Genomic DNA, 57,671 nt, shown 5'->3' on the forward strand with positions numbered 1-57,671 from the left:
AGTGTGGACAATAGTTTTTTGCAGTTGCTACATTTTTAGCGTTAAAAGAGGGTTTATTCGAGCGACGCTCTTAAGCTAATGTGAGTTCGACAAGCCTTTTTTGACGAAACTCAGGTAAAAGCCTCGCCCGCAAGTGGCGCGGTCTTTTAACTCAGCACTCTTGATTCACTCACTCCTCACTTCTTTATTTAAGTTAAAAGCCTAAATTTTACCGCAAACGCCCCGATCGCAAAGTACTGATAATTAACCACAATCCCAACAAACTGGCGGCAGCAAATAGGACGCTACTTAAAAAAGATAGTTCGGATGTCTGAGCTTTGGTTGTAATAATTGCTGCCCCCATAATCAGGGAACCTACTAAAATGCTAAAAGATAATCGATTGGCAGCATCATCCATAGTTCGCCGCACTCCATCTAAACCACGTAGCGATAAATTCCACTGCAAGGTTTCTGAAGTCAGTCGGTCTAATAACAGTTCAATTTGCCGAGGAGATTGTAAAGAGAGACTTTTAATATCTAAGGCTGTTCTCAGGAGCGATCGCACAGGATTATCACCTAATAGTTGCCTGCGAAACAAATCTGTAATTAATGGCTTGATCTCATCAAAAAAATTCAACTCTGGATTGAAGGTACGCGCCACGCCCTCTAAGTTCGCTAGGGTTTTGGCATACAAGCCCATATTGCTAGGCAACCTAATTTTATTGTTGCGGGCGACTTGCAAAATTTCATAAATTATCTGACTGAAGTTGATTTCCGTCAGACTGACATTGTGATACTTTCGCAACATGCGATCGTAATCATTTTCTAGGCGAGACATAATTACAGGCTGGCGAGAATCTGCTAGCTGCAAAGTTAATTGAGCGCATCTGCCTGCATCTAAATCAACGATCGCCAACAACATTTCTGTTAATATCTGCTGAGTGCGCGGATCGAGTCTTCCCACCATCCCGCAGTCTAAAAGCGCAACGCGACCATCCTTGAGATAAAATAAATTTCCGGGATGGGGGTCGGCGTGAAAAAATCCATCTATATATAGTTGTTGAAAAAATGCTCGAAACAACAAAGTGGTAATTGCTTGGCGTTCGGCTACTGGATCTTTACCATTTGTATTATTATTCAAATCTGCCGCCAGGAAAGGTACTCCATCCAGCCATTCCATTACGAGTAATTTTTCTGTGGTTAAGTTCCAGTAAATTTCTGCAACTACCAATTGTGTGGGATCGAACCACCGACTGCGCGATAAATTACGTCGCAACTCGTCTGTGTAGCCAGCTTCGCGTGTAAAGTCCAACTCAGCTTCCAGCGCTTTGGTAAACTCTTCCGCGACAGATTTGATTTCGTAGGTTTGCCCAAAGTCAGTGCGGGCTACCAAATCGGCAATACCTTGGATTAAAGCAATATCTTGAGCAATTGTGGCATCAATCCCCGGACGTTGCACTTTCAGCGCTACTTCTCGACCATCTACTAATGTAGCTCGATGCGTCTGGGCAATCGATCCCGCAGCTACGGGGACGGGATTAATTGTACTGAACGTTTCTTCTAGGGGACGTTTTAACTGTTTGCGGATGACTACTTCTATATCTGACCAGGGAACTGGCGGTACTTCGTCTTGCAGAGTAGAAAGTTCCTCAATGTAACTAGCACTAAGTAAATCTGGACGAGTGGAGAGTAGTTGACCGAGTTTGACATAAACTGGCCCCAAATCCACCAAAATATTTTTTAAAACCGCAGGTGTGGGTAACTGGGGTTCATCGGTTTTGCCACCAGTCAGCAACCGCCGCATATAGTCCCAGCCGTTGCGGAGGACTACTTCAATAATTTCTCGTTGACGGGGAACAGTTTGAGTGAGGAACATTTTTGTTAGGAACTGCAAAAACGCAGGGCGATTAGAGGGGTAAGCAACAAGGAATAATAAAAAAACGGCATTCCGAATCGGCTAAAGCTTTGCTTGCTGTGGCGCAGTCTCGGAATCTTTGTCTGGATGATTTGACTGCTTGTGCAAGGTTCTGTTGGTTCAGCATTCTTTTGACGTAATTAGAGCAAGAATCACCTCCATGCAATCGGCAATAAGGACAAGAAAAGCCTTTGGCGGGAGAAATATATTTTTGATAGCCATTAATAGAGTGAATGGCGATCGCCTTAGCTAGAGGCTCAAAACTGACGATTTCCATTGCTGTCGCCTAAAAATTACAGACAGTCAAGTTATAATAGAAAAATCTGTATTTGAGCCTCTGTCAAGGGTTTTAACTTTTACATTTACAGGAGTTCGCTAAAGCGGGGATCGTTTTGCAGGGTTTTCAAAACCTGCTTGATTTCTTGAGTGCGGTCTTTATTAACAATGAGGGTGACATTGCGATCGCGCACGATTACCACATCCTCTAAACCAATAGTAACAATTACATCTTCTGGATTGGTGGCATAAACAATAGCCCCCTGCGTATCCAGTCCCACATGGGTAGCGAGTTCCACATTGGGAGTCTCTTCTTTTTTAAGTAAACGCTCGATCGCATTCCAATCTCCTAAATCATCCCAACCAAATTCCACTGGTAAAACATGTGCTAAGGTTGTCTTTTCCATGAGTGCATAGTCTATACTCTTTTTAGGTAACTGGGGATAGATATCAGGCCCTTGTTGTTCTAAAGGTTCGATGATTTCCGGAGCATGGGTATGTAGTTCCTTAAGAACTACCCCAGCTCGAAACACGAACATGCCGCTATTCCAGCAAAATCGTCCAGTAGATAAAAAAGTTTCTGCTGTTTCGCGGTTAGGCTTTTCAGTAAAGCGGTTGACGTGATAAGCTGGCAACTCATTAAAGCTACCAATTTTTTCGCCTTGCTCAATGTAGCCGTAACCAGTTGATGGGAAAGTAGGCTTGATCCCCAGTGTGACAATCGCTGCGGTGCTTGCTGCTAGCTGGGTAGCAGCACTTAAGGTATGTATAAATGCCTTTTGATTAGCTATCCAGTGGTCAGAGGGAAAAAAGCCGATAATAGCATCTTCTCCGTAACGCTTGTTGATTTCTAAACTTGCCCAAGCAACGGCTGCGGCGGTGTCCCGACCTTGTGACTCAATCAATAAATTTTGAGATGGCAGTTCGGGTAGCTGTTGGCGTACTCCCTCAGCTATCTGACTAGAGGTAATAATCCATAAGGACTCCCAATTTCCTGCGATCGGTAGTAGCCGATCTGCGGTTGCTTGCAATAGACTTCTAGAACTACCATCAAGACTTAAAAACTGCTTTGGTCTGTCTTGGCGACTTAGGGGCCAAAAACGCTCACCTTTGCCTCCGGCAAGGATCACTGGGAACAAAGAACTAGTCATGTTGTCAAACACACATACTGGAGAACATACATAGTGTACAGTGAGCTTTTACTCTGGCAAGATTTGTAGCTTGCATTAACATAACTTTTAGGGAGTGGTTGAGTGGGGAGATAATAGTGATTAAACAAGTGCAATTTTCAGAAAATCAGGTCGCGCCTCAACAAATATCAGAATTAAATTTGGAGGTAGGGCCTCATGAAATACAACTCGCGGAAAATCCGGGAAAGCTTGAGCCAGTAACTTCAGAGTTAGAGACAACACAACAACCAGTAGCTCACCGTCGCGTCGTAGAGTCTGTGGGTGCTATTCCCAACGAGCTTTATGAAAGGTTGGGCTTAAACATGCCTCGATGGCTACTGTGGATCTTGACAGTTGTTGTCGGGATTGTCTTATCAGGGCTATTGGTGTCTACTTTGGCGCTGTGGACTCCTTTATGGAGCAACTTGGATCGAACAGATGAAGAATTAGGATTTGCTGGTAAAGATGAGCAAAAAATGCCATTGCCTGGGGAGTTGTGGGGCAAAATTTCCCAGTACCAGTTATCACGACCGATGAATATCCTGATTATGGGGATTGAACCAGTCAAAGGTAGTGTTGATGGTTCAGCAGAAAGTTTTGCTGGTAAAAGCGACAGCATGTTGCTAGTAAGACTCAACCCCAGCGATAAATCGATGCGGGTACTTTCAATACCCAGAGATACCATGATTGCCATCCCAGAAAAGGGATTGACTAAAGTATCTGATGCAAATGCTCAAGGCGGGCCAGTATTAGCAGCAAGGGTAGTCAGCCGCACCCTTAACAATGCACCCATCGACCGCTATATCCGCATATCTACTAGTGGCTTTCGGGAATTAGTCGATCAGTTGGGTGGGGTAGAGGTATTTGTTCCAAAATCTATGGAATATCAAGACTCTAGCAGTCGGCAACCAATGACTTTAGTCAGTGGCTGGCAAACCTTGAATGGCGAACAAGCAACACAGTTTGCACGATGGCGCGAACCAGGGCAAGGAGACATACCAAGAGTGCAGCGACAGCAAGCAGTCGTAGCAGCATTACTCCAACGCCTTAATAGTCCTACTGTTTTACCGAGGTTGCCGCAATTAACCCGCGTCATGCGTAAGTATTTTGATACAAACCTCAAAATAGAAGAAATGATGGCTTTGGTGAATTTTTCCGTCAATCTAGAGCGGGATAATTTCCAAATGACCATGTTGCCCGGTACATTCAGCCGTTTCAGTAAAGATCCTGATAGTTATTGGCTGAATATGACTGGACAACAGAGCCTACTGAATAATTATGTTGGGGTAAACGTACCAGGTCTTAAACAAGATTCGCGTCCGGTTTCTAACCTCAAAATTGCTATTCAAAATGCTTCTAATCAACCTCAATTAACTCAAAAAGTTATGGCCTATCTCAAACAGAAAGGCTTTAAAAATATTTACACAGTACCGGATTGGCCAGATACCCAACGCCAAACTCAAATTATTGTTGAGAAAGGAAATCGACAACCAGGAATTGACCTGCAAAAAATTATCGGTTTAGGTCAATTAGAAGTTTCCTCAACTGGTGATTTGGAATCTGACCTGACAATTCGTATTGGTAAAGATTGGAAATAGTCATTAGTCAGTGGTCAGTAGTCAGTAGTCAGTGGTTATAAACTTTCATACAACTGACGAATAACAACTGACCCTTCGGGTGACGCTCGTTCCTCGCTAACGCTGCGCTAACGCCAGTTGTTCATGGGGAGCCACTGCGTTGGACGGGTTTACCGGCTTGAAGCAAGTGGCGTGGAAACCCCCAAGACCACACTGGCTCACCACTAACAAAATAATAAAGTTATGAAAAAGATTTTACTAAGATTGTTTAGTTTAATTGCGATTTTGATTTTGGCTTGGTTATGGATAATTATCAATCCCAAACCAGCTTTTGCTCAAATGAATACAATTAACTACAGCAATATAAATCTAGAGAATCGTGACTTTAAAGGCGCTAACCTAGCAGGTGGGACTTTTGTAGCTGCGGAAATGCGGGGTGTAAATTTTCAAAAAGCAAATTTAACTAATGCAATTCTGACTAAGGGAGTTTTATTAAAAGCAAATTTAGAAAGTGCAAATTTAACTGGTGCTTTGGTCGATCGCGTCACTTTAGATGGTGCAAACCTGAAAAATGCCATTTTTACAGAAGCAACTTTGACGCGTAGCCGCTTTTACGATGCTGATATTTCTGGTGCTGATTTCACAGACGCTTTGATTGACCGCTATCAAGTTTCGCTACTGTGCGAAAAAGCCGAAGGAACAAATCCAGTTACGGGTGTTTCTACGCGAGATAGTTTAGGATGTCGTTAGATTTTGTTGCTTTCGATGAAGTTTTAATTATTTACTTTTGATTTAGGAGTCCTCTTCCCTACCCTTTACAAGTCTGATAACTGCTTGGCTGCACACAAAGAACAAACTTGCCAGCGCTGGAGTTCGCCGGGTGGAGTGGGACATTGACACTGGGGACAAAGAGGTAAGCCATGCGATCGCCTTTGAATTGTCTTCGCCCAGTACCTAAAAGCGATATTCGCATTTTTATTAGGGGGAGTAACCTCATAGTGAGAATTACTGAGATTTCCCAGGTAACTAGGATGTTCGTCTGCCAAAACAATTTGTTGTTGCTTTTGTTTGTCTGGTAGAGAACTCCACTCAGCAGTAGAGAAGCGAATATCTGCTAAAGGCGTTGGCAGCTTTTCATTTAACTTTAAAAGCAAAGTCTGTCGTCCAAAAGTCATGTTTTGCGCCCAAGCAGCACTAGAAGTTGCTACCCGCAAAACGTCACGTTGAATCGACAACGGTCGAGTATGGGTAGCAACTACTGCTCCAACAACTTCTACCCAACACTTGAGCAATCGCTGAAACGGCTGCTCTTGCCATTGAGCCTGCTGTTCCAGAACGCCTAAAATATCATTAACTGATTTCAACGACATTTTTGAAAGAGCCGAGTGCGGACTGGGAAAGATAGGGGACCTTGTCTCTGTTTTATTCTACTCCTACTGGGTAGATGAATTTGGCTTGAACACTACATCTACCCAATAATTGCTGCCATTATAACTTAGTGTCGGGAAGCCGCCTCCGATACTGTAAGTATATACACCAGTGCTTCCGTCTTCACCATCTCGCAGGGCGCTCAACGGGCCGCTGTTGACAGTAGTATTGGTAAAAAAGTTTTCGCTTACTGAGTATGTTCCCCTACTTGCATAGTAGGAAGCAACGTAAAATTGATTTGCTTTGATAGCGACTGGTGGATACAGTTGGACTGTCTGCCAGCCTGGAGTTGGACCTTGTCCTTCTACTGCTATTCCCGAACCTAGTAACTGACCTGTTGCACTCCACAAATTAACTTTATAGCCACTGTCAATTGCCACAGCTCGGTAGAACCGGATAGCGCTAATCTCACCATCTACATTAGAGCGGAACCTTAATCCTAGTTCTACAGCGTTGTTATCGAGTTCAAATGCTTTACCAGGCTGAGTTGAATCGTTCCAGAACGAGTAATTGAGGGGACAAGCAGATACTGGCTGCACTTGTGAATATACAGACGATAATCCAGTTAGTAGAACAACACCAAAAATTTGCTTAAAAATACGGTGTTTCTGCCACTTGCTATGTTGGATTTTAGATTCTGTTAATGAAATCATTACAGTGGTTACGCTAATTGAAAGATGTATTTTAATTGTTATTGTGTTACATCATATCGCCTTCAGTACTTTTATCTAAACACTCTTAATTTTTGCGACACAACTTTGAATGTACTAGCTAGCTTGCTGCTTGATTGAGCCGAACAACCAATTTTAAGTGATAGCTTGAGCGGCAATTAAGTACATTTAGTATTAAGTAAAAACTACTATGCGGGATTTGATTTAATAAAACCTTTAGTGACACTTAGATAAGCAACTGCTGCAACTCGCTTTGTTAGAGAATTACACAGAGCGATCGCATTTCAATAAAATATATACATATTAATAATCCTTAATAGTATTTACTATTAAGGATTGCCATAAAGGCAAAAGATATTTATTTACCAGCCCAATAGTTCTTTAAAAGTCATCAAGAAACTGACTGAGACGGCTAATAACGGGGTCAACTTCTTCCATCGGACTTGCAGCATAAGCAGTATTTACTACTTCGATTGCTGGTGCTGATGTCGTTGGAGGCTGAACGATAGACCGCTCATTGACTATAATTGCCAGATGTGATATCTGTTGCGTCAGTTGCAAAATATGGCGTTCCATCGCCTCCAAACGATGAGCTCCCTTAGCAAAAAAACGTTCCTCTAGGCCAGCCACTTGACGTTGCAGTTCATCGATTTTTTGTTCAACCGACGACTCTGTTGCCGCCATTTTTGGACTCGGTTTTACAGATTCCGGTACACATAAAGATTGCCATAAGGCTTCTTTACAGAGGTCGCTGAAAGTCTTGTCTGGTTGTTGCTCCAAGTGGCTTTCAACAACTGCTAATAAACTTTCGTCAGCAACTCCAGGGTTGAACGTGACCGATTTAACTACCTTTTTTGACCATTGGAACATCAGTTTTAAGCCCTAGAAGAGCGACTGGAAGACAATTGTGCCTCTCCATAAATATACTGCCCTAAGGCGTTAGCTTGACGAGAAGGTGCAGATAAATGAGCATTAATCTGAGCTTCCTTGAGCAGACGTTGTACGTCTTCCCAGAAGAATTCACCACCGCCTCCAGTCAGCACCACATCGGTGACACGCTCTGGCAACCAAGCTAGTACGCGACTACAAATTTCACGAGAAAACTGCTCTATCAGGTTGGGCAGAAAGTCATCAAGGTTAGTAGGCTTACTAACGCCTTTGGGACGGTAGAAGCGTTCGCCCTTGGGTTTGTTGACAGCAGAAATTAATGCCAAAGATTGGCTATCAGCTCCGTCGATTTCAGCAGCAACTAATTCATAAAACTTGTTCATACCGAAGTCCTCACTCTTAGAAGCACCTCGTGCAAAACGGAAGTTATCCACCATCAACAAATCGATGGTTTGATGTCCGATATCTACAATTGCCACCGATATTTTTGTAAAGTCCGCACTGCTCGGACTTTTTTTCGGTTGTGCTTCAGACCACAGAAGACTGCCATAGCCTTCTGGCATTACCCAAACCTTAGTAACATTCAGCGTTAAAGATTCGCCTCGGAAATTCAACACATGAGGCCCGGTTACTTGGCTAATCAGTTGTGCTTTTTCCTTTTCAAATTGTTCTAAAGAAAGGAAAGGTAGACCCAATACGACTGAAATTTCGTCTTTGAGTTTAAAGTACCCAGCACTGGCCAACACTTTGATCAGTGCATCTTCCACTTTAGACTGGCCGACTCCTAAATTCGCCCCAAAATCTGCTGCTAGCTGACCAACAGCATAGCCATTGCCTTGATACTCCAACCACAAATCCATCAAAGGATCGGTAGCTCTAGCTTCAAAAACGCCCCCGCGTACCTGTTCTATGGACATTTTTTTCACATTGGCGGGTACGAATACCACACTGCTTGGTTCGCGGCTGACACAAGTCTTTGTGGAAGTTCTGCCTAAATCAACACTGAGAATGGCTTTGCCCGAACTGCCATTAGGCTTGGTAACAGTAGCATTGATAGGCGTAGACGCTGACACTCTATTCAGAGGTATAGCAGCGGCATTCATCGGTGTAGCGGCGGAAGGTTGGTCTGTCATAAAAGCTCCTAGTCCTTACTTAACTGTAAAAAATTATCGTACTCATCTTACAAACATGCGAGATACCAGAAATTCTAGGTTCCGTCAAGTGTAGCTACAAATACGCTAAATGCAACTTAGGCGATCGCAAATTCAACATCATTTGGCATAGTGTAGGCGAATTTTAACCAGATGTAACCCCCACTTTCAAACTAAAAGTGGCTGTTTTTCAGCTTCTAGTAATTTTTCGCCGACGCTTGAGTACCCAGCCAACAAATGCCAGAACCAGAATCCCAAGCACGATTTTAGATACAGGGGCAAGGTACTTGTCCACAAGTTCATACTGGCTACCCAATACGTACCCTGAGTATGTTAGCAAACCTACCCAAGCAGCGCTACCTAGAGTTGTATAAAATATAAATGGTAGCAAAGGCATACAGCTTATGCCAGCAGGTATGGAAATTAAAGTACGAATTCCAGGGACAAGACGACCAATTAAAACTGCTTTCTTACCTTGTCTGTAAAACCAGCCATTTACCTTGGTGATATCGTGGCTAGATATACTTAACCACTTACCATACTTGTCAGCTAGAGTTTTCAAACGTTTTTCGCTCAAAAACTTACCTGGATAGTACCAAATTAATGCGCCTGCCACAGAACCAAAAAGTCCTGCAAAAAATACGCCAAAGATATTGAGTTTGTCCGGGGTTGCTCTGGCCGTGAATCCTGCTAATGGCATTATCAACTCTGAAGGAATAGGTGGAAAGAGGTTCTCTACAAACATCAGCAGAGCGATTCCCCAATAGCCTAAAGAGTTGATAGTATCAATTATCCATTCGAGCATTGAGTCAATTCCTGAACTTGCTACACCAGTCCTATCGATAATTTAGCGTTAGCTTCCTCAAAACTTAATTATTATGCCCACTGGCTGGAGTCAAAGTAACAGGGATTGGGGATTAGGAACTGGCGATTGGGGATTGGGATATTTAGTTATTTCTTTCCCTACTCCCCCTGCTCCCCCTACTCCCCCTGCTTCTTAAACAGTCGGGGTCAATGATTGCACTCTCGGTTCAGACTGCCACTCTAATGGGTTCCAAACCCGGTCTTCCAAAGCCATTTGCTCAATTAAACTTGCTAATCTCAGAGCTTTGAGAGCTTGCTCCCCACCTACTGAAGGTTGATTGCCACCATGTACGCAGTTGACAAAATGCTCTAATTCTGCACTTAAAGGTTGAATGTTGCTAGTGTAGACTTTCTCAATCAAACCATCTTGCCTGTAAAGCATTTGTCCGCGATCGCTCAAGGAGTTAGCATTTGTTTGACGATGAATCAAAATTTCATTCTTGAGAAAATCTGCCTCCGTAAAGGAGTTTTTACAATGAGCAACAATCCGACGGATTTTCCGGTGAGTAACTTTGCTGGCAGTTAAAGTAGCAACGATACCGTTGGCAAATCCCAAAGTAGCAGTTACATAATCCAAATAACCGGAATCTAATGCACGAGTACCGCTAGCCGTCAATTTCACTACTGGAGAGGCAGCTAACTCTAGCAGCAAGTCAATGTCGTGGATCATTAAATCCAGCACAACCGAAACATCATTCGCCCGATCGGAGTAAGGACTCATCCGATGAGCTTCTAGCGCCAGGAGTTCCTCAGTTTTCAAAACTTGGCTGAGTTCTCTAAATGCTGGATTGAAGCGTTCAATGTGACCTACTTGCAGGATACACTGAGACTCAGCTGCGGCATTTACGAGCGATTCTGCTTCGCTAATACTGGCAGCAATCGGTTTTTCAATCAAAACATGAATTCCTGCCAACAAACAGTTAATGCCCACGGCATAATGTAAGCGGGTAGGCACAGCGACGCAAACTGCTTCCACGTGGGGCAGTAAGTCACAGTAATCTTCAAAAAAACGCACCTTGTATTTACTGGCAGTTTCTAAGCCTCGTTCGACATTAATATCTGCCACGCCAACCAGTTCAACATCTTTCATTGAACTCAATACGCGGGCATGATGTTGTCCCATGTTACCTACTCCGATCACGCCTATGCGAATCGGTCTTGGCTGATTGCGCTGTGTAAATGAATTTAGTTCTGCCACTGACATGCTATTTTGCACTATTGTTCTCTCCTCAACCACCAAATTTAGAGACGCTACGGCCGTTGGCGTTTATACTTAACAGCCAGTTACGATCCGTCTAAAACCATCCAGATGGTAACATAGAGGCTCTATTTATGAAGAATTTCAAAGTTTACGATCGGTTCCCGCAATCTGGCGATCTTTTAAATCATTAGTTCTAGATTGCTCGGTCTTTTTACTTTTTACATAATAGAAAAACTGTCTTTTTATTAACTAGCGAAACTAAGTGTTACCTAAGTGAAAACTCTCACAAGACAGTTGGGCAATTAATTACCAGGATTGATATCTAACTGACACCATCGAAAAAAGAACATTTTTTTGTCGCTAAAATTACCAAAGAAATGTTTTTTACACTGGGACTATTGTATGGAAAAAAGTTAGTTCTTAGATTTGTCACCGCTGAAATACTCAAATAATTTTTGCATAATTATTTGCAATACCTACAATTTGCACCGTTTGTTTTATCAAAGATACTGGTATCTACTGTTTGGTTGATTTCTACAAGACACAGTAAAAACCACTAAAACAATTACAGGTTTAGGAAATGCTTTGTCATTCCTGTTGGTATCTTGTTTAAATATGGTCTAGCGATCGCAAATCCTAAATTTAAAATCGAGATGAAAGCTGTAATTCTGTTGTCTGGCGGATTAGATTCTTCCACAGTTTTGTATCAAGCCAAAGCTGATGGTCATGAATGTCACACTATTTCCTTTGATTACCAACAGCGACACCGCAGAGAGTTACAGTCAGCTTTCTCAGTCGCTGAAAAAGCTCAAGTGACGCAACATCAGGTAGTAAATTTTGACTTACGGCAATGGGGTGGTTCGGCACTGACAGACGATGCGATCGCTTTACCTCAAGAGCGTTCTCTAGATGAAATGTCGCAAAATATTCCTGTAACTTACGTGCCTGCACGCAACACCATCTTTTTAAGCTTTGCTCTTGGCTACGCCGAAGCGATCGCCGCTGAACTGGTCTACATCGGAGTCAACGCCTTAGATTACTCAGGGTATCCCGATTGCCGTCTTGATTATATCCAAGCGATGCAAGAAGTTTTTTGCCTAGGAACCAAACAAGGACGCGAAGGTAAACCTATTACCATTATTACACCCTTAATTAACTTAAAAAAGACCGAAATTATTCAACTTGGCAACCAATTAGGAGTTCCTTGGGAGCTAACTTGGTCTTGCTACGCTGGTAGTGATGTAGCTTGTGGTATGTGTGATTCTTGTCGCTTGCGACTAGCCGCTTTTGCTGAATTGGGACTCATCGATCCACTGCCGTATGCTTAGGAAGAGATGAGGGAGATGGGGGAGTGAGGGAGATGAGGGAGATGGGGGAGAATAATTACATCTGATTCTTGTACAGACGCGATTTATCGCGTCTCTACGACAACTAACTCACGACTCAGCACTCCCCAACCGTTGTAATTGGATTTGATGCAAACGCGGCCCAATGACTGAAACAATGGTGAATTTGATATTTTCATACAAGAAGGTTTCGCCCTTGGAAGGCATTTTCTGCAACTCGTACAGTAAAAAACCTCCCAATGTTTGATATTCCTTTGTTAACGGCAAATTGAGATGTAAAACCTCGTTGAGGTCTTCCAGGTTAATCTGGGCTTGCACTAAAAACGTCTGCTTGTCTAACATTTGGATGAGCAAGTCGTCGTTACCTTCAGATTCGCCTGCGTTGCCAATAATTTCAGCAATAACATCTTGGATTGTTACCAGTCCCACAGTCGCGCCGAATTCATTCACTACCATTACCATCGCTGGTTTTTCTTGCTGCATCATCGGCAAGAGTTCGCTTAAGAGTGTATGTTCCGGTACAAATCGAACTGGACGTATCCAAGGTTTGATTTGTGTTTCTAAAGTCAACTTACCTACAGCTAAGGGTTGTGCTAGATCCTTGAAGTAAACAATGCCGCTAATGTCGTCTAAAGATTCTCCAATGATGGGATAGCATGAATGACCAGTGGATGTCATTTCCTGGAGTAAAGTCTGGAAAGAAGCGTCTGTTTCTAAAGCGATAATGCTGGTTCGGGGAATCATGACATCTTGTGCCGTCACACCTCCAAACTCAAAGATATTATTCAGCAGTTCTCGCTCGGAAAGTTCTAAACCTGTGGATTCTCTTTCAGTAGAGATAATCAGGCGTAACTCTTCAGGAGTCACAGGTGGTCTCCAACTTTGACCTGTGTATTCGATACCAAAAAGTCGCAACAAATAACGGGTTGATTGGTTGAGAATCCAGATAAAGGGACGGAAAAAGCGGACGATCGCTTTGACAGATGGCCCCAAAAACCGGGCCAGCTCTTCTGAATACAGCATAGCCACTGATTTGGGACACAGTTCTCCTAAAACAATTTGCAGATAGGCAATCAAAAAAAAGGCAAGCGGAATTGATAAAGAATGAGCTATGAAGTTAATCAACTCTGCTGGTAATGGCCAGGATTTCACCCATAAATTCACCAATCCGACAATGGAATTTTCTCCAATCCAGCCTAGTGCCAAACTAGAGAGAGTAATGCCTAACTGAGTTGTAGATAGCAGTCTATCAATACCACGTTGCAGCGTCTCTACTGCGATCGCTGGAATATCGCCAGCTTTAACCAGTTGGTGAATGCGCGATCGCCGCACCGTGACTATCGAAAACTCCGCCGTGACAAAAAAAGCATTGATAGCAATCAGCAATAGAACTGATAACAATCGCAGCCCTACATCCGTCCAAATTAAGCCAGAAAAACCACTCACCGCCAAAGCTCGTGTAAAACTCATGCCCCTATAGGAGTTAGGAGTGCTGAGGAGCCAGCGCTATGCGGGGGTTTCCACGCCACTTGCTCCACTTGGGGAAACCCCAAGACCGCAGTGGTTCCCCGTTGAGGCGACTGGCGTTGCTGAGTTAAGAGTTGGGAGTTAGGAGTTAAGAGTTATTTTTTCCCTACTCCCCTTGCTCCCCCTGCTCCCGCTACTCCCCCTGCTCGCCTGCTTCCCCTGCTCTCTTAACTATAGACCCGCCGCCTTTTCTACAGGAATATTTGATACGTCTAGCTTCAGTTTTTGAGCAGGATAATCTGTCAGAGAGAGAGATATCTTGTTCACGTCATCCAATAAAGCTGTAGGAATGCTCACTGTACCAGAAAATGTTGGTCCATTTGCGGGTAACTCTGCTGGTAAACCATCCGTGCTGGCACTCAGCGTTCGTCCTTTGTCATCGGTAACATCCAAAAAGCTATATAAAAAGCGCACGGAATCCTTACCTTTGTTCTGCATTTTCACTTTTAAGAGTAAATCGCCCCCAGAGTAGCGAGCAGATTGCACAGAAAGACTCACGCCCTGATTCTCAGCAGAGACAGGAAATCCTGGTTGGAGTTTTTCCTGAGTTACTTCTTGGGGCTTTCCCTCTGGCTTTTGTCGGTTGCTCTTGGTTTCCTCTTCATCATCCTCTTGCTTTTCCGATTTTGCAGCTTTAGTTTTACCCTCTATCCGTGCTTTAACAACTTTTAAAATATCTTCCTCTTTTAATAGAGCCACCCCTGACTGTTGAGAATTACTTGCCTTACTACTAGCAAATTTTGTGGTGGGACGACCATCTGGTGTTGTTACACCTTTGAGTGCTGAACTTCCCAGATTAAACCCTAAAAACGCACTTACAGAACCTGCTCCCAACATCAGGATTAACAAAATCAACGTAAGAAGTACAGTGGTATTTATTTTCATCGCTGACAAGCTATTGCGGAAAAATGCTGGTCTATATTAAGAGAATTGAAGCTCTCTGCCTCAATTCTTAAAGGAACTTAATCAATAACCAGTTTGCACTAGTTCATGCTTAAATTATGTAGTATAAAAGTCTGGTAAGTTATTCTTGAGGTTATGTAACCTGTAAACTTAAGCTACAATTTAATTCGACCAGGGTTGGCCGAGCGGTTGAGGCAGCGAACTCATAATTCGCCCAAGGCAGGTTCAACTCCTGCACCCTGGACTTAATTAGTGCTGAGTTAGGAGTTTATCTTTACTTTCCTGCCCTGTTTTTTCCTGCTCTGTTTTTACCTCCTAACTCTTGTACGGGTGCAAGGCCGCAGATCGCTTGTCACTCAGCACTCTTAGCGTGGTGGCATAGTATTAAATCGGAATTCAGTACCGACTTGCAGCTTGTTAGCATTCAGGCGAGGAGACATGAGCAGCGAGGTATCATATGGATTCGGTAAATCTGGGGTACGAATATAAGGATCGTTGCCAACCTGTTGGGTAAGGACATCCCGATAAAGAGTATTAACCAATTCGGCATCACGAGCAATTTCATTATCTGGGAAGGAATTGCGGAAAACTGAACCAGAACCCAAAAATGAGTCTAGCTGGCGTTTGACACTGCTATTATTCTCGTAGAAGTTGCGATCGTGCCGAAAATAAGCTCGCTCAAATACATCGCTTGTTGTTTCATAATTTGGCGTTTCTGTCTCGGCAAATGCAATGGAGGGAAAAGCAATCCCAGTCGCTAATAACACTAATAAGCCACTCAAGGGTTTAATTCTTATACCCATATTCCTAACTCCTCAATTTTTGAGCAAATCTTAACTTATGCTTAATTTCAGAACTCATCGGAGTTCAACCTTTGGTGTAGCATAACTTTTAATGTTTTGTAATGACGTATCCTACTGAAACTCCTACTCAATCAGATATCTGGGCGGCTACTGCTGATTTGACGACTCTGCGTCACAAGCTACTAGATTTATTCTGTCAACTTGCTTACCAAGAGGGCGATTTCGTCCTCGCTTCCGGGTTGCGTAGCTCTTATTACGTTAACAAGACTCAGGTGACACTCCACCCTCAGGGCGCTTTAGCGGTGGGACGATTGCTGTTGCCTTTACTACCTACAGATACTCAGGCTGTAGCTGGTTTAACATTGGGAGCCGATCCAATCGTGGCCGCAGTTAGTGTGGTTTCTGTCTATGAAAATCGACCGCTACCAGCACTGATTATTCGCAAGGAGGCCAAAGGTTATGGAACTAAAGCTTACATAGAAGGCCCGACTTTGGCAGAAGGTGCAAAAGTAGTAGTTTTGGAAGATGTGGTCACAACTGGGCAATCTGCACTGAAAGCTGTTGACCGTCTTAAAGATGCAGGTTATACCGTAGAGCAAGTAATTGCACTTGTCGATCGCCAGCAAGGAGGAGCAGAATTATACCAGTCTGCTGGGTTAAAGTTTGAGGCATTATTTGCAATTGAGGAAATTCAAAAGCGATATCGGGAGTTGGCCAATTAAGCAGAACGGTACAAGTAATTAATAAATTAGATGAGGGGTGCAAATACTTGGCGCTCGCATCCCTCAATAATTAGCTATTATTCTCTTGTACATAAACTTCTCTAATAGGAAAAGGAATTGAAATCCCAGCTTGCCGATAGCGTTTGTGCAATTTTTTCACAAATAAATGTTTACCGATCCGCTGGTCAAAGTATTCACTGACCCGCATATAAAGTGTAAAATCAATACTAAATTCACCAAAAGTATGAAATCTAATGTAAGGTTCATTTTCTGTTAAATTTGGTGCAATTTCTCGCATGACTTCTTTGGCTACTTCTACAGTCACTCGCTCAACTTCCTCTAGATCGCTATCATAGCTAACGCCCACATTCATTGTTAAAGTTATTTCTTTTACAGGTAGATGATAATTTGTAAAAATTGCTGAAGATAATTTAGAGTTAGGTACAATAATTACGTTATTAGAAAGTTCTTTAATAGTAGTATTTCGCCAAGTAATATCTGTGATGTATCCCTCATGTCCATCGTCTAATTTTACGTAATCTCCAGTTCTCACTTGCTTGGAAATAATTAGATAAAAACCAGCAAATAAATTTGCTAATGTATCTTGTAGCGCTAAACCTACGGCTATACCACCAATTCCTAAAGTTGTAACTATTGGGGTAATTTCAATACCTACGGTTTGCAATACAATTAAGGTTCCCAAAACTAAGATAGCAGTTCTAGCAAGATTAGAAATTAGCGATGCTGTAACTATTTCTGTTCTATAAGTATACAGCTTCACAAAGCCAGCAGTTAGTCTTGCCAAAACTAAAGTAACTGAAGATAGAAAAATTATTATAATTATTTTTCGTAAGAAAATAATAACATCTGGTTTTAGAGGGGCACTAATAATTGCACTAAAAAAGCCTGCAAGTACAAACCAAATGAATGGCATACGTTGCAGAGATGAAAATATAGTTTCGCTTCCAGGAATATGTCTGTTGGCAGCAAATATTTTTAGTTTATTAAATATAAATTTTTCACCAATTACTCCGCTCAAAAAGCCAACGCAGATCAATACTAGAGGTAAAATCCATTCCATCATGCTAAGTTGGAATTTGAGAGTCGGAATCGAAGCTAAAGGTAAAATCCAGTTCATCATACTAAGTTGAAATTTGAGAGTCAGAATTGAAAAAACGATATATATTAAGCGTGATGCCATTATAGAAAGATTTTACTCTTTTAGTTGCCCCAGCAGCAGCTTGAAATTTTTCGGACACAGGATTAGTTTCACTTGAAGCTACTTTGTTGCATCCGGTAGAGCAAAAATATAGTTTTTCTAATCAGATAGGTTGTGTAAGTAATTAGAATTTGCTCAAATTATCTAATAGTCAATAGACGCAATCCGACGAAAATGACAAGTTCTTTTCGTCAGTTGTCAATTGTAATTTTTCTGACTCCAGTTTTCCTATCCCCTCCACTCTCTATCTCCCCATTGGCATCAAACTATGGTTAACAATTAATAACTATGGAGTTGCCAATAATTTACCACCCGGATTATGTTGCCCCACTACCCGAAGGGCATCGCTTCCCGATGTCCAAGTTCCGAAAACTTTATGAATTGCTTTTAGCTGACGGCGTAGCGCAAACAGAACAAATTCATATTCCCGAACGCCCACCTCAAGATTTAATCGAATCAGTTCACACCCCAGACTACGTGCAAGCTTACTATGAGGGTACGCTAGATTCTAAAGCACAACGCCGCATCGGTTTGCCTTGGAGTCCAGCATTGGTGAATCGTACCTGTGTAGCGGTTGGTGGTACAATACTGACTGCTAAGTTGGCACTTACTCAGGGTTTAGCTTGCAATACTGCTGGTGGTACGCATCATGCCTTTCCCAGTTATGGGTCTGGTTTTTGTATTTTTAATGATTTAGCCATCGCCTCTCGCGTTTTGCAAAAACTCGGACTTGTCCAAAAAATCCTGATTGTAGATTTAGACGTTCATCAAGGAGATGGCACTGCTTTTATCTTCCAGGACGATGAGACTGTTTTCACTTTCTCGATGCACTGTGAAGTTAATTTTCCCGGCACTAAGCAAAAAAGCGATTTAGACGTTCCCTTAGCAGTGGGAATGGAAGATGATGCTTATTTACAAACTTTAGCTAGTTATCTACCAGATTTATTATCGAATGTAAAGCCTGACTTAGTATTTTACGATGCTGGTGTCGATCCCCATGTAGGCGATCGCTTGGGTAAATTAGCCTTGACTGATGCTGGTATTTTCCGGCGAGAAATGCAGGTTTTGAGCACTTGTGTAGGTAGTGGTTATCCCGTTGCCTGTGTCATTGGTGGCGGTTATGCCAATGATATGAAGTCTCTTGTCTGGCGACATTCTTTGCTGCATCGCGCCGCTAGTCAAGTGTACCGATATTTGCGACTGTAGGAGACAAGAGGCAAAAGCAGGGAAAGTAGGAGGTAGCAGGGGATTGGGGGGTGGGAAGATGAGGGAGATGAGGGAGATGAGGGAGATGAGGGAGAATAACTTCCGACCTCCGACTTGCGACTTCTGCCTCCTGCCTTCTGACTTCTAACAACTAACTCAGGACTTAACACTTTTAAGTCAGAAGTCAGAAGTTAATAACAATATTCTCTAGTCTCCAATTGCCCTTAATCCCCAGTCCTTAATACCTAATCCCTAATTCTTTAGTCCTATAATTCTTCAGTTGAAATCGACTCCAAGGTGAATACAGGTATTCGTCTAATTCGATACAATTTATAGGCTAGGAGAGCCGAGGAGAATGTGAAGTGGTCTTATCAAAAGGCTTTGAAATTGAGATGTATACCGGCACGCCTCAAGGTGAAATCGTCGGACTCTCTGACAAAATTGTTGGGGCTTTGGATGGATTTGTGCGCGAGCCAGATAGCCGTAACGTAGAATACACAACTAGCCCATCTAGTAATTATGAAAATCTTTTGTGTGCGTTGCTGCGTCCCCGTCGGGAGTTACGAAACTACCTAAAACATTTGGGCGATTATACTCTAATTCCGGGGAGTACTCTATCTTTAAGTGGGAGCGATCGCTTCTTTCGTTCTGACCCTGCCAATCCTTATCACGACTATATTGAAAAAACTTACGGTACAAAAGTAGTTACTGCCAGCGTTCATATCAATATTGGTATTAGCGACCCAGAATTACTAATGCGGGCTTGTCGGGTCATCCGTGTGGAAGCACCTTTATTTCTTGCCCTCAGCGCCTCATCTCCCTTCTTGAATGGTAAAACCACTGGCTATCACTCTACCCGTTGGGGTCTCTTTCCGCAAACGCCTTCCCATGTGCCTTTATTTGCTAGCCACGCTCATCATATAGAGTGGGTAGAAAATCAGCTAGCTGCTGGCACAATGCAAAACGTGCGACATCTATGGGCTTCAGTAAGACCAAATGGCGATCGCCGTCCTTATGACCTAAATCGTCTAGAACTGCGAATTTGCGATTTAGTCACCGATCCAATCGCCTTACTCGCAATTACTGCCTTGATAGAAGCGCGATTATTACAGGTTATAGATAATCCTGACATCGATCCTTTAAGCCAAAGCAGTTTCTCCCCAGAAGAACTGATCGCCCTGACTGCCAGTAATGAAGTAGCTGCGGCTAGCGCTAGTCTTGACGCTCAATTAAAGCACTGGCAAAATGGCAGAAACATCTTAGCCAGAGATTGGATTACCCAAATGTATCAAGAAGTTTGGGCGATCGCCAAACAAAAAGGCTTTAGTTGTTTTTTATCTCCTCTGCAAAAACTCCTGCGCGAAGGCAATGAAGCCCAACAATGGCTGCAACTGCACGCCGTCGGTTTTGACTCTAGGCGTGTCATCACTCAAGCGATTGTTGCTACTCAAGAACGTGAAATTGAATTAGAAAACAAATTGTGTTCGTCCCTAGTGCTTTAACACTACGAAGGCGTAGAGGCAGAGAGAGGAGCAAGAGAATTTAGCAACACAAATATCATCCTCTTATTAAGCTGTTGTGTTTTTGATTTGTACATTGAGATAGCAAAACAGCAGTGAGGAAGATATTTCCATACCAACAGAAACACTGTGTGAGGTTTCTCTTGCCCTGTTTCTGTGGCAAAGGAGTAGAGAGAGTTTGCAGGTCTTACCTAAAAGATTAGGAGACAACTTGTAGTCTCGACATCTTCCTCATCCCTCACTACTTACTCTTAACTTCCTCCAGATGGTTTAACACTCCATCCCCTATCTTCATATAAGTGTTAGAGTTTCTTGGAGACATAACAACTGCGAGCAACTTCGCCAATAAATTTTTCTGAAAAAAGAATATTATATTTTAGTTATAAAAATGCTCATACCTAATTTTGGGGAGAATTTATATTTTGTTTTAAAAATCTAATGAATAGGGATCGGTTGATATTTATTAACAAAACCTATATATGACCTCTATCTTATGATAGATTTTTTAATTGAAAAATATCATTTTATACGAAACAGCAGATATACGGTCAATGCCTCAGGTTGTTTTAGTTAATCCGCAAATTCCCCCTAATACAGGCAATATTGCACGTACATGTGCTGCTACGGGTACAGAATTACATTTAGTAGGACCTTTGGGGTTTGAAATTAGCGATCGCTACCTCAAAAGAGCGGGTTTAGATTACTGGCCTTACGTCAAACTGCATTATCACGAATCACTAGAAGTTTTTAAAACTATGCATCAAGTGCGTGGGGGCAGATGTCTAGGATTCAGTGTTCGTGGCAGTTTTAATTACGTCAATTTTCAATTTCAACCTGATGATTGGTTACTTTTTGGTAGTGAAACCACAGGCTTATCACCAGTAAGTTTGTCAGCTTGTGATGCTACTCTTCATATTCCTATGGCAGAACCTCAGGTTCGGAGTTTGAATCTTTCTGTAAGTGTGGCAATAAGTTTGTTTGAAGCCCGTCGTCAGTTGGGTTTTCTAGTGTAATATTTATCTAAGCATTAATACTTAGATAAATCTAAAATATAAATGCAAAAAGTTTATTAATTGACTATAGTAGCTCTTTGTTATTTTAATAACTTAGTCGGTTTTTATACTTAAAATTTATGATTTAGGGCGATCTTTAGGAAAAATACTTACTCAAAAAAGTGTATTGCTATAAGAAATTTGTATAGTAGATACCAGGGTATAACAAATTTGAATGATAGATTTTGATGAATTTGAATTGTTTTAGCTGGAGGAACAAAAATACTAAGACATAGTCTTATGAAGCATTTGAGCTTTTTTGCTGGAATAAGTATTTTTCGGGAGGACAAAAGTAGCTAGAAGTTTGTACGGTTGTCTTTTAGGGAATAATCAACGTAAAGTCTCGTGTTGGGAAGACTGATCGGGTAGAAAAACCTTGAAGATATCTACAGCAGGGGGCATCGCTTTTCCAGAAGTCGTAACAACTCAATTGCTGACAGCAAGAAAAGCTGGTAAATAATATTTTCCAGCTACGGCTAGTGAAGCAAGAGCAGACAACTGCAAAAAGTAATATGTTCTAGGGTGTTGAGGAGTGAAGCGGACAAGTAAGCACAGCAATCTTAAGTTTTGCTAACAAGTGTGAACTTGTCTAAATCAGAGAAGCAGGTTAATCTTGCGTAAGTATCTCTGGTGAATGTGATCTTGATCCATAGTTCGATGTGATCTAAATCATTGACTAGTATCAGACTGAAAAATCGAGATCAGTTAAGCGCTAGCGATCATAGGAGGTCGTCTTTGAAACGAGCATTGAAAAAAAGAGTAAAGGCTGTGCTGAAAAATACCCCCAGCAACGACGATGCCCCGGCAAAACAGCTAAATGTAGTTAATCAAACAGTTGTTAACCGTCGGGCGCGGACAAAAGCTGCCGTGATTGGCTTGGCAATCTCAATGGGAGCAACCAGTCTTTTGGTGACTCGGCAAAGCGATCGAGTCCAAGCAGCAGCACCTGTGGGCAGCCAAAAGGCAGCCTCAAGTATTCCAGTTGCTCCTGATACTGAAGTGAAATTTGCTAACACAAAGCTGAAGAACAAACTAATTTCATCAGCAAGCGTGCCAGAAAATCCTGTCATCGTGGAACCGACAGCAATTTCACAATTGCCTGGGCTTGAAGCTAAATTGCAAGTTGCAGCAAGCGGAATATCAGTACAAGTTCCGACATCAGAAACCTCTTCCAAGACAGCTTATAAAACCTCTGTCTTCCAGCAACCTCAGTTGTTACGAGGAGTGCAAGCGGGTAACCAGTCAGGAGAGACAGTAGAAAAATTGTCTAGTACTAATGGTGTTGCTAACGGACAAACTGCATTCTCGAAAGCTCAACCACAAACACAGACACAGCAAAACACAGTCGCTAGTGGTGAAATAAATGTTCAACTAAAGGCGCAGCAAGAGTTGGCGCTAAATAATTTACAAGAAAAATCGAACCGTTTAAGAAAAAGTCTGGCGGAGTTGCGGTCTGGGGAGTCCAAGAATTTATCACAATCTGCCATAAAGGTGGCACAAGCAAAGATAACGGAGACAACACAAGAAAACTTACCACCATTAAGTGCGAGTAGTACGGTAATAGAACAGTCATCTACTCTCACAGAAGCTAAGGAAGCAAGTGTCTTATTGGGGTTGAAACAGCCAAAAGTACCAAGCGAGCTGATGCAGCAAGTAGCAACAACACCTGCACCAGCCACACCAAAAGTTGTCGCTTCATCAAACACTACAGCCTACGAAGTTAAACCTGGAGATACACTGGCAGCGATCGCCAGCAGATATAATACTTCAGTTTCAGAACTAGCAAAGGCAAATAACCTTAGCGATCCCAATCAACTGAAAATCAGTCAAACACTGATTATTCCTGCTGCTAGGATTGAGCGTAGCAATGTCCCACAGACATCAGTGGCAATTAAGCCATACAACGTACAGTCCCAGTCTAATAGCAATTCTCAGGTAGTTACTTCCCCTGCAAACGCTGTAAATATTTACCCGAATCTATCGGCTGCTTCACAGCTACCAGTTTTAGCCGATAACAGCAGCATTACTGTCCCAACAGCACAAACTGCGAAAAATCAGGTACAGCCAAATACTGCCATTGCACCCAAACAAGACCCTGCCAATACCAACACTCACGGTTTAGGCGGTGATACTCCAGTACCAACAGCTTTTGCTGAAATGCAGCTGGCTAGAAAACCAGAACAAAAGGTAGCAGCAGCAAAAAATGAACGTCTTCGCACCTTACAAGCGGAAATTCAAAGGTTGCAGGAAAAATACCGCGCCCAACAGTCCGGAAATATAGTTGCGTCAGCACCTAATGAGAGTGAAAGCAATAGTGCTGCGGTGCCTATTCCTGTAGCTAGTCCAAATAATTTTGCGGTGTCTACACCAGCTTCGATACGTCAAGATTTGGCAGTGCCAATTGCCGTTCCTAGCCCAATAGCACCTAGCTATAGCAATCAATCAGTTAAACCTCAATTCCGTGCTAATCTTTCCGTTGACGAACCAGTAAACCCTGAGTTCTTACCCAATCAAGCAACTCGTCTGTTAACTCCTGGCAAAACATCTGGCATAGGAAACATACGGGGAACTACTGTTACTCCAAAAGTCTCACTCCCGCCTTTGGCAGCAGTAGATCAATACTTGCCCAAACCGATTGACGAGACGATACCACCACCTTCGACATCCACTGTAGCCTACATTTGGCCTGCAAAAGGCGTAATGACCTCTGGCTATGGGTGGCGCTGGGGAAGAATGCACAAGGGAATTGACGTAGCTAATGCTACTGGTACACCAGTTTATGCGTCATCTGACGGTGTGATACAGGCTGCTGGCTGGAACAAAGGTGGCTACGGTAATCTTGTAGATATTCGCCATGCTGATGGCAGCATGACTCGCTATGGTCATAACAGTAAAATTCTGGTCAGAATTGGTCAGCAGGTGCATCAAGGACAGACAATTGCTCTAATGGGTAGTACTGGTTTCAGCACTGGCCCGCACAGTCACTTTGAAATCCATCCATCTGGCAAGGGAGCTGTTAACCCAATAGCTATGCTACCTCCTGCTCCTAACCGTATATAATTCTTAGTTGACTATAACTAAAATAATTACCTTATTTGTAAGAGGGAGTTTAGCTCCCTCTTTTATTTTTAATCGCTCAAGAAGCGCTATGGTATGTCTCTATTTCTATTATTGAATCGTAATTTTTCTGGCAATGAGAGAATTTTACTCAGGGTAAATCAGTAGATAAGTAGAAGGCAGAAGGGAAAAGCCAAATTCTGAGCAGATTTCACAGGTTGGCGTTTTACATTTAGTTATGTCCACCTACTTATAATTTTTACGAATGTGAGATTTATCCTTCAAAATTTAAAGGTATAGTGACTGTAAATGTAGTTCCAACACTAACTTGACTGCTGACACTAATTTGACCATTGTGAGCGGCAACACACCTTTTAACAATCACTAACCCTAACCCAGTTCCCTGAATTGATTGGACATTTGAGGCTCGATAGAAAGATTCAAAAAGTCGAGTTTGATCTGCTTCAGGAATACCAATTCCTTGGTCTTGAATCCGAAAAATAGCTACTCTCGTAATGAAGTCACAGGTTAAATCAAACCAAATGTTATTACTTGCCGAGGAGTATTTCACTGCGTTAGACAGCAAATTCATGAATATATAATGCAAGAGTCGTTCATCCATTAAAGCGTCTGTGCGATCGCTATGACAGGTAAAAATGATTTGATGTCCGGTAGTTGTAACAGCAGAAAAATCTTCGATTAACTCTCTACAGAAATTTTCGACATTCATCAAAGTAGGTTCGTATACGATTTTTTCTGCTTCAGACCTGCCCACAAATAGTACATCTTCCATGAGTTGTTTCATGGATTGCACAGCTTTTTTAATTCGCTTTAAGTAGGTATTTTTTTTTGTTTCTGTTAAATTTGCTCCTTGAATTTCTATGAGTTCGACTGCTGTTTGAATTACTGTTAAAGGATTGCGGAACTCATGAGAGACAGTGGAGATAAATAAGGATTTGAGATTATTGAGTTCTCGTTCTTTATTTAATGCTTGTTCTAGTAATTCTGTTTCTCGTCGTTCGCTAAGATCCCAAAAAACAACTACGACACCACTTATCTGTTTAGATTGCCGCATGATAGGTGAAGCACTATCACCGATTGGAACTCTTGATCCTTGTTTAGTAATTAAAGATGTAAATTCTGCTAAATAAACAACCTCTTGTTCGCGCAAAACTTTTGTGACTGGGTTTTCTAGTTTATCTTCTGTAACTTCATTTACAATATGAAAAATATTTGATACGTCGCATCCAAGAGCTTCTGCTTGCTGCCAGCCAGTTATTTTCTCAGCCGCAGGATTCATGAATGTTACTATTCCCTGTTCATCTGTGGCAATCACACCATCGCTCATTGAGTTTAACAGAGTTACCAGGCGATCGCGATTCTCTCGCAAGTCGCGTTCTAGCTGATGTTTTAACAGACCTATTTCAATAGCGATTCGTAAATCTTGTAATGTAAATGGTTTAACAATATATCCAAAGGGTTGAGTAATTTTAGCGCGTTGTAATGTATTACTATCAGCGTAAGCAGTTAGATATATAACGGGAATATCTAGTTGCTCGCGGATATGACTAGCAGCTGTGATACCATCCATCTCACCTTTGAGGATAATATCCATCAAAACGAGTTCTGGTTTTGTCTCTGATGCCTTGGTAATAGCAACTTTCCCAGAAGAAGCTGTACCCGTAACAATGTAACCTAATTGACTGAGTTGGCTGGCTATAGTTCTAGCCACTATGACTTCATCTTCAACTACTAAAATTCTCACTTGACCCATCTGAAATTTAATGCTGCAAATTTAACTTTGGAAATTTGATTTTAAATATCATTCCCTGTCTACTTTCTACAGTAATAGAACCTTCTAATTGTTCTGTTACCAAGTCATAAACTAATGAAAGACCTAAAGAATCTGTATTATCCCAATCTAAATCATGTGGTAAACCAATACCATTGTCTTGGATTGTCATTTCAATACTGTTACCGATATTGTGTAAAGCAATAATAATTTTGCCTGATTGCTGCTGGGGAAAAGCGTGCTTGAGAGCATTAGAAATTAATTCATTGACAACTAGTCCGCAGGCAATAGCTTGATCGACATTTAAGCTGACTGAATCTATATAAGTTTCTAAACTAATTTCTCCACCTCCGATTTGATAAGAAATTAGCAAACTAGTAGCCAGATTTTCAATATACTCAGCAATGTCCAGTTGTCCAATATTAGGTGAAGTATATAAATTCTTGTGAATTAGAGATATAGAATCGATTCGATTTTGGCTGTCTCGGAAAACTTTAATTATTTCTGGATCTTTAAGCGTTTGAGACTGGAGTTGCAAAAGACTAGAGACAATCTGCAAGTTATTTTTAACTCGATGATGAATTTCTTTTAATAAAACTTCTTTTTCAGCTAAGGCATTTCTTAAGTTAATTTCAGCTTTCTGGCGCTCGGCAAGTTCGTTTTGAGCTTGCTGAAATATACTGGATTGTTGAATAGCGATCGCAATTTGTACTGTCAGTCCATCGAGTAAATCTAATTGATTTTCTTCCCACTTACGGAACCCGCAGCATTGGTGTGCTACCAATAGCCCCCAAAGGGAACCAGATTTTTCCCCACCGACTTCTAACAGAATAGGTACGACTAAATTGGCTTTAACCTCAAACTGTTCTAATAATTGCAGATGACAATCACTGAGTCCGACCTGATAAATGTTAGCAACTGCTCGTTTGCGTCCCTGATAGTATTCGACTCCGCCACCTGTCTGAAAACAAGTATCTTCAATCTTTTGACCTAAAGAAACTGTCCAGCCAGGCTCTACTGATTCAGCCACAACTGTACCGCTCATATCTGAGGCAAACTGATAAACTACAACTCGATCTACTTCAAGTAAATCTCGCACTTCTTTAACTATGGCATTGAGAATGTTTTGGAGATTCAGAGATTGACGAATGCGTTGAGTAACAGTTCGCATCAGTTGCTCTCGTTCAGCCTGAGCTTTGAGAGCTAGTTCGCTTTGCTTGCGTTCTGTGATATCCTGACCGATACCGATGATTTGACCGTTGGGAAGGCTAACATTTGTCCAAGAGGTGTCTAGCATTCTACCATCACGTATCTGAGTTCTAAAATCAGCCCAACTGCGTTTTGCAGACTGAATAAAATTAATCACATCCTGACGATATTCAGGATCGGGATATAACACAGAAAGTAGATCGCGATTATGAAAATCTTTCATTTGCCAACCAAGAACATCTTCCCATTCTTGGTTTACCCACTGGAGTTGACCTTCAGTATTAATAAGTGCAATCATTAAGGGAATACGAGCAAAAATGCTTTGCAGAAATTCATTTTGTTCTTGAAGTTTGACTTCGGCATTTTTACGCTCAGTGATGTCAGATAATACAGCTAATATTGCCCATTCTCCATTGAAAGTTAAATACTGAAGTGAAGCGATCGCCCAGAAGGAAGTTCCATCTGTCCTCTTGAGTAAAAGTTCGTAATTTTGCAGCAAGCCTTGGTGGGTAAGAGCTTCTAAAAGTACTTGAAAATCTTGTGGGTCGTGGTACAAATTTGAAACTAAACAATTAACAAAATCATCTGGAGCAAAACGAAATGTTTGAATAAACTCTATATTCGCATATAAAATTAATCCATCAGATACGCGAGAAATAACTAACGGTACAGGAATTGTTTCAGTAACTGCTCGAAATCTCGCTTCACTTTCTTGAAGTTTTCTTTTGATTTGTTTGTGTTCTGTAATATCTTTAATATCGACCAGCCGTGCTTTACATCCGGCATAGTCTATAGCCTGTGTAAAAAGTTCGACATCAATAAGCTGTCCATTTTTACGAAGGTGTTGCCATCTTCCTGAGAAATTAAATTCAGTTTGATTTTTTGCTAAATATTCCAACAGTATTGGTACATCTTTTAAGGGGCAAATGTCAGAAATTCGCATTTGCAAAAATTCTTCTCGTGAGTAGCCATATTGAGTAATAGCAGCTTTATTTACTTCTAGAAATTGCCAATTTTGTTGGTGATAAATCAACATTGGATGAGGATAATTCTGGAAAAGAAAACTTATATTTGTCTGCTTTTCCTCAATTTGGTTTTGCCGATGTAACTCTAAAAGCCCGATAATTTGTCTTGCTAATTTTTGTAAGATTGCTTGCTTTTTTAATTCCAGATTTCGAGGAACAAAATCAATTACAGAAAGACTACCTAATGCAAAACCACTTGCGGTTAGCAAAGGAACTCCCGCGTAGAAGCGAAAAAAAGGTGCTGATATTGCAAGAGGGTGTTCAGCAAACCGTTCGTCCTGTAGAGTGTCTGAGACGATCGATATTTCTCTTTGCAGTATAGTGTAACTACTAAAAGAATTTTTGCGAGGCACTTCTAATATAGTTAATCCCACTTTAGATTTGAACCATTCTCGTTCAGCATCTACGAAGCTAATAAGAGCAATTGGTGTTTCACAAATCTCTGCTGCTAGCTGAGTCAGTTCATCAAAAATGTCTTCAGGTGGTGTATCTATAATTTGATATTGATAAAGTAATTTTAGCCGTTGGTTTTCATTTTCCGATAAGAGCATTGCTACATAATATAGCGATTCTTCGATCGCAAAAATTTTGCTGATGAGAATGATATTTGAGGTCGAGCGTAGACGATTGTTTAAAAAAACTAATAATCCCCTATCAGCACTTTTAGCAGACTATGGTTAGCTTTTGCAATATACCAAAGAGCTTTTGTTATAAAATTTACATATACAGCAGTTTGCAACTAAATGTTGGTTTGCTTTTGCCGTGCTATGATAGGCCAAAATGTCTGCCGCTTCAACGCAGATATACCCAAATATATTTACAGTGTAGATTTGCTATCAGAGATTTAGAGTTGAAATCAACAAACGAGCCAATTAGTAAGCGTTTACTTCTCCTCTATACCCAGCCCTGGCAGCGAGTTTACCTTTTTTTCATGATATTTGATACAGACATATAGACAAAAGAATCTCTGTATCTGTTTGGTTTATTTCATCTTGGTCGCCCTAAAGTTGTGATATATAGAACAGCTTCATCAATAGGAATGCCTAAAACTTCATTTACTCGATCGTCAAAGAAGCCGCCTATACCGCTAACACCTAAATTCAAACGAACAGCGGCTAAATTCAGCCTTTGTCCCAAATGCCCAGCATCCATGTGTAAGTAACGATAAACGCGATCGCCATATTGGGAAATAGCTGATTTCAGGTCGGCTGTATGAAAAAGCACTGCTGCTGCATCCCGCCCTAAATCCTGTCCCAAGCAGAGAAAGTGTAACTCTCGGCGGAAATTTTTGAAGCGAATTTGTCTCAATTCTTGGGCTTTAGGTGCGTAATAATAACAACCTGTCTCTAATCCTTTGACTCCGCAAACTGCAATAAATGTTTCTATGAGATTTAAATCAAAGTAATCTGGAGAATTATCTAAATTTTGGTCGATATAATTTTGCGGTTGATAGGTGAAGTCAAGTAAAGCTTTGAGTTCATCGAAGGTGAGATCGTCACCGCTGTAGGCACGGGTAGAACGTCGCTTGTGCAGAGTCATTTCCAAGTCTGAAAGTTCTTCTCCCCAGAAAATCGGTGTCGTAGATGTGGGAATTTTCAAACAAAAAGAAAAATTATATTTATCTTCTAAGGACTTTTCTTGTTTGATAGTTGGTAAATTGAGTTTGCCAACTATACCTTTGGGGAGTTGGGTATGCTGATGAAAATATGTCAGCAATTCGCCATCTGGAATGTCTGGGTAACTAGTTTCGGTGGCAGAGGGTAAAGCCGTACATCCTGTGGGCAAATTTTGTTTGATATCTAATAAGTCTGCCAGAGCTAAGACAGCGATCGCTCCTTCTTGTTGTGGATCGATATAAAGCAAATCGTTTACTGCTTCATCCACAAAACCGCCAATCAAATGCGGGCGATAGTCAGTAATCGCACCTGCTAGCTCGATATTACCTAAGAGGTGTCCTGTATCTAAAAAAACCCGGCGGTAAGCTCGATCTTCATACCGCCACGCCGAACGATAGAAAACCGCAGTCACGATAATTGCTAATTGAGTACTTTCGAGAGAGGAATGCCAAAAACAAGCTTCTTGCAAAGCCTGCCAAACATCGCTTTCCCAATAATGCATCAGTGAATGAGTCCGACACTGGTAGTTATACAATCCAGGTGGCAATAATCGCGTTCCACGGGAGACTACATAGACTTCAGCAGGATATAATCCCCCAGCACTAGGGGCAGCTCGTAAATACACCGTACTACCCATAGAAGGCATTCTCGCCGTCAGTCCGTAGCTGCGAAACAGTAACCTTGATAATCTTTGCCACCATTGAGCATCTGGATCGTTAACTAATACCTGTGGTATTTCTTGAATATAGGGTTTGAGATCGACAGATGAGCCAATTTTGTACTCTTTAAACGGCACTGGCTGTTTAGCCCAGTCTAACCCTTGATGTTTGGCAGCAAGGGTTTCAGGGTCATATTTAGTACGTTCGTGGTAGTGCTGGGCAATCGATTGGTGTATTTCTGGCATAGTACTTACAATATACCTTCAGGGCGTTCTTTTCTCGATCTTGGCATTCATCCAGCTGATTATTCGCGTTAATTCGTACAATCTTCAGACTTACAACGTAGTACTGAGAAATTCCCAATGGATACTTGAGTATGGCTTAGTTTAGAGATGCTAACAGGAAAATATCGGTTAAAGGGAAACGATTTCGGAAATTAAGTTTGTTAGTCATTCAGAATCAGTTGATTCTGGTGTTTGTAGCAAACGTAAACGTGGTGATTGGGTTCGCCGCCAACGGCTAAAGCTATAAATACCAGCAGCCAAAATTAACAAATAAGGGCTGTAAACTATTAACCAAATACCCAGTTTCAGTAAACCAACAGTAAATGCACCAAACGAGTTAGTGGAGTTGTTCCAAGTTTCCTGAATTTGCGAACCTACTGCACGTTGAGGACTGCTGCTAGATACTGCTGCTTCTAAGTTTAGTGCGATCGCAGAGTATGCAACTTGATTTTGTAAGTTTTTCAGTTGGGCATCAATTTGTTCTATGGATTGCCGGACATTACTCAGTTCTTGAGCAACACTTAACACATCTCTAACAGACCCCGCTCGATCCATAATTTTTTGCAAATTAGCTTCTGTTTTCCGGAGGTTAGTTAATCTAGCTTGAAAATCCACCAAGCGATCGCCTACATCTTCCGCAGCAATATTGCGATTTTCTACAGTTCCTAATTTAGCTAATTCTTCTAAGGTAGATTCTAGTGAGTTCTGCGGCACTCTTAGCTCTATAGAAGCAGTGTGACGCGAACTATTACGTGTGGGTTGTTGTTCTTGTAACCCAATCAAGTCTCCTTGTTGCTTGTTGATAATTTGCGATACAGAATCAATACTTTTATCCACAGAGTTCACAATCACAGTCATTGATGCCTTTTTGATCAATTGCGGACGCGGACGAGATACTGGTGCTGCTTGTGTCTTTTGAGAGACATCGCTAGCAGTTTCAGCAATCGGTGCTGCGCGATCGGCTGAACTTGGTAATGCCTGATTTGATGGCGAATGAACAGAAGCACAACTACTAAAAATTGCTCCTCCCAGCAATGCACTCACAAACAAAGCAGATTTACGTATTAATGGAGTTGAGATGTACATAATCTACCCCTAGGTGGATGAAGTTAATCTCAGTATCTCCGAAGAAAAACACAAACCTGGGATTGTTGCGATTTATGTAACAAGCACGCGCCCTTCGGGTGACGCTCCTGCGTCGCTAACGTCACTTTGCCAGACGCTCGAAGACTCGCTAACGCTGCGCTAACGACGCAAAGCGCCAAGACGGCAAGTGACTCACCAAAACTGCGATCCCCTTACTGCAACGCACTGTTTCCCCTATCTCCTTTACTACCTATCCTCCTATCCTCTTCCTAACTCCTAACTCAGCACAATTTTCCATACAGAGATAAAGTAAAACCCCAGAACTGGGAATTTCTGGGGTTGTTAACCTGACCACCCTTACATTTGTAATTGAAAAATCTATGAAATTGTTGATAAATGGTGAAGTTACAAAGACCTAAATAGCTAATTTGTGTCTAAAAATACTTACTATATAACTGATATTGCTATTGAATGATAGTAGCAATAAATGTTATTATTACTAGCCCAATCTCATTTCTATTTATGTAGTGAAATAATTTCGGATTTTATCCAAGTGTAATCAGCTTTGAAATGTGGAAAATAAAAGATAAAATTCTCTAATTTATGTCTAAGTATCTATTTTATTAACCTTGAATTATCACTGATTAAGATGAAAAATAAAAATATCATGTATAACATGATTGTAGACGATTAAAGTGACAGAAAGCCTCATTAATGTCCGCGATCGCGGACATTTTTATAGGTAATTTCTTACAAATAAAATTTAGTAAACCTTCCCGACTATGGAAATTGAACCAATTTCTAGTCTTTTGAGAAAAAGTTTGTTATTGAGCTAATTACAATTTCCAAAATATCCAATTTCTCAAAGGCCTAAGCGACAGCGTAAGCACCACAATAGCTGGGAACAAGACGTATGTTATTACATCCTTTAAGAACCCCTGAAAGCAAACACAAAGCCTAACTCAACCCTAACCTGCGGTAATCTGTGTAGAGCACTTCTATACGTTGTGCATTTTTCTATGTACCCAAAGAAGGGCTATCCTGACTATTTTTTGGCATAGTCAAAGCAACTGCGGCGGCAAAGGCAATTTCTGCTGCTATTTGATAAGCAAGTTTAATATTAGATGCAGCTTCTTTAGTATGAGAAAGGGAAGATTTTCGGGGGCGTGCCTCTTGTTTGACATCGCCAGCGCTAATAGCTCGCTGCAAAATAATGAAGGCATCTAGGTCGTCTGAGTCATAACTTTTTTGAAGTAGCACTTGTATTCGGTTTTGATCTGCAACACTCAAAAAACCGGTGCTTAAAGCTTGTTGGACAATTTCTTGAATTAAAAGCATAATTTGAACCAAGTGTGTGAGTTAATAGTAATACTTCCGTTTGGAAGTTTGGTCTTTCGTATATAGTGTTGTAGACCTAAAGTGTATCTAGATTGTCTTCAAAATGTATAATGACTGATACCTAGTACGCATCACCCATTTGGATCGCCCGATCGGGTGATTTACAAGTTTTGGAAGATATGTAATGGGAAAGAAGACTCTTTTACTTTTTTAGTTATTCCAGATGTCAAAAGTACCGCAGATATGACTTTGAGTGTGATGGAGTTTTAGAATTGATTAAGCAAAATTAATTATATGTACTGAAGGGAAGAGTAATTATTTTTTTGTTGTAATCTTAATATTTTATTTATTATTGGGAAAGCTTCAATACTGCTTTTTTCTTTATTTGTGTTTAATAAATTTTGTCCAAGTACATTAAAAGGACGACAGTTTTCAATTGTCTATAATATGTTCTCCTTGGGAAGGTTAATAAGCAAACGAGTAATGCTATTTTAGGTTTGTCGCAATTATTGGACTAATTTGTATAACAAGATACGGTTAATTAAAAAGAAAACTATTAAAAAAGCGATCGCTTGCATAAATATTTATGTTATTTATCCAACACTAACTCTTTTCATTTGGTATAAAAATGTTTATTAAAGATTTTATCCAAGTCATTATGAATTAGTAGCTAGAAGTAAATTTACTTCTTAAGAGCGAGCCACTAAAAATAAAATGTGTTAATCTTGATAGGCAATCATGATTATAAACTTTTCATTAAACTGTAATTATGATTTTGTCGATCTGTTAATTCATCGGTGTGCAACATGATTAGAGCAGCATACTCTAGAAATTCGTTGCAAGAAAGTCGTCATCGCAGTCGGGGAAGTGCTTATTTGTTTGCACCGATGGTGAACTTTAATGTGATGGCTGAAGTTGGGGATACTCCACCCTAACATTAGATTTGCTTGGGTAAGCATATTAATATAAGTTCAATAATTACATTTTCATACGTGGGCAGAATAATTTGTCATGTTCGATATAGCCCAATACAAATGTAGTTGTATTGAATAAATCTTGTTAAATTGGGTTGTGCAAAAATAAAAACATCTTGACAGGAAGCAGTTTGAAAGCCAATAACTGTATTAACAGTTAATTGTCTAGCTATTCAAATATGCTATAAAAACTACAATTACTCTGTCAAAAGTACCCAATTTTACAATTTAATAGTCTGAAATAAAACGCTGCAACTCACTGACTAGTCGCTGGGAAATTCAGTCTGGCAGAACAGCAACATTTTGGCTTGCTTTGATATAGACATACTGCCATAGGATTTTGATCGTTTCTTCAGGCATATCAGATGCAGATGCAGTTCGAGATTTGCTGATATATTCAAATCCAGACTTTTGTTTTCCCAAGCAATAGGGAAATCGCCTAAAAAGTTGGGGAAATTTGTGTATCACTACAAATCAAATTCATAAATAAAGAATCAGAATAACTGCGACTACCAGAAGACAGGATACAACCCAAACAAACATTTAATACTGTAACCAAGAATTTAGTTGAGAGATATTTAGCCATGAATAACGTGCAATTTTCTTCAAAATGGCAGCGTTTGCAAGAATTATTCGTAACCACTTGTTTAGGAGATATTCCCACGATCGCTTTCGGGCCAAAGTTACGAAATCTGATATATAGTAGGATTTTTGCTCGGATGGGTAGCGAAGTTTATATTCAAAATGGTGTGGAATTTATTGGGACTAACTGTATAGCAATTGGTAAAGGTGTATATATTTTTAAAGGTGTGCGTATCGATGCTAAAGGACACGAAAATAACATAATATATCTCGAAGATCGAGTAGCGATCGAACGCAATGTGAATATTGGCTGCTTAGAAGATACGTGTATACATATTGGAGAAGAAACCTTCATCGGCCCTGATGTCTCTATTGCAGGCCCTGGACATATCAAAATTGGTAAGCACTGTATGATAGCAGCCCATTCAGGGATATACGCCAATCATCACAATTTTGCAGATCCAAAAAAGCTAATCAAACATCAAGAAGTTATTCGTCAGGGAATTGTGATTGAAGATGACTGTTGGTTAGGACATGGGGTAACAGTATTAGATGGTGTCACTATTGGTAAGGGTAGTGTGATTGGTGCAGGAGCAGTTGTCAATAAAAATATTCCTGCCTTCTCTGTTGCTGTAGGTATCCCTGCGCGGGTAATCAAAAGCCGAATAGCCAAAGATTTGGTAGCATCTTCTGACTGATAATGAGTGCTTGAGTTAGAAATCAAGAAGAGGATAGGGGCATAGGGAGCAGAGGAGATAGGGGGAAAAAGAGTATGGGAAATAAGAGCGGTTCATGTATAGTCATCTTTCACTCCCCATCCCCTCTGTCCCTTTACTTCTTTCTCGCTGGAACTGGAAACTTACGCTGTTGGTAAACGTCTCAAGAGTAACGGTTCTGTACTACTACCAGTGTCATCTGAAAAAGGGACGAGATTTGGGTAAGATAAAGGAGCTATCTTTTCTGCGTGGCAGATACTGAGAGAGCCTTTTCTCAAAACCCTTGGAGCTATTTCTATGGTGACTTTAAAAATCGTTGTTTATATTGTTGTTGCTTTCTTCGTGACTATCTTCGTCTTCGGATTTTTGTCGAATGACCCAGCTCGTAACCCCGGTCGTCGGGATTTAGAGTAGAATCCCGATAAATTATCCGCGACTGCCGGCAGGCGGGAAACACAAGACGTTAAAGACACTTGTTTGAACGAGACGGCAGTTGCTATAACGGAGAAATCTCCCGTACATTGTTCGGAAGGGAATTCTCCAAAGCTCGTTGTTGCTCTAAAACTTGCGAATGAGAGTTTTTTCGGCAACGCAGTGTCTTCTTCCGGGCGGCTTGCTGCATGTAAGCAAAAAGCAAAAGTCGGAAGGCTAAAAGTGTAATTCATCCTTCCGGCTGTCAATTGGCTATTTGCTAGCTTGATTGTTTCCAAATATGCTTCATTCAGTTCCACCGCCTACACTGCCTCCTATCCTCGAACCGATACAACCTGTAAATTACACTACATCTGCTAGCGAACTCCAGTTTCCAGCGCTCGCCCAAGCTAATCCCGGTATCCAAGAAAATAGAGACTCCAAGCAAAAACGGGAAGCGCCAACAATCCCAAATACAGGTATTGTGGGAAATTCTCAACCAGTAATTTCTAACGATACCGCTCAGTATAATTCCCTAACTGCTAAACTAGCAGCACCCAATAAACCGGAAACTTTCCCACCAGAATTTTCTCCTCTTGCCGCCTCTAGGAGTGCTGTAAATTTGGGTTCGCCTCAAGTTGTTGGTTATCCTATGCAGCAGGTTAAAGTTGCTAATTTCGGTGATGTCACTAGTTCAAATAGCGCTGTTGTTCCTAACATCGCAAGCGATCGCAACTTCAAGCCAGCGAAAACGCAAGTCTTAGCTGAAGAATTAACCCAACAAATACAACCACTCAATCCGACTGCACAACAATCTTCACAAGAAAATAATCTCTCTGTTTCTGCTGTCGATCGCGCACCCAATCCAGCAAGTTCTCAGCCAGTAAAAAATATTATAGAGTTTAAGTCTCGCAGCCTCACAAGCGAAGCTTCAACACCCACTACTATAGAATTTCAGTCACCAAAGCCAACCCAACCACCTACTACTACTCCCCAAAAGCCTGCACCTGCTAATACGCCACCAACACAGAGAATTGTAGAAGTGACATCAGATAGGCAGGAGTATGACGAACAAAGGCGCATTGTCACCGCAGAAGGTAATGTAGTAGTGCGATTTGATGGGGCAGTAGTCGATGCCGATCGCTTGCAAGTAAATTTAGATAATTTGATTGCCGTTGGTGAAGGCAATGTGGCATTGACACGCGGCGATCAGATTTTGCGAGGACAACGCTTTACTTATAACTTTGTCCAAGACAGCGGCGAACTAGAAAATGGCAGAGGGGAGATTTACATACCCTCAGTATCAACAGACTTCGCTTTTAACTCCACCGATGTGAGCGCTGGTGGAGTACCACAGCGACCGCCAAGCGATCGCATCAGAGCCAACCAACCCACTGCTGGCGTAAGCAGTCCGGGAGGAATTGACATTGCCTTGGGTGGTGGCCGAGACGCTAGCAACGTCCCAGCCCAGAAAACAGGTGGTGTAGTCAGGCGGGTACGGTTTGAAGCTAAACACATTGATTTTTATCCACGAGGCTGGCAAGCCAGGGATGTGCGGCTCACGAATGACCCGTTTTCACCCCCAGAACTAGAGTTACGGGCTGATAAAGTAACTGTGACGCGCGAAGCTCCCTTGATAGACCGAATTAAAACACAGCGCCAGCGTTTAGTATTTGACCAAAAACTCAGTCTGCCAATTCCTATAGATCAACGAACCATTGACCGTCGGGAGCGGGAAGTTACACCTACAATAGTGTCCCCTGGTTATGATGGCGATCGCCGGGGTGGTTTATATATCGAACGGAACTTCACACCTTTAAATACCGAACAGGCAAGCTTTTCCATCACGCCCCAGTTTTTCGTACAAAAAGCCGTACAAGGAGGCGTAGATGATGTTGCATCAGTATTTGGTTTGAAGTCGAGGGTGAATGCTGTTTTCGGCCCGCGGACTACACTTCAAGGTTCTGGTGATTTAACTAGTCTTGACTTGGGCGAGATAGAAGATAATCTGCGAGCGAGTTTGCGATTACGCCAGTTATTAGGCAAACCCAATCCCCATATTCTGAATTTAGAATATAGCTACCGCGATCGCCTTTATAACGGTACTCTCGGTTATCAAACCGTTCAGAGTAGTCTCGGCGGTGTGCTGCTTTCGCCAGTGATTCCTTTGGGTAAGAGTGGTGTTAATCTCACCTATCAAGCAGGCGCTCAATACATCAACGCCAACACCGACCGCCAAGACTTGCTAAAACCGATTCGAGACAACGATCGCATTTCACTAGGTCGCTTACAAGCCAGCGCTTCTGTCAGTAAAGGCTTTTTACTGTGGCAAGGGAAACCATTACCACCCACTCCCACACAGGGATTACGATACACAGCCAATCCTGTAGTTCCTTATTTGCAAGCGATCGCTGGGGTGACGGCTACTAGTAGCTACTACAGCAATGGAGACAATCAAAGCACTTTAACTGGCACAATTGGCTTAGTAGGGCAAATTGGTAACTTCTCTCGTCCTTATTTAGACTACACCGCTTTTAATATTACTTATTCTCAAGGCTTAAACAGCGGATTATCACCCTTTTTGTTCGACCGCTCTGTTGATAATAGAGTCCTAAGTGCTGGCATTTCCCAACAAATTTACGGGCCATTTCGCTTAGGCTTTCAAACATCAGTGAATTTAGATACAGGAGAAGAAAGTAGTACTGACTACATTTTAGAATATAGTCGCCGCACCTATGGAATTACCCTGCGTTATAATCCAGTGTTGGAATTAGGTGGCTTTAGCATTCGGATTAGTGACTTTAACTGGACTGGTGGTACTAATCCATTTTCTAATGGCGAAGTTAGGCCAGTTGTGAATGGCGTAGAACAGCAAAATTAACGTTAAATGAGGAAGAGTACGAGGGTGGAGGGACAAAGGAGAAAAAGATAATACAGAAATTACTCTTATCTCCCTATCTTCTCAGTTTCCCATCCCCTTTTTTTCTCTATTCTCTTCAATTAGTGGCGGGTCTTAATCCCCCAATAAAAGATTGCTGAATTCTTTCTTTTGACTTCTGAATTCTTCTTCAATAAGAGGCATTAATTTTATCAAGAATAAAAATATATAGCAAACAAATTAAAGGTTAGGACATCTTGAAAGCGTAGATGTTAGGAATAGTAATGTTTTACCCCTGCCTTCTGACTCCTGCTATAATTGCCCTTACCGCTGGATAAAAAATATTGATATACAGCAACAATTATTGATGATCTTTGATTGTTGTTTCAACTAAAAATGTATATTTAGTAAGTTTTTATAAATTTCTAAATAAATATTAACAATAAAATAAATAATTTAAAAGAAGGTCAAATAAATTGATTGAAAAAAATATGATAAATATCAAAAAAATAGGGATAATCTCTAAAGGCAGAAATCATAACAACCATTAATTTTGGACAAAGTTTGATGTCTATAAACTGTTTCTAACTTCAGGGGAGGATTCAGTAATGAAGACTCGGTCGCAATTAGCCTGAAGGAGAAATGAAAGGATTGGGTATTGGGGATTAGTGATTGGGAAAAAAAAGATGTATGCTATTCATCCCAGTTCCCAATCCCCAGTCGCCAGTCCCTAGTACCTAGCATTTGAAAAATTAACAAAGAGCGGAGAATTATATGACTAGCAGAAGTGCAATCACAGCAGCGCTTCGCTTGAGTGAAAAGTTACCTTTTCCGCTCAAGCGATTAGCAGATTTAGCTTATAACTATTGGTGGTGTTGGACTAGCGATCGCATAGCGCTATTCCAAACTATCGATCCCCAAGAATGGGAACGGTGCGGGCATAACCCAGTGGCAATTTTAGAGGCGGCAAGTTACGAACGTCTGACTCAGTTAGCAGAAGATCCTTTTTATCTCAAGCAAATTTCCGCCCTAGCGCGGGAGTTTGATACTTACATGGCACAGCAAGATACTTGGGTGAGTCGCGTTGCACCGCAAGTTTCCCCAGACCGCCCCATAGCTTACTTTTGTGCGGAATTTGGCATCCATGAATCTCTACCCGTATACTCTGGCGGCTTAGGCATTCTCGCCGGGGATCACCTAAAATCATCATCGGATTTGGGCGTACCGATGGTTGGTGTCGGCTTGTTGTATCGCCAAGGTTATTTTCGGCAACGCTTAAACCGCCACGGTTGGCAAGAAGATTACTACTTGGATAATCCCTTTCTCCGGATGCCCATAGAGTTAATTAAAAATGAACAAGGGGAACCGCTGACCATTAAGTTAGAAATTCGCCAGCGCCAAGTGAAAGTGCAGATTTGGCGAGTGCAAGTAGGGCGGGTGAGTTTATATTTACTAGATAGCGATCGCGAAGATAACGATCCCATCGACCGCTGGCTAACTGGACATTTGTACGGCGGTAACTTAGAAACTCGCATCGCCCAAGAAGTTGTCTTAGGAATTGGCGGTGTCCGGGCATTAGAAGCCTTGGGAATTCAACCTTCCGTCTATCACCTCAACGAAGGACACGCCGCCTTCTGCACTTTAGAAATTGCCAGACTCGAAATCGAGCGTACAGGCAAATCTTTCTACGACATTGAAGCCAAAGTCCGGAACAGTTGCGTATTCACGACCCATACACCCGTTCCCGCCGGTCACGATGTATTTTCTCCCGATTTAATCGATTCGTACTTTGCCCAGTACTGGCCGCAATTGCGACTTTCCCGCGAGCAATTTTTAGCATTGGGCGCTAGGCGACTAGGCGATCCTTGGGAACCATTCGGTATGACTGTTTTAGCCTTGCGGATGTGTCGTGCTTGTAATGGCGTGAGTGAATTGCACGGTCAAGTTTCCCGTAAAATGTGGACAGTTCTCTATCCACAAAGGTCTGAAGATAAAGTACCAATTGGTTACATTACCAATGGCGTTCATGCACCCACTTGGACTGCTCCTTTATTGGCTGACCTATACAATCAGTATTTGGGAGAAGACTGGAAAACTCGTGCTGTCGATCCCCAGATGTGGGCGAAAGTTGACGAGATTCCCGACGAGGAACTGTGGTCGCGGCATCTCATCCTCAAAGAAAGACTAATAGCCTATACTCGCTACAAAGTCAAGAAAGCACGGGAACAGCGCGGAGAAGATTACAAACTCATTCAAGCCAGTGACAGCCTCCTCGACTCGAATGTATTAACAATTGGATTTGCCAGACGCTTTAGCCCTTACAAACGTGGCGATCTGATTTTGCGGGATGCTCAAAGGGCATTGAAGATTTTTGATGATGCTAAACGTCCAGTACAAATTATCTTTGCAGGTAAAGCTCACCCAGCCGATGAAGAAGGCAAGCGAATTATCCAGCGCTTAATGGAATGGTGTCAAAATTCCGGAATTCTCAACCGAGTTGCCTTTATTGAAGATTACGATATTTACACCGGACAAAAACTCGTGCAAGGTGTGGATGTCTGGTTGAATAATCCCCGTCGTCCTCTAGAAGCATCTGGTACGAGCGGACAAAAAGTCTGCTTTAACGGTGGTATTAATTGCAGCGTCCTTGATGGCTGGTGGTGTGAAGGCTACAAAGCTGGCTCAGATGGTAAAGGAATTAACGGCTGGGCAATTGGCGAAGATGCTCATACCAGCGACCAAGAATTACAAGACCGCATTGATTCGCGATCGCTTTATCAGCTATTAGAAGAGGAAATTGTTCCCCTGTACTACGACCAAGATGCTCAAGGCATTCCCCATCGCTGGGTGCAGATGATGAAAGCATCAATTAAGACCAATGCACCGTTATTCAACACAGACAGGATGATTGCTGACTACGTTTCACAAGTCTACGTCCCGGAAATTGCTACGCGTGTAGAACCAATTTTAGCTAAGGTTCTGCTATAGAGCATTTTCAGTTTCCTGGTTAGATAAAGGGGTGGGTTATCTACCCCTTTTTTTAATAGACTTCTTGCAAAAGTCGGGAAAAGGGGGAAAGGTTTGTTATTTTCCCTTTCCCCTTTAACCTTTTCCCGTCTGTCAAAAAGACTTTGGCAGACTACTAGAGGTTTGCTAAAGTCAGAATTATCCGGCAACTCCAAGGATTGGCAAATGGTTAGATACTCGCCCCAAATACAATCCGATTCGTCTCAAAGACATCTGCCTCCGCTTGAAAGTGGCGATCGCCTCACTCGCCCTGAATTTGAACGGCGTTATGCGGCTGCAACCCATATCAGGAAAGCAGAACTGATTGAAGGAATCGTTTACGTGGCATCTCCCTCAAGACACGAACAGCATGGCAAACCCCACAGTCGAGTTATAACTTGGTTAGGAGTCTACCAATCACTGACTCCCGGTGTTGATTTGAGCGTTGAACCGACAGTCAGACTAGATTTAGATAACGAACCACAGCCAGATGCAGTGCTGTTTATTGAGCCGAACGCAGGCGGACAAACCCGTTTGAGCAGCGATGGTTACATTGAAGGCTCTCCCGAATTAATTGTTGAAATTGCCGCGAGTAGTGTGGCGATTGATAGAGGCACTAAAAAACAAGTTTATCGCCGCAATGGGGTGTTAGAGTACGTAATTTGGCAATCCTACGAGAATCAAATTGAATGGTTTTGCCTAACCGATGGCGACTATCGATTGCTATCTCCCGATGCAGATGGAATTATTCGCTCTCAGGTATTTCCGGGTTTATGGTTGGCAGTGGAGGAACTATTAAATAATCAGATGGTGCGAGTGTTAGAGGTGGTGCAAGCTGGGTTGAAGTCACCAGAACATGCAGCGTTTGTGCAGCAGTTGCAGAAAGAAAAATAGGAGTGCGATCGCCTTTAAATTATTAATTAATATGCGTATATGGCAAGCCGATTTTTATCGAAGTCCGCTACAAGATACATCTGGACAAGTTTTATGGGAGTTGTTAATTTGTGACGCAACTCGTAACTTTGAGTATACAGCTACCTGTCCCCAGTCAGCAGCGAATTCAAATTGGGTTGCAGAGCAAATTCAGCTAGCAGCTGGCGAACAATTGCCAGATTTGATTCAAGTATTTCGTCCTCAATCTTTGAGTTTAATTCAGGCGGCTGGGCGCAATTTAAATATTAATGTCGAACCTACCCGCCGCACTTTGGCATTAAAACAATGGTTGCAAGAAAAGCAATATCCCTTAGCGCTGGATAAACCACCACCCGCACCATTACCAGAGAATTTGTGGGGGGAAGAATGGCGCTTTGCTACACTTGCGGCTGGTGAACTCGTAGATGTGTTTGCGGAACGTTTAATTCCCGTTTTGTCCGTGCCAGAATTTCTTAAACCCATCAATCTGGGCTTGGCATCAACACTTCCTATACCTGGTGTAGTAATTTATGGTGGCAGGCGATCGCTACGTTTAGCAAGATGGTTAGAACAAGCAAGTCCCGTAGCGCTAAATTATCTAGCTGGTACGCCCGATGGCTTGGTACTAGAAGCTGGTTTGGTAGACAGGTGGATTGTCGCAACTTTTGAAGATGCAGAAGTTGTAGCCGCAGCTAAAGTTTACGAACAACGCAAGCAACAAAGTCAAGGGTTACATTTTCTGTTGGTACAGCCTGATGATTCAGGAATGACTTACAGTGGCTTTTGGCTGTTGCAGGCAGAAAAGTAATAAGCTGAAAAATATCTAAATTGCATAATCTAATTAAATGAAACTATAGTGGTGTCGGCTTCTTGCCCACCCTAGCTATGCAAGTTATACCAATTCGTAATTCGTACAGGCGCGGATGGGTAGCTGTTTGAAATCAAATTTTGGTAAATGAGCTTGAAACCCTTTTAACATCAGGCTTGCGAACAAAATATATCTTTTAGTTGCCGCGCACCTTATCTAGAAAGGGTTTTAGCTATTTGCTGATTACTGGGTAACAATTTTTTATGCTACTATTACATCATTCGCGCAACAGAACCTTGAAAATCCAATATAGATTGTATTCCAGGCGACCGCAGTTGAAATTTCACTTACTCCCTATTAGGGATTGAAACCAGCAATCAACTGCAAAGCTTTATCATAAGTAGTTGAAATTTCACTTACTCCCTATTAGGGATTGAAACACCCCAAGGGAAACTTTCATACGCAGCGTTCATCCGTTGAAATTTCACTTACTCCCTATTAGGGATTGAAACTATTCAATCGGCAGCTGCAACGGATTGAAAAGCCTGGTTGAAATTTCACTTACTCCCTATTAGGGATTGAAACGGCGATTTCAAAAACCTGTCGCGGATTAGACATGTTGAAATTTCACTTACTCCCTATTAGGGATTGAAACCCTCAAGTTGGACTTCCACCTGTCCACGTGGACAGTTGAAATTTCACTTACTCCCTATTAGGGATTGAAACTTTAACAGCAGTGAAAGAACCAGCAGCAGCTTTAAAGAATGTTGAAATTTCACTTACTCCCTATTAGGGATTGAAACTTTAAATAATTCACCTGGTGGTACTTCCAACCATCGTTGAAATTTCACTTACTCCCTATTAGGGATTGAAACTCTTTACAAGATAATGCTCGAAGAAATTTTGAAAGGTTGAAATTTCACTTACTCCCTATTAGGGATTGAAACCTACCTTTTTTGCATCTGTATTTACTGATTGTAAGTTGAAATTTCACTTACTCCCTATTAGGGATTGAAACTGCAAAGATGGTAGGCAATCGCATGTTGTTTGGAGTGGTTGAAATTTCACTTACTCCCTATTAGGGATTGAAACGAGAAGGGCATTTACTTCAATGTGACCAATAGAGACGTTGAAATTTCACTTACTCCCTATTAGGGATTGAAACTATTTCTACTCTTGCGTATCCCTCTGATGGACCTATGTTGAAATTTCACTTACTCCCTATTAGGGATTGAAACGTGCATCTTCTGGGACGACAGCGAGGAACCACGTTGAAATTTCACTTACTCCCTATTAGGGATTGAAACAGTAAACAAACAATCTGATTGTAGTTTTGAAGATGGTTGAAATTTCACTTACTCCCTATTAGGGATTGAAACAATGCAGCGTATGATTAAGCGATCGCTAATGCCGTTGAAATTTCACTGCAAAAAATCTGCCAATCTCATTAAAAGATTAGCAGTTAGGGTCTTTTGTAGAATCGGAGCGGCGGGATTCGAACCCACGACCTCCACTACCCCAAAGTGGCGCGCTACCAAGCTGCGCTACGCCCCGGTCAGAATTTCTATCATATTACAAAACATTGGGATAATCAAGAGGCAGATTTAAAAAACTTTGAGCATCCCACTAGCTTGCAATAAACCCGGTACAGCAGAAGCATACCATTGACCTTCTACACACCGTCCTTTATTGAGGATAAAGTGCAGATTGTATTCATGGGGATAACCTTCTACTTCCATCCATAATAAATCGCTTTCAGCTTCACAGGCGATTTTCTCTTCGTCCATCAATTCTTCTGTGAGTTGCTTCATGGTGTCTGCTAACTGTGCCAGTAACCGACAAAAATCATCTAATTCGGCTTCTGTTAACTCAATTGCCCAATTATCAGTACCGACTAAGCCTTTAAATTCAACTGCATTGGGATTCCAGCCAATACGCCAACCAGATCCGCTTTTAACTAAACGTTCCATTAAGAGTTAGGAGTAGGGGAAGTAGGGGAAAATTTCTCACTCAGCGCTTCTGACTTTTGCCTTAAAAATCAGGAGCGATCGACTTCTAGCAAAGTGCTGAGTGCTGAGTTCTGAGTCACCGAAGTTTGCCCGGAGGGAAACCCTCCGACGCTCGATGACTCGCTAACGCTGCGCTATCGCAACTTCTCGCTGAGTATAAACCCAATGCTTACCTAGTTTCTAGCAATCAATACTGTCCTAACCTTTGGTTCAATTGCTATATATTCTTAATTTTATTACCTCAACAGTTGAGCGCCACCTTGTTGGGGCTGCTTTGGAATCGTGGAGTTACTAGGACTAGGTGTGGTGTTTGAGGTGGGGGTTGGGGTATTTTGATAATTTTGATTAAAAATATTGGTTAAAACTTGCACCAGGGTATTTCTTTGACGACGGGTGAGATTGGCAATAGCTTTGCGATCACTTTCTAGAGGATTTTGCCGTAATGTATCGTTACCTGGATAGTTGGTTTCATACATAATCTCATTCGCACCCAAGTAATCGGCTAAGGTTAATTTCCAATCTAGGCGATAATTTGGGGCACGTTCTTTTACATAAATGTGATAACGAATTAAACGACTTGCCAAGGTATTGTTCTCAGCAACTTTCCCCGTCTCTTTGCTGATGTATTTGTTTTCTTTTGGGAGGTCAGGCAATTGTTGATAAACTTTTTGCCAAACATCGCCAGGACTTATTCTCTGAGCCATAGCAGGTTCTATACCAAGTAAATTGCTTGGTGTTATACCCACTCTTGAAGCCAAAACAATTATACTCACCACCATTAAGATGATGAGTGCTGAGTTGAAACTGAGAATAAATTGGCGGATTGATTTAGAAAGAAGTTTTTTCTTTTTCATATAGGGAAAATTCTGAGGTGAAAGTCTAATGCAAATACTTTCGTACTCAACACCCAGCACTTTCAACTCAGCACTGTTTTAAATTTCGCCAATAATTTCTGGCTGAGTCAATTCGTCAGACATTTCGATAATTGCCCTCAGTACTGGCTTCATCATCACATCTTCCGCGGGACTATCAAAATCTTCGTAACGCCGACGCTTGGCACGATTTGCCACTTGAACTGTAATGCGGTAGCGATTTGAAGCTGCACCAATCAAATCTTCAGCACGATGCATAATTTGAGATTGAGTTGTCTCGAACTTTGAACGCTTTAGCATATTCAGTGGTTTTTAGGGTCATCAGAAGAGATGAAGTATCAAGTATGAAGTAGACCTAACAGGCGCATCAGCATGTATCCCATGAGATTCTTTTTACTTCAACCTTCATCCTTTCTTGGGGTCATTCATCAGTTTAGCAGCACTTATAAGTCTGCTGCTGTGTCAAGAATTATTGCTAACCTCTCTCTTGATAGAGGCTGAGGGCTTTTCGTCATTTTATAAGTGTTTTGTAACCGTAAGTTAATAAATTAACCTGACCTTATGGCTGATATTGTAGAAACTGCTGTCAACGCCGGAAATTTCAACACGCTGGTAAAGGCTATTAAAGCTGCAAACCTCTTAGAAACTCTCAAAAGTCCTGATTTTCTTACAGTCTTTGCACCTACTGACGAGGCTTTTGCTCAATTACCAAAAGAAACTTTAGATTCTCTACTGCAAGACATCCCTAAACTAAAAAAGATATTGATGTATCACGTTGCATTTGGTGATATTAGGTCTGATGACTTGGTACAGATTGAAGAAGCAGAGACGCTGGAAGGTTCAGTTGTTGCGATCGAGTCTACTAATGGCGTGATTAAAGTGAATGATGCCAACGTCCTCAAAACCGATATTCTCGCCGATAATGGGGTGATTCACGCAATTGATGCAGTGTTGATGCCAGCAATGGTGGCTGGAAAATAGGGAATTGGGTACTGGGGATTGGGTATTGGGAAGGAGAAAAACTCCTTTAATGAATTAAATTCTTTCCTAATCCCCAGTCCCCATTAACCTAAACCAAGGATGCAGGCGGAACGTTCGCTAAGTGTTAAGGAAAGCTGCTGAGTCTCTGCTTCACTATTCCACTCGACTTCGGCAGTTCCGTACAACAGCTTGTTGGGTTGAGTACGCAAACTTTTAACATCGAAATTAGCTTTTGTCGATGCTGTACCAGCATTAACGGCAATAATCAATTCCTCTGTACCTAAAGTCCGCGCAAAGACGTACAGCGCACCTTGAGCGTAAATAACTTGATAATCTCCTGTACGCAATGCTGGATAAGTATGACGGAGGGCAATTAATTGGCGATGACTATCAAGAATTTCTTTATTCCAGCTAGCTTCTAAAGGAAAGCCACGACGTGAGTCTGGATCGATCGCCCCAGGTAAACCAACTTCATCTCCATAGTAAATACTAGGAGCGCCGGGAAATGTCAATACCAATAAAGTCGCTAATTCTACACTAGCTTTATCACCACCAGCGATGGTAATTAATCTCGCTGTGTCATGACTTGCTAACAAATTGAGTTGCGTTAGCTGAATTTCCCAGGGATAAAGTTGCAGTAGTTCCTGAATTTTGGCAGCGTATTCAGCAGCAAATAAGGGAGGGTAAGGTTGATAATCTCGGCTTTGCACTTGTTCTAGCACGACGCGATCGCCTGCTGCAAAAGCAATTGTCGGCCCGGCAAATAAATAATTCATTACACCATCAAATTGAGTGCCATCTAGCCACTCACGCGAATCTCCCCAAACTTCGCCCACAATATAAGCGTCGGGATTGATGGCTTTGACGCGATCGCGGAATTCTTGCCAAAAACCAGGAGTTTTAATTTCAAAGGGCACATCTAACCGCCAGCCATCGATGCCGAATTTAATCCAATATTCGGCAATTTCCATGATATATTCCCGCACTTCTGGGTTATCGTGGTTAAACGCTGGCAAGGCGCGATTGTCAGCCCAACCTACATAGTTTGCCGGAAACTCGCCATTATAGGGTGATAAGGGCCAGCCTTCGATTTTAAACCAATTTACCCAAGGAGAATGAGGGCCATTTTCTAAAACGTCGTGGAAGAAGAAAAATCCCCGACTGGAATGGTTAAATACTCCATCTAGAACAACTTTAATATTCCGTTGATGAGCGGCATCTAGCAATTCTTTGAAAGCCTCGTTACCCCCTAGCAATGGATCGACTTGATAATAATCGTGGGTGTGATAGCGGTGATTGCTAGCTGATTGAAAGATGGGTGTGAAGTAAATAGCGTTAATCCCCAAACCCTGGATATAGTCTAATTCTTCCAAGATCCCCCATAAGTCTCCGCCTTTGTAACCTTGGAGTGTTGGCATAGCTTCCCAATCTTCCCAACGAGCCTCGTGCAACAGTCGTTTGCGCGGCTGTTTACTTCTGGCAAAGCGATCTGGAAAAATTTGGTAGAAAACAGCGTGCTTAACCCAGTCTGGTGTTTGAATTTGCATGAATTACTTTTTTATACCTTCAGGAGCGATCGTTGCAAATACTTGCTGATTTGCAACTCTCACTTGTGGTAGAAAATTAAGCAGAAGTCAAAAGTCAGGAGTCAGTAATTTTATCTTCTTGCTGTTCTCCTTCCTTCGTTCGCATTAGCGTCTTTGCAGGAGAAGAGGGTTCCCGCAAAATAGAGTAGCCTCAGCACTCAGCACTCAGCACTCAGCACTTGTAATGATACTCAGCACTATTTATTTTTGTGCTAATGCTACTGCTGGTTGCTGCCAGCGTCCTACTGCTTTACCAATTACTGCTAATTCTTGCATTAAGTTGTCGAAACGGTCTGGTGTCAGCGATTGAGGACCGTCAGATAAAGCTTTGGGAGGGTTGGGGTGAACCTCAATCATCAACGAATCAGATCCAGCTGCGATCGCTGCCATTGCCATAGAAGGAACGAATTCAGACCAGCCAGTACCGTGGCTGGGATCAATCATAATCGGTAAGTGAGTTAGCTTGCGTAAAACTGGTACTACTGATAAATCCAGCGTATTTCTTGTATATTGGCGGTCAAAGGTGCGGATACCCCGTTCGCATAAAATCACATTCGGATTTCCCGCTGCCAAAATATACTCGGCTGCCATTAACCAATCTTCTATTGTTGCTGCCATTCCCCGCTTTAATAGAACTGGTTTTGGCTGTGCGCCGACTTTTTTGAGCAAGGAGAAGTTCTGCATATTCCTTGCACCCACCTGAACCACATCAGCAACTTCGGCGATTTTATCTAGTTCGGCGGCATCCATCACTTCTGTAATAATGCCCAATCCGCTGACTTGGCGGGCTTTCGCTAACAATTCCAAAGCACTCTCGCCGTGTCCTTGGAAGGCGTAAGGTGAAGTTCTGGGCTTGTATGCTCCACCGCGTAAAAACTTGGCTCCTGCTGCCTTGACACGCTGGGCCGTTTCTACAATCATTTCTTCATTTTCGACCGAGCAGGGGCCAGCAACGACTACCAAGGGGTGGTGTTCTCCAAACACAACTGGGCCATCAGGAGTACCAACTACTACTTCAGAAGCTTCACCATGACGGTACTGGCGGCTAGCTCGTTTGTAAGGCAGTTCTACCCGCAATACTTGCTCAATCCAAGGGCTGATTTCTTGAATTTGTAACGGGTCTAAGGCGGCAGTTTCACCTACTAGACCGATTACAACTTTGTGTTGACCAATAATTTTTTCTGGTGTCAGCCCCCAGCCCATTAGTTCCTCGCTAATGCGGTTGATTTCCGCTTCCGGGGAACCACTTTTCATGACTACGATCATAGTTATTGAAGTACTATAAATTTTTACGTAGCAATGTTGAAGTTATGAAATCTAAACTTCAACATTCCAAAACCGCAATTATTCTGATATCTAAGCGCCGAGCATCGTTACTTTTGCCGAGTTTCGCGCCAAACTGCGCTCATCCGTCCCCAATTGGTGCGAAAATCACCCAAGCCTAGCAAGCTTCCAGGTCTTTCTTCATCCCAAGAGGCTGACAGAACGCCATAGGTTATCCCCAATACTCCTAAACCAAAAAATCCCATATTCACTAGTAACACAGCGATGGGAGCCAGTTTGATGTCAGAGTAGATGGTCAGCAGATAGCTGACTACGAGGGTAATAATACCCAAAGCTGTGGGTATCCCACAAAATCCAGCTACGCGCCGGATCATACGCTGGCTAACCACTTGGGGAATAGCCATCTCTTCTTTGTTAAAGGGCGGCTGTTTGCTGGGTTTTTCAGGCTGTTTTGCCTGTGTTTGCGGTTTACTCGCCGCTTTAGCAGGTTTTTGACGCTTTGTTTTCGGTTCAAAGGGCAACCGAGACTCGGAAGCAGGAGATCCGCTAACTCGCTCAGATTCTTCAGCAGACATAAGCGCTAGTTCCTATCCACGAATACCGAGGCGACCAATCAAGGCTTGATATTTTTCCCGGCTGTCTTGTTGAATATAGGCTAGAAGACGCTTACGCTGACCAATCAGCTTTAACAATCCTCTGCGGGAAGAATGGTCTTTTTTATTTGCTTGCAGATGTAAACTAAGGCGGTTAATCCGCTCGGTCAACATAGCAATTTGAACGTCGGCAGAACCAGTGTCGGTTTCATGAACCTGGTAGTTGGAAATTATTTCTTGTTTGCGCTGTTGCGTCAGAGCCATGATCGATTAAATTTCTAGTTTTTCTAAATGTATGCAGCAGTCTCTCATAATATCACAGCAGCCCAGGAGGTGGATGGGGGATTGACAAAAGACAGGGGTTAGGAGTCAGAAGCTAGGAGTTATAACGTTTTACGTTAAGGTTAATACTTTTAGGCAGCAGAGGAGCAGGAGAGCAGAGGGGAAATTACAGTGACTTTGTGACTTCTATTTGCTGCTTAAATTTAACTACTGGGAAATGAGTATTTTTGCTGTAAGGGCTGGCAAGTCGGTAACTATACCATCTTCTTTGAGCTTTACCTCATCCTTAGTAAACCAATCTTGCCAAGAATTAGCAGTTGGGAAGTTAGGAATATGGTATTTATTTAGATTTTGGTCAGAGAAATTTGCCACGACGACAACGCTAGAACCCCATTCATAACATCGATGGAATGCTAGTAATTTAGCGTCTGCATTTTCGTGGAAAAACTCAATATTGCCATTTTGGAGAGCTGGAGTTTGTCGGCGTAAAGCAATGAGTTTTTTATAGTACTCGAATAGGTCGCGATTTTGGTCGTTTGCCAACAAAGACCAAGAAATTGGCTGTGGCTGAGTAACGCTTTTACTTTTAGCTTGGTATTCGCCAAACTCTTCTCCCATCCACAGCATCGGTATACCTATTGCTGTAATTAAAAGAACGGCTGCTAATTTAGCTCGTGCAAATGCAGATTTGTCAAAAATACCGCGATCGCCTAATTCTCGCAACAGACGTTGGCGATCGTGGGTTGCCAGATAATTAATCGTATTAATCGCAGTCGCATAACCTTGCTTTCTGGGGTCTAAAACTTCCTTTAGCCTTTCTAATTCAAATTTTTCCCCAGTAATATGAGGAATCATAAAGTAGCGAAAACTTTCATGCCAACAACCATCCAAAGGCCCGTCTGGTTGTACTACAGCGTTGGTATCGGGAATATGTTCGGCAATATTGTAAAACGGTTTAGGTCCAGCATGAATTTGCCCTTGTTTAGCCAGCCAGTCTAGAAATTCAAAGTTAGCCAACTGACGCACAGCATCAAAGCGAATCCCATCAATGTGATACTCTTTAATCCAATATTGCACCACATCACCGATGTATTTCCATGCCGGCTTAACATCTAATTTATCGTCATAATTATTATAGTTAAATTCTGGCCCCCAGTAATTATCTGGGTCTTCAGGATAATGCTTGTTTTCGTAGTACCAATAATTTCGGTCAATCAGCATTAACGGGCATTCTTCATCTGTATGGTTATAAATTCCATCGATAAAAACGCGAATGCCTCTACTATGACATTCATCAATTAAATGCTTTAAATCTTCTGTAGAACCGTAACTAGATTCTGTAGCAAAAAAGTGCCGGACTTTATAGCCCCAGCTATAGTTACCAGGGTACTCGTTGACTGGCATTAACTCAATTGCATTAATTCCCAGTTTGCTCAGATAATCTAACTTTTCAATTACTCCTTTATATTTACCTCTTGTTTCTAGGTCAACCTCATCGCCTGTAAAATCAGCAACGTGCATTTCATATATGACTAATTCATGATTATTTGGCAATGGTTTGTCGTCATTTTGCCAAACGTAAGTATCAACAATGCGCTGCCCATCTTTAATTCTTAATATACTGTGTTTTTCCTCTTCATTAACATCTGTTGCGTAGGGGTCGATAACATCTACCCATTCATCAAGTGCAAAATTTAGACTTTTGGTTTGAATCCGAAATTTATATTGATAACTGCCGTCTTCTAATTGAATTTCTGTTCTGAAATAACCATCCTCGCCTTTTTGCATTGGTATCTCTTTCCAATCAGAAAAAGACCCAATTAAAGTAGCTGCTTGATTGCGAGGAGCAAACAACTTAAATTCAATTAAATTTGCCATATTACACCTAAGCAATAATTACTATATTGATACTTAATAAGATTATTTTTTCAAATTAAAACATTTAATACTTCTTACCTAAGTAGTAATAAAATAGCCCCCTTACTAAAGAAGTCAGGGGGATATTCTACTCTAATTTATATGTACTAAAAGTTAGACACTGGTTGCACTCACTGGTGTGGGAACATCTGGTACAGTCCCATTATTCAAGATAGGTTGGCGAGTTTTGAGGTCAAATTTGTAACCATGTGGCAAAATATGCAGTTTTGCTCCGAAAACTGCTAACGGTTCGTCTTTCAAGATTTCGTTAATATTATTATGTGTAGCTTCTGACTCATCAACGACTGTGACACAGCCTTGGCCAATCACTTCAATTTGGCTATCAGTCACAACCATAGCAGTATTTTCATCAATACCAAATCCTAGGTCAGCTGGTTCCTGTAACAAAGCTGAAATCAAGCGTCCCAGCCGACCGCGTTGTGAAAAATGCTGATCGATGACAACTCCTGGCAAAAAGCCCATACCAGGTCCCATTTCGACAATTTCAATCCGGGGATTGGTTTCGGAATCGCCTTCCACAATCATTTTATCTGGCATAACTGCGGCTCCTGCACTTGTGCCTGCAACCACTATGCCTTCAGCATAACGTTTGTGAATGGCTGTATCGATTTCAGTATCCTTGAGAATACTGGTGATCCGGGCTTGATCCCCTCCTGTGAAGAAAACGCCTGTTGCTTTTGCGATCGCTTCTAACGCTGTAGAAGAAGTTGCATCTTCACGAGTTTCTGTATCAACTATACGAACGCTTTCAGCTCCCAAGCGCTCAAATACTCTTATATAATTTTCTCCCACTTCTCTAGGTAATTCTGTGGCTGCTGTCATAATAACTATGTTCGCTTTCGTACCTCCAGAACGCCGCACAAACTCCCTCAGGATTTGAGAATCTCCATCTTTATCTTCGGCTCCCCCAATAATCACGAGTTGCCGTTTGTTGTTACTTTCAGTCATAATGCCTCCCTGAGATTGAGTTAACTTATTTCAATAAAGCATGACAATTACAGCTATCAAATCATCCATTTGGTAGATTACACTGTCAAAAATAAGGTTAAAAAGTATATAGTTTGTTCATGAATAAATTCTGAGAAATTACTGGATGAGATATGTGTCTAAAAGACTCAACAGCCTCTAGAAACATTTTCTAGAGGCTTTAATTATTGCAAGATTGTTTGGTAATTAAGCTTTGTTATGTTAGTTTCAAGTACTGTTAGTACCTACTATGAATGAGGTAATAGATTTTGCAAAATTAGCTCTGTTGGCAAATTAACACTTATGAGAGACTGTGGTAGCCAAATTTAGCTACATATCTGGAATTTAGAATTTTGAGCGAGAATACTTAGACAATCCGACTTCTATAAAGCAAGTTAGTTAAGAAAAGACGCGCTTGTTCTAGTGGAAGATGTCGGGGTTTACCTTGATATACAATCTGATACTCCTTGATGTCAGGCCCGTCTCCATGACCAGAAATCAACTTAGAGCGAAAAGCCTCCTCTGCAAGTTGTCTAACTTCATCTCTCAAAGCAGTTTGCGTGCTATTCATTGTTTTCCTCCTAAAATTTTATTTATATTATTCTGACAAATATATAATTTTGAAAAGATAATTGCACCTTTCAAAGGTTATATATTTTATAGTCAGTATCAGTGTACTAACTAAATTAAAGGGCTAAATTATGCCCTGAGATAGTTGAAAACGCGGATAACGGGAGTTAGTTTGAGGCTAATCATCTTAATGGCAAACTAAATTACTCTCTAAAAAGTAATGTGAGGTAATCTACAATCGAGAAGTTTAGGCAATAACTTAGAGTCCAGATTTCAGGGTGTTTAGTTGAAGGTTTATCATCAATGGTTCAAGAAAAAAGCACTAGTTTAACCCGCATTAATGCTAGAAAAAATGATGTATTCGATATTTTCAACTTCAAGCATTACGCCGGGCCGAACCCCTATTTGGATACAGGGGCGCTAGTATTTGATTTTGCTCTAATTGAATATAAAGAGCCTCTGCCCCTTGAGGATTATATTTCAGTTATTAGCGATCGCTATCCCCATCTTAGCGAGCAAACCTACGAATCCTATGCCCAATTGTTTGCCCAAGTGGCATTAGAGGTAGGAAAACTGGATATGGGTTTGCACCTCAGCCACTCAAGTGTCAAGCCAGATATCAGATACTCACGGATTAGCATTCAATCGTTACACGAACGTACAACCAGAGAAGTAGTTTACTTGGCTTGGGATTGGTTTGAAGCCATTACTCAACAAGATGACTTTGCTTTCGAGGATCGGCTTGAGAGGCTGCAAACTAAATTCCGCGCATCTGTTTACGGCGGCCCCACAGTTTATGCCTTATTGCGAACCGCTGCTGAAAAAGGTATTCCCTCTTTTTATTTGTGGGAAGAAGGACTGATGCAGTACGGACTGGGAAAAAAACAGATTCGAGGTATCGCAACAACATTTAATTGTGATAGCCATATAGATTCCGACTTCACAACCCGCAAGGATGATTGCAAAGCATTTCTCAACACCTTGGGTTTTCCAGTACCTAGAGGTGAGATCGTCATTTCCGAAAATGAAGCATTAGCAGTAGCAAGAGAAATCGGTTATCCAGTAGCAGTAAAACCTGTAGTAGGTCATAAAGGAATCGGTGTAACTGCTGACGTACAAGACTCAAGAGAACTAGAATCCGCTTATGGTAGGGCTTTAGCAGCGATTCCCGAAGGACAGCCAACACGGATAATTGTTGAGAAAAGTATTTCCGGCTCAGATTTTCGCTTGTTATGCGTCAATGGTAGATTTGTCGCTGCTACAGAACGCCGTCCAGCTTCAGTTGTTGGTGATGGCTATCTAACTATTGCTGAGTTAATTCGTCAAGAAAACCGAAAACCCGAACGTCTAGACTCACCAACCTCGCCAATGAGTAAAATTCAGGTTGATGAGGCGATGGAACTATACTTAGACGAACAACGCTTGTCATTGAATAGTGTCATTGAAAAGGGACGTACAGTTTATCTGCGTAAAGTTGCCAATCTCTCGGCTGGGGGTATAAGCATTAATGCAACCGACACGATTCATGATGACAATATTATCTTGGTGCAAGACATTGCCCAATATTTCCAACTAACTTGCCTCGGAATTGATGTCATTACTAAAGACCTCTCAGAATCTTGGAAATCTGGTGGCTTTGCTATCTTAGAAATCAACGCAGCACCAGGCGTTTTGATGCATCTTAATCCTTCTGTTGGGGATAGTGTTGATGTACCGTCTCATATCTTAGAAACCTTTTTTAATTCGAGTACGGATGCCAGAATACCGATTATCACCTTTAATAAAATCTCTGTTCAAGAACTGCAAGAAACAATTGACCATATTCTCTTGCAGCATCCCGAATGGACAATAGGTGCTGTTTGTCGTGACACAGTTTTTGTAAATCGCTCTAAAAAAGTATTGCACAAAGAGTACAACAGCAACGTCCAAAGTTTATTACGCAATCCAAAACTAGATTTGCTGATTGCCGAGTACCAGGAAGACATCCTCGAAGAAGAAGGTATGTTTTACCATGGGAGTAATATGGTAGTTTTGGATAATCCCACGGAAACTGAAATGATATTAATGCGGGATATCTTAGACGGTTCTACTGTGGTGATTAAAAAAGACAATAGTATTTCCATCCGTCGCAAGGGACTAATTGAAGATTATATCTTGGGAGAAGATGAACCATTTACCCGCGTTTATTTGAAAGAAATTGGAGCAATTTCCTAATTTTTTTCAACACAGAGGTAGACAAAAAGGAATTTTAAATTAAAAAAGAGCCAACTTGTGAGGTGTGTTAGCCTACGGCATAACGCACCTTATCAAATTAGATCGAGATCGTGCCTGACTTCATTAACTCACCTGACAAATTAGTATTAGAAGATTTATTGTTTGTTAGAGCTAATTTGTAAACTCAAGTAAAGTAGTTGTCTTGTAAGGGTTTCAAGAGTTTGAGCCAATACATCACTTATTCGCTGAAACCCAGATATAGTAATGAGTTGAGTATCCTTAAGATTTTCTTTACGAATCAGCTCTTAGTCGCTACTAACTCTATAACCTCTACTTCTAAATTTGACTGAGTAAGCAAGATCGCAGAGAAACCTGTAAGTGACTTTCAATCCCTCTAAGCATTAACTTTACTTAATTTTTTCGTGGGCAGCTAAAATAATCTTTTCTGTTTCTTCCCAATTGATACATTTATCAGTTACAGAAACCCCATATTGTAATTCTTCTCGCTTTCCTGTAATTGGTTGATTACCTTCATATAAATTAGATTCCAACATCATTCCCACTATTGATGTGTTGCCATCTACTATTTGTTGAATCACATTTTCA

At 41.6% G+C, this 57,671-nt stretch carries 46 protein-coding genes, 2 tRNA genes and 1 CRISPR repeat array (1 of these 49 only partly in view); of the genes, 18 read left to right on the forward strand and 30 right to left on the reverse strand.

Going from position 1 to position 57,671, the window contains the following annotated elements:
* Window positions 1–208 precede the first annotated feature (208 nt).
* The 3 genes from I8752_RS02040 to I8752_RS02050 form a co-directional block, all read right to left on the reverse strand.
* On the reverse strand, window positions 209–1,855 hold the full coding sequence (locus tag I8752_RS02040) for an ABC1 kinase family protein (RefSeq protein ID WP_214430662.1): 1,647 nt from the start codon (window positions 1,853–1,855) through the stop codon (window positions 209–211).
* A gap of 31 nt (window positions 1,856–1,886) precedes the next feature.
* Window positions 1,887–2,171, reverse strand: coding sequence for a membrane protein insertion efficiency factor YidD (gene yidD, locus I8752_RS02045; protein WP_214430663.1), 285 nt, complete (start codon window positions 2,169–2,171; stop codon window positions 1,887–1,889).
* Window positions 2,172–2,256: 85 nt separating this feature from the next.
* Window positions 2,257–3,321: a mannose-1-phosphate guanylyltransferase gene (locus I8752_RS02050; protein ID WP_214430664.1), complete on the reverse strand. Its 1,065-nt coding sequence runs from the start codon at window positions 3,319–3,321 to the stop codon at window positions 2,257–2,259.
* Between the two features lie 116 nt (window positions 3,322–3,437).
* On the opposite strand from I8752_RS02050, the gene I8752_RS02055 reads away from it, so the two are divergent.
* Window positions 3,438–4,937, forward strand: coding sequence for an LCP family protein (locus tag I8752_RS02055; RefSeq protein ID WP_214430665.1), 1,500 nt, complete (start codon window positions 3,438–3,440; stop codon window positions 4,935–4,937).
* Between the two features lie 222 nt (window positions 4,938–5,159).
* Window positions 5,160–5,666 (forward strand): pentapeptide repeat-containing protein, encoded by a 507-nt coding sequence (locus tag I8752_RS02060; RefSeq protein WP_214430666.1) that lies wholly within the window; start codon window positions 5,160–5,162, stop codon window positions 5,664–5,666.
* A 65-nt stretch (window positions 5,667–5,731) separates the two neighbouring features.
* Here the strand turns inward: I8752_RS02060 and I8752_RS02065 are convergent, their stop codons facing one another.
* The 6 genes from I8752_RS02065 to I8752_RS02090 all read right to left on the reverse strand — a co-directional run bounded on the left by I8752_RS02065 (window position 5,732) and on the right by I8752_RS02090 (window position 11,134).
* Window positions 5,732–6,286: a DUF721 domain-containing protein gene (locus I8752_RS02065; RefSeq protein ID WP_214430667.1), complete on the reverse strand. Its 555-nt coding sequence runs from the start codon at window positions 6,284–6,286 to the stop codon at window positions 5,732–5,734.
* Between the two features lie 63 nt (window positions 6,287–6,349).
* On the reverse strand, window positions 6,350–6,997 hold the full coding sequence (locus tag I8752_RS02070; protein ID WP_214430668.1) for a DUF4082 domain-containing protein: 648 nt from the start codon (window positions 6,995–6,997) through the stop codon (window positions 6,350–6,352).
* 399 nt (window positions 6,998–7,396) lie between these two features.
* Complete coding sequence (locus I8752_RS02075) at window positions 7,397–7,885, reverse strand: plasmid segregation centromere-binding protein ParR (protein ID WP_214430669.1); 489 nt, start codon at window positions 7,883–7,885, stop codon at window positions 7,397–7,399.
* 5 nt (window positions 7,886–7,890) lie between these two features.
* On the reverse strand, window positions 7,891–9,036 hold the full coding sequence (locus I8752_RS02080) for a ParM/StbA family protein (protein WP_214430670.1): 1,146 nt from the start codon (window positions 9,034–9,036) through the stop codon (window positions 7,891–7,893).
* A 208-nt stretch (window positions 9,037–9,244) separates the two neighbouring features.
* Window positions 9,245–9,859 carry a DedA family protein gene (locus I8752_RS02085; protein WP_214430671.1) on the reverse strand — a complete coding sequence of 205 codons (615 nt, stop codon included), beginning with the start codon at window positions 9,857–9,859 and terminating at the stop codon, window positions 9,245–9,247.
* Window positions 9,860–10,051: 192 nt separating this feature from the next.
* Window positions 10,052–11,134 carry a Gfo/Idh/MocA family oxidoreductase gene (locus I8752_RS02090; protein ID WP_214430672.1) on the reverse strand — a complete coding sequence of 361 codons (1,083 nt, stop codon included), beginning with the start codon at window positions 11,132–11,134 and terminating at the stop codon, window positions 10,052–10,054.
* A 638-nt stretch (window positions 11,135–11,772) separates the two neighbouring features.
* Between I8752_RS02090 and queC the strand changes: the two genes are divergently transcribed.
* Window positions 11,773–12,447, forward strand: a complete 675-nt coding sequence (gene queC, locus I8752_RS02095) for a 7-cyano-7-deazaguanine synthase QueC (RefSeq protein WP_214430673.1) — start codon at window positions 11,773–11,775, stop codon at window positions 12,445–12,447.
* 108 nt (window positions 12,448–12,555) lie between these two features.
* On the opposite strand, the gene I8752_RS02100 is transcribed toward queC, so the two are convergent.
* Window positions 12,556–13,935 (reverse strand): hemolysin family protein, encoded by a 1,380-nt coding sequence (locus I8752_RS02100; protein ID WP_214430674.1) that lies wholly within the window; start codon window positions 13,933–13,935, stop codon window positions 12,556–12,558.
* 228 nt (window positions 13,936–14,163) lie between these two features.
* Complete coding sequence (locus I8752_RS02105; RefSeq protein ID WP_214430675.1) at window positions 14,164–14,877, reverse strand: hypothetical protein; 714 nt, start codon at window positions 14,875–14,877, stop codon at window positions 14,164–14,166.
* A 189-nt stretch (window positions 14,878–15,066) separates the two neighbouring features.
* Between I8752_RS02105 and I8752_RS02110 the strand changes: the two genes are divergently transcribed.
* Window positions 15,067–15,139 (forward strand) — tRNA-Ile (locus I8752_RS02110).
* 121 nt (window positions 15,140–15,260) lie between these two features.
* Here I8752_RS02110 and I8752_RS02115 read toward each other — a convergent pair.
* On the reverse strand, window positions 15,261–15,698 hold the full coding sequence (locus I8752_RS02115) for a hypothetical protein (protein WP_214430676.1): 438 nt from the start codon (window positions 15,696–15,698) through the stop codon (window positions 15,261–15,263).
* A 101-nt stretch (window positions 15,699–15,799) separates the two neighbouring features.
* Here I8752_RS02115 and pyrE point away from each other — a divergent pair, with 101 nt between their 5' ends.
* Complete coding sequence (gene pyrE / locus I8752_RS02120; protein ID WP_214430677.1) at window positions 15,800–16,420, forward strand: orotate phosphoribosyltransferase; 621 nt, start codon at window positions 15,800–15,802, stop codon at window positions 16,418–16,420.
* A 70-nt stretch (window positions 16,421–16,490) separates the two neighbouring features.
* On the opposite strand, the gene I8752_RS02125 is transcribed toward pyrE, so the two are convergent.
* On the reverse strand, window positions 16,491–17,504 hold the full coding sequence (locus I8752_RS02125) for a mechanosensitive ion channel family protein (RefSeq protein ID WP_214430715.1): 1,014 nt from the start codon (window positions 17,502–17,504) through the stop codon (window positions 16,491–16,493).
* A 423-nt stretch (window positions 17,505–17,927) separates the two neighbouring features.
* Here I8752_RS02125 and I8752_RS02130 point away from each other — a divergent pair, with 423 nt between their 5' ends.
* The 4 genes from I8752_RS02130 (at window position 17,928) to I8752_RS02145 (ending at window position 24,477) form a co-directional block, all read left to right on the forward strand.
* Window positions 17,928–18,845 (forward strand): histone deacetylase family protein, encoded by a 918-nt coding sequence (locus I8752_RS02130; protein WP_214430678.1) that lies wholly within the window; start codon window positions 17,928–17,930, stop codon window positions 18,843–18,845.
* Between the two features lie 362 nt (window positions 18,846–19,207).
* The gene (gene gshA, locus I8752_RS02135; RefSeq protein WP_214430679.1) at window positions 19,208–20,347 is read left to right on the forward strand and encodes a glutamate--cysteine ligase; all 1,140 of its coding nucleotides are present in this window, start codon (window positions 19,208–19,210) and stop codon (window positions 20,345–20,347) included.
* A 569-nt stretch (window positions 20,348–20,916) separates the two neighbouring features.
* A complete protein-coding gene (locus I8752_RS02140; protein WP_214430680.1) occupies window positions 20,917–21,378 on the forward strand; it encodes a tRNA (cytidine(34)-2'-O)-methyltransferase in 462 nt (153 codons plus the stop codon).
* 774 nt (window positions 21,379–22,152) lie between these two features.
* The gene (locus I8752_RS02145; protein ID WP_214430681.1) at window positions 22,153–24,477 is read left to right on the forward strand and encodes a peptidoglycan DD-metalloendopeptidase family protein; all 2,325 of its coding nucleotides are present in this window, start codon (window positions 22,153–22,155) and stop codon (window positions 24,475–24,477) included.
* A 271-nt stretch (window positions 24,478–24,748) separates the two neighbouring features.
* On the opposite strand, the gene I8752_RS02150 is transcribed toward I8752_RS02145, so the two are convergent.
* From I8752_RS02150 to I8752_RS02170, 5 genes are all read right to left on the reverse strand, one after another.
* Complete coding sequence (locus I8752_RS02150) at window positions 24,749–26,248, reverse strand: hybrid sensor histidine kinase/response regulator (RefSeq protein WP_214430682.1); 1,500 nt, start codon at window positions 26,246–26,248, stop codon at window positions 24,749–24,751.
* 7 nt (window positions 26,249–26,255) lie between these two features.
* On the reverse strand, window positions 26,256–29,051 hold the full coding sequence (locus I8752_RS02155; RefSeq protein ID WP_214430683.1) for a PAS domain S-box protein: 2,796 nt from the start codon (window positions 29,049–29,051) through the stop codon (window positions 26,256–26,258).
* Between the two features lie 436 nt (window positions 29,052–29,487).
* Window positions 29,488–31,020: a SagB/ThcOx family dehydrogenase gene (locus tag I8752_RS02160; protein ID WP_214430684.1), complete on the reverse strand. Its 1,533-nt coding sequence runs from the start codon at window positions 31,018–31,020 to the stop codon at window positions 29,488–29,490.
* 204 nt (window positions 31,021–31,224) lie between these two features.
* Window positions 31,225–32,145 (reverse strand): DUF4349 domain-containing protein, encoded by a 921-nt coding sequence (locus tag I8752_RS02165; RefSeq protein ID WP_214430685.1) that lies wholly within the window; start codon window positions 32,143–32,145, stop codon window positions 31,225–31,227.
* 1,017 nt (window positions 32,146–33,162) lie between these two features.
* A complete protein-coding gene (locus I8752_RS02170; RefSeq protein ID WP_214430686.1) occupies window positions 33,163–33,483 on the reverse strand; it encodes a hypothetical protein in 321 nt (106 codons plus the stop codon).
* Window positions 33,484–34,289: 806 nt separating this feature from the next.
* Here I8752_RS02170 and I8752_RS37910 point away from each other — a divergent pair.
* From I8752_RS37910 to I8752_RS02200, 7 genes are all read left to right on the forward strand, one after another.
* The gene (locus I8752_RS37910) at window positions 34,290–34,418 is read left to right on the forward strand and encodes a hypothetical protein (RefSeq protein ID WP_263985278.1); all 129 of its coding nucleotides are present in this window, start codon (window positions 34,290–34,292) and stop codon (window positions 34,416–34,418) included.
* Window positions 34,419–35,041: 623 nt separating this feature from the next.
* The gene (locus I8752_RS02175; RefSeq protein ID WP_214430687.1) at window positions 35,042–35,737 is read left to right on the forward strand and encodes an acyltransferase; all 696 of its coding nucleotides are present in this window, start codon (window positions 35,042–35,044) and stop codon (window positions 35,735–35,737) included.
* 315 nt (window positions 35,738–36,052) lie between these two features.
* On the forward strand, window positions 36,053–36,169 hold the full coding sequence (locus I8752_RS02180; protein ID WP_206263044.1) for a photosystem II reaction center protein I: 117 nt from the start codon (window positions 36,053–36,055) through the stop codon (window positions 36,167–36,169).
* A 298-nt stretch (window positions 36,170–36,467) separates the two neighbouring features.
* Window positions 36,468–39,047 (forward strand): DUF3769 domain-containing protein, encoded by a 2,580-nt coding sequence (locus I8752_RS02185; RefSeq protein WP_214430688.1) that lies wholly within the window; start codon window positions 36,468–36,470, stop codon window positions 39,045–39,047.
* A 771-nt stretch (window positions 39,048–39,818) separates the two neighbouring features.
* Entirely contained in the window at window positions 39,819–42,032 is a 2,214-nt protein-coding gene (gene glgP, locus I8752_RS02190; protein WP_214430689.1) for an alpha-glucan family phosphorylase, read from the forward strand.
* Between the two features lie 204 nt (window positions 42,033–42,236).
* Window positions 42,237–42,944: a Uma2 family endonuclease gene (locus tag I8752_RS02195; RefSeq protein ID WP_214430690.1), complete on the forward strand. Its 708-nt coding sequence runs from the start codon at window positions 42,237–42,239 to the stop codon at window positions 42,942–42,944.
* Window positions 42,945–42,975: 31 nt separating this feature from the next.
* On the forward strand, window positions 42,976–43,770 hold the full coding sequence (locus tag I8752_RS02200; protein WP_214430691.1) for a Tab2/Atab2 family RNA-binding protein: 795 nt from the start codon (window positions 42,976–42,978) through the stop codon (window positions 43,768–43,770).
* Window positions 43,771–44,104: 334 nt separating this feature from the next.
* Window positions 44,105–45,149: a CRISPR direct-repeat array (repeat unit 37 nt; unit sequence GTTGAAATTTCACTTACTCCCTATTAGGGATTGAAAC).
* A 101-nt stretch (window positions 45,150–45,250) separates the two neighbouring features.
* Here the strand turns inward: I8752_RS02200 and I8752_RS02205 are convergent.
* From I8752_RS02205 to I8752_RS02220, 4 genes are all read right to left on the reverse strand, one after another.
* A tRNA-Pro gene (locus I8752_RS02205) sits at window positions 45,251–45,324 on the reverse strand.
* 50 nt (window positions 45,325–45,374) lie between these two features.
* Window positions 45,375–45,740 carry a DUF1818 family protein gene (locus I8752_RS02210; protein WP_214430692.1) on the reverse strand — a complete coding sequence of 122 codons (366 nt, stop codon included), beginning with the start codon at window positions 45,738–45,740 and terminating at the stop codon, window positions 45,375–45,377.
* Between the two features lie 275 nt (window positions 45,741–46,015).
* Window positions 46,016–46,633 (reverse strand): hypothetical protein, encoded by a 618-nt coding sequence (locus tag I8752_RS02215; RefSeq protein WP_214430693.1) that lies wholly within the window; start codon window positions 46,631–46,633, stop codon window positions 46,016–46,018.
* A gap of 78 nt (window positions 46,634–46,711) precedes the next feature.
* Complete coding sequence (locus I8752_RS02220) at window positions 46,712–46,951, reverse strand: DNA-directed RNA polymerase subunit omega (RefSeq protein WP_214430694.1); 240 nt, start codon at window positions 46,949–46,951, stop codon at window positions 46,712–46,714.
* Window positions 46,952–47,212: 261 nt separating this feature from the next.
* Between I8752_RS02220 and I8752_RS02225 the strand changes: the two genes are divergently transcribed.
* Window positions 47,213–47,632, forward strand: a complete 420-nt coding sequence (locus I8752_RS02225) for a fasciclin domain-containing protein (RefSeq protein WP_214430695.1) — start codon at window positions 47,213–47,215, stop codon at window positions 47,630–47,632.
* A gap of 83 nt (window positions 47,633–47,715) precedes the next feature.
* On the opposite strand, the gene I8752_RS02230 is transcribed toward I8752_RS02225, so the two are convergent.
* The 7 genes from I8752_RS02230 to I8752_RS02260 all read right to left on the reverse strand — a co-directional run bounded on the left by I8752_RS02230 (window position 47,716) and on the right by I8752_RS02260 (window position 54,852).
* Window positions 47,716–49,179, reverse strand: a complete 1,464-nt coding sequence (locus tag I8752_RS02230; protein WP_214430696.1) for a glycoside hydrolase family 13 protein — start codon at window positions 49,177–49,179, stop codon at window positions 47,716–47,718.
* Between the two features lie 240 nt (window positions 49,180–49,419).
* On the reverse strand, window positions 49,420–50,484 hold the full coding sequence (gene aroF / locus I8752_RS02235) for a 3-deoxy-7-phosphoheptulonate synthase (RefSeq protein ID WP_214430697.1): 1,065 nt from the start codon (window positions 50,482–50,484) through the stop codon (window positions 49,420–49,422).
* A gap of 107 nt (window positions 50,485–50,591) precedes the next feature.
* A complete protein-coding gene (locus tag I8752_RS02240; protein WP_214430698.1) occupies window positions 50,592–51,077 on the reverse strand; it encodes a PAM68 family protein in 486 nt (161 codons plus the stop codon).
* Window positions 51,078–51,089: 12 nt separating this feature from the next.
* Complete coding sequence (rpsO, locus tag I8752_RS02245; RefSeq protein WP_214430699.1) at window positions 51,090–51,359, reverse strand: 30S ribosomal protein S15; 270 nt, start codon at window positions 51,357–51,359, stop codon at window positions 51,090–51,092.
* A 225-nt stretch (window positions 51,360–51,584) separates the two neighbouring features.
* Window positions 51,585–53,255 carry an alpha-amylase family glycosyl hydrolase gene (locus tag I8752_RS02250; protein WP_214430700.1) on the reverse strand — a complete coding sequence of 557 codons (1,671 nt, stop codon included), beginning with the start codon at window positions 53,253–53,255 and terminating at the stop codon, window positions 51,585–51,587.
* Between the two features lie 153 nt (window positions 53,256–53,408).
* A complete protein-coding gene (locus I8752_RS02255; protein WP_214430701.1) occupies window positions 53,409–54,263 on the reverse strand; it encodes a cyanophycinase in 855 nt (284 codons plus the stop codon).
* A gap of 385 nt (window positions 54,264–54,648) precedes the next feature.
* Window positions 54,649–54,852, reverse strand: a complete 204-nt coding sequence (locus I8752_RS02260; RefSeq protein WP_214430702.1) for a hypothetical protein — start codon at window positions 54,850–54,852, stop codon at window positions 54,649–54,651.
* Between the two features lie 302 nt (window positions 54,853–55,154).
* On the opposite strand from I8752_RS02260, the gene I8752_RS02265 reads away from it, so the two are divergent.
* Window positions 55,155–57,065, forward strand: coding sequence for an ATP-binding protein (locus tag I8752_RS02265; RefSeq protein ID WP_214430703.1), 1,911 nt, complete (start codon window positions 55,155–55,157; stop codon window positions 57,063–57,065).
* A 407-nt stretch (window positions 57,066–57,472) separates the two neighbouring features.
* Here I8752_RS02265 and I8752_RS02270 read toward each other — a convergent pair whose 3' ends face one another.
* Window positions 57,473–57,671: the end of a 3-deoxy-7-phosphoheptulonate synthase gene (locus I8752_RS02270; RefSeq protein ID WP_214430704.1), read on the reverse strand. Its footprint extends 845 nt past the window's final position; 199 of the gene's 1,044 nt are visible here — the last part of the coding sequence; the start codon falls outside the window, past its right edge — the gene reads right to left on this strand; the stop codon is at window positions 57,473–57,475.

This window comes from Dendronalium phyllosphericum CENA369 (genome assembly GCF_016056275.1).
GTDB lineage: Bacteria > Cyanobacteriota > Cyanobacteriia > Cyanobacteriales > Nostocaceae > Dendronalium > Dendronalium phyllosphericum.

Coding starts and splice junctions, on each gene's coding strand:
- I8752_RS02040 (WP_214430662.1), bottom strand. CDS start 1,855: ATGTTCCTCACTCAAACTGTTCCCCGTCAACGAGAAATTATTGAAGTA.
- yidD (WP_214430663.1), bottom strand. CDS start 2,171: ATGGAAATCGTCAGTTTTGAGCCTCTAGCTAAGGCGATCGCCATTCAC.
- I8752_RS02050 (WP_214430664.1), bottom strand. CDS start 3,321: ATGACTAGTTCTTTGTTCCCAGTGATCCTTGCCGGAGGCAAAGGTGAG.
- I8752_RS02060 (WP_214430666.1), top strand. CDS start 5,160: ATGAAAAAGATTTTACTAAGATTGTTTAGTTTAATTGCGATTTTGATT.
- I8752_RS02065 (WP_214430667.1), bottom strand. CDS start 6,286: ATGTCGTTGAAATCAGTTAATGATATTTTAGGCGTTCTGGAACAGCAG.
- I8752_RS02070 (WP_214430668.1), bottom strand. CDS start 6,997: ATGATTTCATTAACAGAATCTAAAATCCAACATAGCAAGTGGCAGAAA.
- I8752_RS02075 (WP_214430669.1), bottom strand. CDS start 7,885: ATGTTCCAATGGTCAAAAAAGGTAGTTAAATCGGTCACGTTCAACCCT.
- I8752_RS02080 (WP_214430670.1), bottom strand. CDS start 9,036: ATGACAGACCAACCTTCCGCCGCTACACCGATGAATGCCGCTGCTATA.
- I8752_RS02085 (WP_214430671.1), bottom strand. CDS start 9,859: ATGCTCGAATGGATAATTGATACTATCAACTCTTTAGGCTATTGGGGA.
- queC (WP_214430673.1), top strand. CDS start 11,773: ATGAAAGCTGTAATTCTGTTGTCTGGCGGATTAGATTCTTCCACAGTT.
- I8752_RS02100 (WP_214430674.1), bottom strand. CDS start 13,935: ATGAGTTTTACACGAGCTTTGGCGGTGAGTGGTTTTTCTGGCTTAATT.
- I8752_RS02105 (WP_214430675.1), bottom strand. CDS start 14,877: ATGAAAATAAATACCACTGTACTTCTTACGTTGATTTTGTTAATCCTG.
- I8752_RS02115 (WP_214430676.1), bottom strand. CDS start 15,698: ATGGGTATAAGAATTAAACCCTTGAGTGGCTTATTAGTGTTATTAGCG.
- pyrE (WP_214430677.1), top strand. CDS start 15,800: ATGACGTATCCTACTGAAACTCCTACTCAATCAGATATCTGGGCGGCT.
- I8752_RS02125 (WP_214430715.1), bottom strand. CDS start 17,504: ATGATGGAATGGATTTTACCTCTAGTATTGATCTGCGTTGGCTTTTTG.
- I8752_RS02130 (WP_214430678.1), top strand. CDS start 17,928: ATGGAGTTGCCAATAATTTACCACCCGGATTATGTTGCCCCACTACCC.
- I8752_RS02140 (WP_214430680.1), top strand. CDS start 20,917: ATGCCTCAGGTTGTTTTAGTTAATCCGCAAATTCCCCCTAATACAGGC.
- I8752_RS02150 (WP_214430682.1), bottom strand. CDS start 26,248: ATGGGTCAAGTGAGAATTTTAGTAGTTGAAGATGAAGTCATAGTGGCT.
- I8752_RS02155 (WP_214430683.1), bottom strand. CDS start 29,051: ATGCTCTTATCGGAAAATGAAAACCAACGGCTAAAATTACTTTATCAA.
- I8752_RS02160 (WP_214430684.1), bottom strand. CDS start 31,020: ATGCCAGAAATACACCAATCGATTGCCCAGCACTACCACGAACGTACT.
- I8752_RS02165 (WP_214430685.1), bottom strand. CDS start 32,145: ATGTACATCTCAACTCCATTAATACGTAAATCTGCTTTGTTTGTGAGT.
- I8752_RS02170 (WP_214430686.1), bottom strand. CDS start 33,483: ATGCTTTTAATTCAAGAAATTGTCCAACAAGCTTTAAGCACCGGTTTT.
- I8752_RS37910 (WP_263985278.1), top strand. CDS start 34,290: ATGATTAGAGCAGCATACTCTAGAAATTCGTTGCAAGAAAGTCGTCAT.
- I8752_RS02175 (WP_214430687.1), top strand. CDS start 35,042: ATGAATAACGTGCAATTTTCTTCAAAATGGCAGCGTTTGCAAGAATTA.
- I8752_RS02180 (WP_206263044.1), top strand. CDS start 36,053: ATGGTGACTTTAAAAATCGTTGTTTATATTGTTGTTGCTTTCTTCGTG.
- I8752_RS02185 (WP_214430688.1), top strand. CDS start 36,468: ATGCTTCATTCAGTTCCACCGCCTACACTGCCTCCTATCCTCGAACCG.
- glgP (WP_214430689.1), top strand. CDS start 39,819: ATGACTAGCAGAAGTGCAATCACAGCAGCGCTTCGCTTGAGTGAAAAG.
- I8752_RS02195 (WP_214430690.1), top strand. CDS start 42,237: ATGGTTAGATACTCGCCCCAAATACAATCCGATTCGTCTCAAAGACAT.
- I8752_RS02200 (WP_214430691.1), top strand. CDS start 42,976: ATGCGTATATGGCAAGCCGATTTTTATCGAAGTCCGCTACAAGATACA.
- I8752_RS02210 (WP_214430692.1), bottom strand. CDS start 45,740: ATGGAACGTTTAGTTAAAAGCGGATCTGGTTGGCGTATTGGCTGGAAT.
- I8752_RS02215 (WP_214430693.1), bottom strand. CDS start 46,633: ATGAAAAAGAAAAAACTTCTTTCTAAATCAATCCGCCAATTTATTCTC.
- I8752_RS02220 (WP_214430694.1), bottom strand. CDS start 46,951: ATGCTAAAGCGTTCAAAGTTCGAGACAACTCAATCTCAAATTATGCAT.
- I8752_RS02225 (WP_214430695.1), top strand. CDS start 47,213: ATGGCTGATATTGTAGAAACTGCTGTCAACGCCGGAAATTTCAACACG.
- I8752_RS02230 (WP_214430696.1), bottom strand. CDS start 49,179: ATGCAAATTCAAACACCAGACTGGGTTAAGCACGCTGTTTTCTACCAA.
- aroF (WP_214430697.1), bottom strand. CDS start 50,484: ATGATCGTAGTCATGAAAAGTGGTTCCCCGGAAGCGGAAATCAACCGC.
- I8752_RS02240 (WP_214430698.1), bottom strand. CDS start 51,077: ATGTCTGCTGAAGAATCTGAGCGAGTTAGCGGATCTCCTGCTTCCGAG.
- rpsO (WP_214430699.1), bottom strand. CDS start 51,359: ATGGCTCTGACGCAACAGCGCAAACAAGAAATAATTTCCAACTACCAG.
- I8752_RS02250 (WP_214430700.1), bottom strand. CDS start 53,255: ATGGCAAATTTAATTGAATTTAAGTTGTTTGCTCCTCGCAATCAAGCA.
- I8752_RS02255 (WP_214430701.1), bottom strand. CDS start 54,263: ATGACTGAAAGTAACAACAAACGGCAACTCGTGATTATTGGGGGAGCC.
- I8752_RS02260 (WP_214430702.1), bottom strand. CDS start 54,852: ATGAATAGCACGCAAACTGCTTTGAGAGATGAAGTTAGACAACTTGCA.
- I8752_RS02265 (WP_214430703.1), top strand. CDS start 55,155: ATGGTTCAAGAAAAAAGCACTAGTTTAACCCGCATTAATGCTAGAAAA.